The organism is Thiocapsa roseopersicina (assembly GCF_900106925.1).
In the GTDB taxonomy this organism is placed as follows: domain Bacteria; phylum Pseudomonadota; class Gammaproteobacteria; order Chromatiales; family Chromatiaceae; genus Thiocapsa; species Thiocapsa roseopersicina.
The window spans coordinates 458188-514750 of record NZ_FNNZ01000001.1 but is presented as its reverse complement, the minus strand read 5'-3'; the positions used below and the strand labels follow the sequence as shown (position 1 = coordinate 514750).

The window sequence follows — 56563 nt, the reverse complement described above, 5'->3', positions numbered from 1 at the left end:
TGTAATCAATGCCGACGGTGCGGCGCCAGTTGCTCGGCGTGAGTGTCGAGTGCGCAACCTGAACCGAATTGAGCCAGCCTTTCTGCGTGTTGATGTTGGACCAGGTCGACTGGGGCTTGATGATGATGTAATCGCGCGTCGGATCCTGAATCGGAATCCGGTAGTCGAAGCTCCATTGGGAGAGCACGGGCGAGAGCTGCAGCTCGGTTCGGAAGTTGTGTCCCCACTGATTGACGTAACGACGACGCCAATCCGCACTGACCCGCGGGCCGGTATCGGTCGTGAAGCCCGCACCGATGCGGTACTTATCACGTTTGTTGCGGGTTGCGACCACTTCGATCGGCACCAGCGTGTCGTCGCCGGTCGCATCCTTGCGGGGCACGATCTCCACGTCGCTGAAGTACTCGGTACCGAGCAGCCGCCCCTGCAGCGCAAGGAGGAGATTCGGGTCGTAGACGACCCCGGGCTCGAAATTCACGAAGGAGCGCAGAAACTTGTCGTTCAGAAGATCCTGCTTGAAGGACACCTTGCCGAGGTAATAGCGGGGCCCGGTTTCCAGCTCGAATTCGACGATCGCCTCATAGGCAACCAGATCGACGAGGACGCGGTGGCGCAGGAGATTGTAGTCCAGGTAACCGCCCGAAGAGGCGCGTGAGCGCAGATCCGACTTGGCCGCCTCGTACTTGGCGTGGAGGAGGACGTCGCCGACCTGCATCGGAAAGGTCTTCGGAAAGGTAGGGTCATCGGCCCCTTCACCGGTGACCGCATACTCGACGCGACCGATCTTCACCGCCGGTCCGGGGACCACCGCGTAGGTCGCAACCCAGGTTCCGTTCGGATCGGGAGGCACCTCGAGCCGGTCCGTGACCTCGACCTGATAAAGGCCGAAGGGTGCCAAGGCATCGCGGATCTGATCGGGCGCCAACCGGTGCAACGCCTCGACACGGGCGGGGGTCAGATCCGCCTCGGCGCGCTCCTGATGGATCGACAGCAAGGCGAGGACGTTCGTCTCCTGCTCGCCCGCAAGGCCCGTGACCTTCACGTCGAGCCTCATCGCAAGCGCGTTGCCGGCGGCCAGCATCAGGGCGAGCAGCATCAGCCATGCGCCGGCTCCCGAGCGCACAATCGGGGGCCGGGCTGCATCGATCGACTGCACCGCTCGACCTCTTCCCGCGTGATCCAAACTTGCCCCCTCGAGCATCGACAAAAACAACCCGACACGACCTCGGAGCCGCGACGAATCGACACCGCAAAAGCAGCCGGTTTATTCGTTGACGAATTACAACAACAGGCATCCCAAAAGCGACAGTTTGTATCATAGTACCAAACGCAAGTGCGCGCACGGGGCTGACCCTGTCGAATGAGTCGGCTCCACCCGGTGCCGACACGCAACCACGCCGACGCCGCGCCCGCAACAATCCAGCCCCGATCCGAGGCGGTTGACGTGATCAGCTCGGCTCGCGACGGATCGCCAAGTCCCGACGCAGTCCCTCGATCTCCTCGCGCAAGGCACGCACCTCGAGCCCCACATGGCGGGTATCCCGGTGCACCGTGTCTTCGATGCGCTCGCGCTCCGCTGCATGCTGATCATCATGCAGCGTCCGCATGGTGTCGACGATGATGCCGATGAAGAGGTTCAGCATCGTAAAGGTCGCGATCAGGATGAAGGGAATGAAGAACAACCAGGCATAGGGATAGACATCCATCACCGGACGGACAATCCCCATCGACCAGCTCTCCAACGTCATGATCTACAACTGCCTCCGACAAAACGACAGACACCGCGGATCGGACAGGCCGATCCACGGGACTGAAAAGAACGATTCGGGAAATGCCCGACCGACCGCGAGGTGGTCGAGCCTCTAGACGCAACTAGACGCAGCACCCCGTCCGGGCACCCGGATTGATGGCCTGTGGGCACCGAGGCGCGCCGAACGGGGCACCGCGGATCATGATCCGCCCCAAGCTCATTCGGGAGGCGCAGGCTCCGCACCATAGCCCTCGGCCACGACGGCCGCGACCAAGGCGTAGAGATCGGCCTGCCCTTCCACGCGGGCGCGACCGAGCTCCAAATCCACCGCGACGGACTCGACGCCGGCAACGGTCTCGAGCGCCGAGGTCACCGCGCGCACACAGTGGCCGCAGCTCATCCCGGTAATGCTGAGTGTTTGTGTCATGGGTTCTCTCTTTAAGATTGAGCCTCCTGCTTCCTGCTCTCAAACTCTACATATGGGCAGACTCACGGCTGGGGGCTGGGGGCTGGGGGCTGATGGCCGGCGGCTCCCCCTACTGCGACGCCAGAAACAGCGCTGCGCCCATCAGCGGCGCGCTCGGCTGCACGATCACCCGAACCGGCATCGCGCGCATTAGGGGCTCCAGCCGACCTTTGTCGAAGAAGCCATCCAGGAAGGCGCTGCGGCGCAGGGCATCGAGGTTCTTCGGCGCGATGCCGCCGCCCAAAAAGACGCCGCCGAGCGCCATCTGCTTGAGCGCCATGTTCCCCGCCTCGCGGCCGTACAGCCGAAAGAACAGGTCCATCGTCTCGGTGCAGATCGGGCAGGCATCCTGCAATGAGGCAGCAGCGATGACGGCCGCGGCGTCGCCGGTCTCGATCGCCTCGCGCAACGGCGGGGGCGACGCAATACCGCGCCATTCGGACAGGAAATCGTAGAGATTCCGGATCCCGAGTCCGGAGACCACACGCTCCCAACTGACGCGCCCGAACCGCTGCTTCAGAAAGGCGTGGAGAGCACACTCGCGCTCGTCGGTCGGCGCAAAATCGGCGTGACCGCCTTCGGTCGCGAACGGGTGATGACGCAGGCCGTCCCAGAACAAACCGGCCTCGCCGAGTCCTGTTCCTGCGGCCACGACACAGGCATTGCCGTGGACCGACTCGCCTGGATGGAGCTCGGCCAGATCCTGCGGCCCCAAGGCCGCAAGCCCCCAGGCTGTCGCCTCCAGATCATTGAGCAATGCCACCCCGGCAAATCCGAGCGCCTGCTCCATGGTGTCGGCATCCAATGCCCAGGGAAGATTCGTCGCCTGGCTGCGCCGATCCCGCACGGGTCCGGCGATCGCGAAGGCCGCGAAGCGACAGCCCACGCCCGTATCCTCCAAATAGCGCCGAACGATCTCGTCGAGCGAGGCGAAGTCTGCGCTCGGATACTGCCTCGTCTGCTCGAGCTCGACCTTGTCCCGATGCGTTTTCGCAAGACCCAGTGCGGTCTTGGTGCCTCCAATATCGCCAACGAGTACACGCATGTCGTCTCTCCGGTCACATCGCTACCGGGGCGCGCATCCGCTCGCGACCCCCTGCCGACCCGTCATCAGCCGGCCAACCGACGCGGATGATATCAGGCGACGGGCGCTGCCGGGGGTTGCGGCAGCCGAGGTCCAACGGAGGTGCCAATCCATACGGCCTCCGAGGGCGGCATGCACGGCGCCGTCGGCGATCGGATAATCCGATCGCTCGGCGCGAAGTCCGAGACGAACGCTCGCCCCGACACCGAGCAGCGTCGGGGCGAGGATACTCAGGGGCTAGAGGAGATGGCTCGGGTGTTACTTGTCGGTATCCGTGCTCGGCGTGCTCGCCGTCGGGTAGCTATAGGCGGGATAGGCGTAGGCCGGATAGCCATAGAGAGGCGCGCCCCATCCGTAAGGAGCACCGACCCCGTAAGGTGCACCGTAAAGGCCGTAGGGATGATATCCATAACCACTGTAGGGATAACCGCCGTATGGACCGTACCACGGCGAATTCCAAGGTCCACCCCAACCGCCGGGGAACATCCCGAAGGGGCCGGAGCCCCAGAAGGCGTTCGCGGACATGGAACCGAACGCCGAGACAGCGGCGACCGCCGCAGCAAGCACGAGCCGTTTTGTTGTCGTCATCACATTTCTCCCGTCTCGAGAAACCTGTTGAGCACGCCGTGAGCACGATTCGCCCCGACGTGTGGACAAGAGTAGGACGGAATCCGAGTTAGAGCGTTGATCTTGATCAATAATTGCTAATATTAGCGATCATCAAAAAATGCCTGCCCAAGTGACACCATGCGTGGGCGCGGGTGTCGCGAAACATCAGGCGACGAAAACCAAAATGAGCACTTGCTAAATTAGAATATGCTTATATAATGATCGCCATACCAGCAATCACTTCCAATCGGAGATGTACCATGGGTGCCTTAGGTGTTCTTGCCGCAGTCGCTCTGCTCGTAGGCGGAGTCCAGACCACGATGGTCATGCCGGAGCCGGAGCGTCTCGCGAACGAAGAGTCGAAAGAGCCGGTCGTCGAAGTGCAGGCGGTTTCCGCCGACTCGACCCAAACCGTGAGCTTCCTCGACTTCTAATCAAGTCCAGCCTCGGCGAATCAGGCCCGGTACGCTTGCGTCCCGGGCCTGATTGTTTTCGGGGCCGCCAAGACCCGAGATCGGCGGCTTCAACTGCGACCGTCTCGGCGCTATCGCTTACCGCGCAACAGCGCGTCCGGATGCCGCTCCAGATAGTCGGCAAGATCCCGAAGCGATCGAGCCGCGGCCGATGCCTCGACGAGAAACCGGTCGAGCCGTACGCGTGTGCCGGAGGCGTCGCCGGTCAAGGATCCCAGCGAGCGCATGGCGCCCTCGACCTCGCCGAGCGCGGTCAGGGTCGCGCCCGAGAGCGGGACCACCTGCTCGTCGACGCGGCGCACCAAAAGCGCCAACTCTTCGGTGACCGTCTCGATATTCTCCGTGACCGGTACCACACCGGCCTGCACCGCTCGCGCCATCGCGCTGAAGTCTTCGAGGGTCGAATCCATGCGCCGTGCGAGCGGCTGCACCTCCCGATCGAGATCTCCGAACAGGATCCGAGCCTCGTCCAGGGTCGCGTTCAGAGTCTCGATCAACCTCAGCATCTCCCCCGAGCCGATCAACTGCCGAACCGAGGCCAAGGTCAGCGAGGCCTCGTTGACCAGATCATCGAGCCGCAGGTTTTCGAGCATCTCGGACATCCGGTCACGCGTCGCCTCGATCGAAGGCACCTCGACGACGTCCTCGGGATCCTTGATCAGCCGCGGCGGGCGGCCGGGAACCAGCTGCAGCGCGATCATGTATTGGCCGGTGACGAAGCTCACCGACTCGAGCCGGGCGTGCAGACCGCGCTCCTTGACCAAGCGTTGCAGGATCTGCGCCGGCGAGTCATCCGACTCCGCCCCGAGGACGCGCACGCTGTCGGGCCAAACCTCGTAGGTCACGGGCACACTGAAGATCCCGGTATCCGGCGAGAAACTGAGCTCGATCCCGGTCACACGTCCGACCGTCACCCCCTCGAACTGAACGCCGGCGCCGACACTCAGCCCCTGCACCGAGCCCGGAAAATAGGTCACCATCGGTACCCGCTCGCGAAAAAGCGCACCGCCGCCGAACACCAGGATCGCGATCACGACCAGGGTCAAGGCCCCGAGCACGAAGCCGCCGATCACGGTCGGATTGGCCTGTTTGCTCATTCGCCTCCTCGGCTCAAAAAATCACGGACGAGCTTGATCTCGCAATGCTCGCGCAGATCTCGGGGGTTGCCCGTGGTCAACATGGTCTGCGTGGCTGCGTCGAGGAACACCGAGTCGTCCGCGATGGCAAAGATGCTGGCGAGGTCGTGTGTGACGACGACCATGGTTGCCCCCAGACTCTCGCGCAACTCCAGGATCAAGTCATCGAGCAGACGGGCGCTCAGCGGATCCAAGCCCGCGGAGGGCTCGTCGAAGAAGAGGATATCCGGATCCAGCGCCATCGCGCGGGCAACGCCGACGCGTTTGCGCATCCCCCCGCTGATCTCGGAGGGATAGTAGTCGCAATAGGCCGAAAGCCCGACCAAGGCCAGCTTGTAGACCGCGACCTCGTGGATCTGACTCCGCCGCAGGTTGGTATATTGCTCGAGCGGCAAGGCGACGTTCTCTTCGAGTGTCATGGAGCTCCAGAGGGCGCCGCTCTGATACATGACGCCGTTGCGACGCATCCGTCGAGTGCGCTCGTGTTGGAGCGCGTCCCAAAAACTCTCGCCGTCGAAAAGGATCCGCCCGGCCTGCGGCGCCAGGAGTCCGATCAAGCTGCGCATGAGGGTGCTCTTTCCGCTGCCGCTGCCGCCCATGATGACGAAGACATCGCCGCGCCGGACACCGAAGCTCAGATCGCGCTGGATCACCGTCTCGCCGTAGCCGACCGACACGGCATCGAGCAGGATATGTGGATCAGCCTGCTCGGATATTGGCTCGGATAGCGGCGCAGCGCTCGGCGGCTTGGTCGGACCATCGGGAGACATCGGGTCGGTCCTGTCCTCTGCGGCTTGGCTCGACATCGGCGCGGCAGCGGGTTACGACAGCCCGATCGCGTCGAAGACGATTGTGAGGCCCGCCGAGGCGATCACGATGAAGACGATCGAGGTAACCACGGCCGAGGTCGTCGCCTCGCCGACCGCGGCGGCGCTGCGACCACTCTGCATCCCGCGCAGACAACCCGACACGGCGACGATGGCCCCGAAGACGGTCGCGCTGATCAAGCCTTGCGTAATGTGGTGCCAGCGGATAGCCGCAACCGTCTGAGTGAAATACTCGGTCGGGCTGAGACCACCCACCACGATACCGGCGAAGGAGCCGCCCAGGATCCCCATGAGGTTTGCGTAGATCGCCAGGAGCGGTGTCATGGCCACCAGCGCGATCAGTCGCGGCAAGACCAGAAACTCCACCGGCGAGATCCCGAGCGTACGCAGGGCATCGATCTCTTCGTTCACCTGCATGGTCCCGAGCTGGGCCGCAAAGGCCGCACCGGTCCGCCCTGCGAGCACGATCGCCGTGATGAGCGCGCCCATCTGGATGACGATGGAGAGCCCGACCAGGTCGGCGACGAAGATCCGCGCACCGAATTGGGCCAGCTGCTGATCTCCGATATAGCCGAGGATGAGTCCGACCAGAAAGCTGATGAGACTGATGATCGGCAGGGCATCGGCACCAACCTCCTCGACCAGCAGCCAAAGCTCGGAGCGCCGAAAACGCGCGCGTCCCGCAATCATCGACCGCAGTGCGAGTGTGACCTCGCCGATGAAGGCGAGGATCTCGCCGGTGGAGCGCATCAGATCGATGAAGTCCTGACCGAAACGCCGGAGGAAAGGGTCGGCATGCTCGTCGCGACCCTCGGCACGACGCTCCGGCACCGTCGAGGCCAAACGCAACAGGGCTTGAATCCCTTCGGGCAGTCCCTCCTCCTGCACCGCAATGCCGCGTTCCCGACACCGCCAGGCCACGGATGCGAGGTAGCTCACGAGGCCGGAGTCCCAAGCAACCAGATCGGAGGCGTCGAAGACAATGGACGTGGGTCCCGGCTCGGTGAACAGCTCGGCATCGATCCGATCCAGGTCCGGCGGATCCGCGTCGAGCTGCCAAGCACCGCCGATCGCCACAGTCACGCGGCCGGCAGGGTCTCGCGCAAGCGCGATCCGCGCGGCGGGATAAGGCTTGACGGCATTGGAGACGAGGTCGGTCATGGCACCGACAAGGATGCGCATGCAGGACCATGCAGCGCAAGTCTGTAGGGGCGTGTAGGGGCGACTTCAGTCGCCCCGTCGCCCCCTCTACACGGTCGTCCGCTCGGCCGGCAACAGGCGAGCGTGCACAACCACCGGGAGCAGCTCGGGACGCACGGTCAAGAGAAGACGCAAGGTCGCAGCGGTAATCGCACCTTCGACGAGCATCACCGGGATCTGAACGATCAGGATCAGTTTTGCCGCCACCAGGAATTCGCTTCCGCTCAGCGCAAGTGCGCCGGCCACCGCCACCGCGGATACGCCGAACGATAAGGCACCGACCAGGAAGCCGGCAACGAGCACCGTTGCCGACCGAGGCGAGGCGTCCAACCGCATCAATAGCCGGTGCGCGAGCAGGCCGATCACGACCGCCGGAAGGGCCAGATTGAGTGAATTGACCCCGATCACGGTCAAACCGCCGAACCCGAAAAAGGCCGCCTGCAGCAGCAGGCCGACCAGGATCGCGGGAAAGGCCGCCCAGCCGAGCAGCAACCCCATGAGTCCGGTCAGCATCAGATGGGCACTCGATGGACCGACCGGCACATGGATGAGCGAGGCGATGAAAAAGACGGCCGTCAGGAGCCCGGCACGCGGGATGGACTCGGTATCGAGCGCGCTCAACCCCCGAGCGACCCCCGCAACCGCAAGCATGGATGCGCCGATCACAACCGGCGCACCGAGAACACCGTCGACGATGTGCATGGGCTTTATCGATGCTTCGGGAATGGCCGAGGCGCGTACTACCTTGGCGCTGATGGTAATACCCGCGAAGGTAACACCAGACCCCCGAAGGCGTCTACTCAGCTCGTCGGCAGGCAGCAATGCCCGCAGTTTACGCCCGGGATCGATCGAGACGGGCGCGGACGGCGTGGCGGGGTACGCTCCCGCTCACTCCTACGCGGGCTGCGTTGGAAGCGTCACAGTTGGAATCGAGTCGGTATTCGTGATCACGGTGCGCTGAGGCAGGTAATTGAGCAGCAGTGCCGTTTCCTTCTTGACCACGTCGTAACATTCGCAACTCAGAGTTTCGAGCTTTGGCCTGTCCAGTACCTTGATTAAGCCGCGCGAATAGGAAATCACGCCAAGCTTCTGCAATTTCAACGCCGCCTGGGTGACACCCTCTCGGCGAACGCCAAGCATGTTACTGATGAATTCCTGTGTCATGGTCAAGTGATTGTGCGACAGGCGATCCATGGAAAGCAGGAGCCAGCGGGAAAGCTGTTGGTCGATCGAATGGTGCCGGTTACAGACCGCCGTCTGGGCTATCTGCGTGATCAGGGCCTGCGTGTAGCGCAGCATGAGTACCAGCAACTGGCCGTGGCGGTTGAACTCTTCTTTCACCCGCGGTCTGGGGAGACGATAGGCGTAACCGGCGCTCTGCACCAGCGACCGACTCGGCGTACCCTCCCCACCCATGAACAAAGTGATACCCACCAATCCCTCGTTACCCACCACCAGGATCGCGGTCGACGCTCCGTTTTCGAGCACATATTGCAGCGAGATTATGGAGTCAGTTGGAAAGTAAACATGGCGCATCGGGCGCCTCGCTTCATACATGAGCGCGCGCAGCGGCAGCGGCACGAGCTCCAGATACGGGAATAAGCGGTCTTGAACTTCAGGCGCCAAGGCTGCCAGAAGATGATTCTGCCGGGGTTGGGGTTGGGGCTTGACAGGCATTCCGGGGCTCTTGCGAATTGAGGCGTTTGAGATACCACCTTGATGCTGGTGGTAATACCCTCGAAGGTAGCACTCGACCCTGAAGGCGTCTACTCAGGCCGCCGGCAGCGTCGGTCCGGCGGTTGAAATCCGGCCGACGCTCGTGGCCCTTGGAGTCTCGGTGCCGGACAGGATATCTTGAGTACCGGATCGGTTCGACCTGGTTCACCTTTCGGAGGACAGCCATGAACCAAGACGCGCAGAAACAGAACGAGCAACGGATCATCGATGACCTGTTCGGCAAGCTGAGACAGGCCGAGCATCAAACCGGGCCGCGCGATGCGGCCGCCGAGCAGCAGATCGCCGCGGCGCTCCAGCGTCAGCCCGCGGCACCCTATTACATGGCCCAAACAATCCTGGTGCAGGAAAGCGCCATCGAAGCACTCGGCCAACGGGTGCAGGACCTGGAGCAGGAACTGGCGAGCCGGCCGGCCGGCGGCGGATTCCTCGACGGCCTGTTCGGCGCACCGACCCCGCGGGCAGGCGCCCCGTCCGCTCGGGCGGGTGGACCCGTCGGCCGATCGTTTCAGACAAACGGCATGCAGCCCGGCCAAGCGGATCGGGCCGAGGGCGGATTCATGACATCCGCGCTTCAGACCGCTCTAGCCGTCGCCGGCGGCGTCATGATGGCCAACCTGCTGACCGGCCTCTTCACCGCCGAGGAGGCGCAAGCGGCCGACACACCCGCCGAAGAGCCCGGGCTGGATGCGGAATACGACCAACAGATGATGGACGACGGCGACATGGGGGACTTCGATGGATTCGACGATTTCTGAAGGGATCGACATACCCAACGTCGAGGAAACCATTCGCTTCAGCGTCTCGCTGCCGCGCGCGCTGTTGGAGGAGCTGGATCGACGGGTGGTCAACAAGGGCTACGCATCGCGATCCGAGCTGGTGCGCGACCTGATCCGCGAGCGGATCGTCGAGGAAACCTGGGAGCGCGGCGACGAGGAGGTCGCGGGCGTGCTCACCATCGTCTACGACCATCATCAGCGCGAGCTCACCCAGCACATCCTGGATATTCAGCATCGTCAGTACGTTCATGTCGTCGCGACGACCCATGTCCACATGGACCATCACAACTGTCTGGAGACCATCATCATCCGCGGCATGCCGGCCGAGATCGAGCGGCTGAGTTTGGAGATCGGCGGGTTGCGGGGGGTACGGTTCTCGGAATTGACGCGGGCCTCGCGCGTCCAAAACTGAACCGCGTCCGGGTTATCCGGAGGGATCAAGGAAATAGCAATGCTACGGCTCTTACGGTGCGCTGGAGTCGACGCGGTTCAGGACATTGAGAAAATTTCTTAAAATTCTTGAACCGCGTCGGCTCGAACGCCTGTTGGTAAACGCCACCTCGACCCGACCCGAAAGTCTCGCGGATCACGCCGGACGCGGTTCAATGGGTATGACGGCTAGGGTTTCTTCGAGCTCCGGCACCGATCCGTCGCTGCGACAGGTCTGTCGCAGCGGCTGCACGTCACCTGCATCCCGCCCGACGGCCACCCGCATGTAGGTCGCATCGGCGAGGAGTCCCATCGCCGGGTCGACGCCACGCCAGCCGCCGCCCGGGATCAGCACCTCGGCCCAGTGGTGGAGCCTCTGCTCGCGCGGCCGGGTGCCCGGCGGATCTTCGTCGTCCGGGTCGAAATAGCTCGCATCCAGATATCCGGAGACGAATCGCGCCGGAATCGACCACTGCCGCATCAGGGCGATCAAGAGGTGCGCCAGATCGGCAGCGCAGCCACGCCCGGCGTCGAACAGTGCGGGCAGTGCACTGACCGGGCGCGCGACCTCGGGGTCGAACGGCGTCACCGACTGAATCCAGGCGCTCGCCTCCTGCACCTGCTCCAACAGCGGCCGATCATCACGCAGGCTCGGCACACGATGTCCGCAGATCTGCTCGGGCAGCGCGGGGGTCAGCGGCCCTTGATGCAGGACGAAGTCCCAGAGGCGCGGGGCTTGATGAAGCGCGTCGGCAATCCAGGCGCGTTCGCGTGCCTGCGCGATCACCGGAAAGTCGAACGGATTGCTGCGGAGGGTCTCCACCTCGGCCAGCATGGTGAAGGCAAGCTCCCGGTGCGCCCCCATCACCGCGAAATGGTGCGAGAGGTTACCGAACCCGTCCCGACAGGCGGCAACGCCGGCGTCGGGTGCCACCGAGAGCTGGATCTGCAGGAGCGACTGACTCTCGTCGTCCCAAGGCGCCAGGCGGATCTGGACGTGATGCTCGCGTGCCGGGGCCGCGAAGTGGATCCGACAAACCCGCTCGATCTGATATCTCACTGAGCATCATCCCCCAGGTGCGCCTCGAAATAGTCGCTCTGCAGCGCCGTGCCGAAATCGGCCAAGAGCCCCAGGAAGTCATCGAGATACTCGTGCAGACCGAGATCCAGAATCCCTTGGGGCGTTGCGCCGTCGAGATGTCGCCGCAGTGCCGCGAGACGCTCGGGCACCGCTCCGTCAGGCAAGCTCCCGATGCGTCCCAGCGCGCGTTCCATACCGTCCACACAGTAGGCGAGCGAACGCGGGAAATCCGTGTCGAGCACCACAAACTCAACCACGTCGATCGGGCGGATCCCGCCCTGATACTTGCGGCGATATGCCTCGAAACCGGAGAGCGACTTGAGCAGCGCGCCCCACTGATAGTAGTCCAACGGCGAGCCGACGAGCTTCAGATCCGGCAGCAGCAGGTGGTAGCGCGTATCCAGGATGCGCGCGGTCATGTCCGCGCGCTCCTGGAGGCTGCCGAGCGCCATGAATCCGTAGGCTTGGCCGCGCATCATGGTGCTCTGGGTCAGACCGAAGAAGGCCGCGACCTGGCGATGAATGAAGGCGTAGAACTCGGCCGCACGCCAGGGCTGCAGCGTCGTCTTCAGATGTTTATCGGCGGAGAGCCAAAGCTCGTTGAGCGCCTCCCACATCTCGCTCGAGATGCGATCGCGCACCACCCGCGCGTTCTCGCGGGCGAGCTTCAGACTGAGTAAGAGCGAGCCCGGATTGTTCCGATCCTGGGTGAGCAGATGGATGACGCGCTGCACCGTCACGCGCCCGTCGGTGTGGAGCTCCTCGTAGAGTTCGTCGGCACCCATGATGGTGAGCAAGGGACGCCACTGCATCTCCTCGGTTGCACCCTCGTCGGCCTCGAGCATGTAGACGACATTGATGTCCAGCACGCGCGCGGTGTTGTCCGCGCGCTCCAGGTGCCGGGTCATCCAGTACAGCGATTCAGCGATACGACTCAACATTAGTCGGCCAGCACCCAGGTGTCTTTACTGCCCCCGCCCTGCGAGGAGTTGACCACCAAGGATCCCTTGGTCATGGCGACCCGGGTCAAGCCGCCCGGGACCACCTCGATATCGCTTCCGTAGATACTGAAGGGACGCAGATCCAGATGACGCGACTCCAGCTCCCCGTCGAGATAGCAGATGTGGCGCGAGAGCTGGATCACCGGCTGAGCGATATAGTTGCGCGGATTCTCCTCGATCTTGCGGGCGAACTCAGAACGCTGCGCAGTGGTGGACGAGGGCCCCATCAGCATCCCGTAGCCGCCGGATTCGGCGACCGCCTTGATCACCATCTTCTCCATGTTGTCGAGCACATACATCCGATCCTGGTGATCGGTCATCTGATAGGTCGGCACGCTCGGCAGGATCGGTGACTCGCCGAGGTAGTAGCGGATGATGTCCGGGACATAGGCATAGACCGCCTTGTCGTCGGCGATGCCCGCACCCGGTGCATTGGCCAAGGCGACGTTGCCGGCCCGCCAGGCGTTGATGATCCCGGCCACGCCCAGCTCGGAGTCCGAGCGGAACACCAGCGGGTCGAGAAAGTCGTCGTCGACCCGCCGATAGACGACATCGACCTGACGCAGACCCTGCGTGGTCTTGAGATAGACCTTGTCGTTCTTGCAGACCAGATCGCGCCCCTCGGCCAGCTCCACGCCCATCTCTTTTGCGAGAAAGGTGTGCTCGAAATAGGCCGAGTTGAAGATGCCGGGTGTCAGGACGACGATGGTCGCGTCGTCCGCGCCGCGCGGCGAGAGATAACGCAGGGCCTGCAGCAGAAGGGCCGGATAGTGCTCGACCCGGCGGACCCGATAGCGGGCGAAGAATTCGGGCAGGATGCGCCGCTCCACGATCCGATTCTCGATCATGTAGGACACACCGGACGGGGTGCGCAGATTGTCCTCGAGCACCAGATAGCGACCGTCCTCGTCGCGGATCAGATCGACCCCGCTGATGTGGGTGTAGACGTCGTGCGGCGGGGTGATGTCCATGATCTCGCGCCGGAAGTCCTTGCCCCGGTAGATCAGCTCGGGCGGCACGACGCCGTCCTTGAGGATCCGCTGACCGTGATAGAGATCCTTCAGGAAAAGATTCAGGGCCCGGATGCGCTGTTTGAGTCCGGCCTCGATCTGCGCCCACTCGATGGCCGTGATGATGCGCGGCAGGATGTCGAAGGGCCAGACCCGCTCGATGCCCTCCTCGTCGTTGGAATAGACGGTGAAGGTCACCCCTTCGGTGTGCAACGTCAGATGGGCATCGCGCGCCTTCGCCCCGAGGATCTGCTGGCCGGTGGTCTGGATGTGCTCCCACATCGGCAGGTAGTGATCGCGTGGACGAAAGTCGTCCTGATAGAACTCGTGGTAGGCCATCGCTTGTCCCGCGCGTTGCATCTGGATCTGGCCGGCGCCGCCGGACTGGAATTGTTTCAGCATCTCCGTGAACCCCACAACATGGCCCATAACGGACGAAACCAGTCAAGAAACGCGCCAATGCCGCGTTCACAGCGCATCGACCGCTAATCATTTGAAATGCTATGGGATTGGCGGCCCGCCAGCAGGAACCCTCGACCCGGTCCTGCACCAGTAACGCGCACTGATTCGCCGGTCGCCATCGAGAGCGCACAACGACGGGGCGTGGATCCGGAATTCAGCCGACACGCTGTCGGAGCGCCGCGAGCCCGCCGGCCCGCGTCGGTGGCAGGACATGCGTCAGCCCACGTCACTCTCCGATCCGCAGCAGGGATCCGTCTCGTCGGGGGTCCGGCTTTCGAGGTCGTCGCTCAGGATCTGGCCGGTCACCGGATTCGGCCGGAAGGTCGTGCAACCCTTCAGCCCCAGGTCATAGGCACGTCGATAGAGTCGCTCGAACGCCTCGAATGGGATCCACGCCGGCACGTTGATGGTCTTGGAGATGGCATTGTCGACATAGGGCTGAATCGCCGCCTGCATCGCCAAATGGTCCTCCGGCGCCACCTCATGCGCCGCGACGAAGGCGGGCGGACCGGACCGCCCGCCGAAGCGCTCGCGCCAGAGCCTCGCGGCAAAGTCCTCGACGCGATGCCGCCCGGACCCGCCGTCGAGCCTGCGGATCGTCCTGCGCTGCACCCGCGAGAAGACCGGCTCGATGCCGCCGGAGAGGTTGTTCGCAAGCAGACTGATGGTCCCGGTCGGTGCGATCGCGGTCAGATGCGAATTGCGGATACCGCCCGCGGCGATCCCGGCGCGGATGTCGGCGGGCAGTCCCCTGATGAAGGGCGCAGCCAGATAGGCATCGCGCACTAGGTAGGGGAATGGACCCTTCTCCGGCGCAAGGGCGATCGAGGCCCGATACGCGGCATGACAAACCGTCCGCATCGCCTCCGCCGCCCGATCCCGTGCCGCCGGGCTGTCGTAGCGCAGCCCCAGCATGATCAAAGCATCCGCGAGCCCGGTGATCCCCAGACCGATGCGACGACTCCCGCGCGCCTGCTCCGCCTGTGCCGGAAGGGGAAAGCGCGAGAGGTCGATCACCGCATCCAGCATCCGGGTCGCGACACCGGCCGCGTCCGCGAGGACATTCAGGTCCAACGCGGCCGACTCGGTGAACGGCTCGCGCACGAAGGCCGTGAGGTTGAGCGCACCCAGATCGCAGGCGCCCCAGCTCGGCAACGGGATCTCGCCGCAAGGGTTGGTGGCGAAGATCCGTTCGCGGTAGGCGAGGTTGTTCTCGGCGTTGATCCGATCGATGAAGAGCACGCCCGGCTCGGCCGTGTCGTAAGCGGCGCGCATAATGCGTGTCCACAGATCGCGCGCCGGAAGGGTGTGCAGGACCGCACAGCTGACCGGGCCATCGCAGCCGGGCCAGGCCCGCGTTCGGCGGCTGAGGGCACGGGCGCGGTCGCGAGGCGCCATTTGCTCGAAAGGAAACACCAGGTCCCAAGGTCCATCCGCCGCCAGCGCCCGCATGAAGTCGTCGGTAACCAGCACCGAGAGGTTGAAGTTGCGCAGCGCCGTCGCGTCGCGCTTGGCGTCGACAAAGGCTTCGATGTCCGGATGGTCGCAGCGCAGGGTCCCCATCATGGCACCGCGGCGCACCCCGGTGGAGAGCAGGGTCGCGCACATGCTGTCCCACAGACCCATGAAGGACACCGGGCCCGAGGCAATTCCGCCGATCCGCTGTCCCCGAAGGCCGGACGGACGCAAAGTGGAGAAGTCGCACCCCACACCCCCGCCTTGCTGCATCGTGAGCGCTGCATCCCGCAACGCCTCGAAGATGCCGGCGAGGTCGTCCGGGATCGGACCCATGACGAAGCAGTTGAGCAGGGTCAGGTCCCGGTCCACACCGGCCCCGGTGAGGATCCGCCCGCCGGGCAGAAACCGAAAACCCTCGAGGAGGTCGAGATACCGCGCCGCCCAAATCTCCCGCTCGGCCGGCTCGACCGACGCCAGTGCGCGCGCAACCCGTTGCCGGGTCGCGTCGAGATCGGCCTCGCCCTCGGCTCGGTAGCGGGTCTCCCAGACGAGACGCGAGATGGTCGGCTGGTGGTCGTTCACGCTTGATCCGCCTCGTGTCGGGAAGCACATCGCGGAGGTCAGCCTGCGATCCCTTGGCGTCGTGTTGCGACGCGGATCGACATCGTTCGAATCAAGACTGGCACAGGGATTGGACCCTGCCTAGCTCAGATTCGCCCGATTGACTGTCAAGAACCTGCTCGCTCCCATGGGCGATGCGTCGCCGGCCTATACTATCGGTGTCCGGTCAGGAGCGGCGCGCCGGGACCGCCGGCACGCGTCCTGACCGACGGCGTTATTCATGACGGATTCCAAACTCGGAGGAACACCCAATGGTCTCGAGACTCACTATGCGTCACCGCGAAAGCACCGGGGCGATCATCGCTCTCTGCGTCGCCGCGGCCCTCCTGTCCGCTCCGTGCCAGGCTCGCGACCGGGGTCTAAACCAACCCGGCGCGATCGGGAACCATCCGGTCGGTGTCGATCCGGGCATCAACCAACCCGGCGCACTCGGCAATCGCGGCATCGGGGTGGATCCCGGCATCAACCAGCCGGGTGCAATCGGCAATCGCGGCATCGGAGTAGATCCCGGCATCAATCAGCCCGGCGCGATCGGCAATCGCGGGATCGGCGTGGATCCCGGCATCAATCAACCGGGTGCGATCGGGAACCGCAGAATCGTCCGCTGAGAGAACACAATGTGACTCGGCCTTGCTGCGGGGTTAGGATGCCCCGCTTCCACAACTCGATGAATCCTATCTACCCGCCTCGGAGACGAACCAAGATGACCTTGAAGCACATCGCATGCTTGATCGCGATGACGGCCGCTCTGCTCGGACAGGGCTGCGCGGGACCGGTGCGCAAGGAGGCTGTTCCGGCCGCGTTCACCGACCAAGCCGTCATCCCCGGCATGGCCGAGGTGCGCTACCGTGTCGGCATCGACACCGAGGCGCTCCAGCGCGAGGGCATCGCCTCGCTGCGGCGCGAGCAGACCTACCTTGCCTCCACCGGCCATCGCGGCGGCATGCCCCCCGCGGTCTTCCTGGCGGTCTCGGGCGGCGGCGACAACGGTGCCTTCGGCGCCGGGCTGCTGAACGGCTGGACCGCGGCGGGCGATCGACCGGAATTCAAACTGGTCACCGGCGTCAGCACCGGTGCCCTCATTGCGCCTTTTGCCTTTCTGGGCCCTGCCTACGACGAGCAGCTTAAACGCTTCTACACGACCACCGGCCCCGCGGACATCGCCAAACAGCGTTCCTTGTTGGCTGCGGTGACAAGCGACGCACTGGCCGACAATGCGCCGCTGTGGCAATTGGTGAGCAGAGAGGTCAACCAGTCGTTGCTGGACGCCATTGCCCGCGAATACGACAAAGGGCGCTTGCTGTTCGTGGCCACCGTGGACCTGGATGCACGCCAGACGGTGCTCTGGAACCTGACCAAGATCGCCGCGAGCAAGGATCCGAATGCGCTCGACCTGTTCCGGTCGCTCATGATCGCCTCGGCCTCCATTCCCGGCGCCTTCCCGCCCGTCATGATCGATGTGGAGGCCAACGGGCGTGCCTACCAGGAGATGCACGTGGACGGCGGCACCATGTCGCAGGTCTTCGTCTATCCGCCGTCACTCGACATCGAGGCGCTCTCCCGCAAGCTGGGTACTCAGCGCGAGCGCCGGGCCTACATCATTCGCAATGCGCGTCTCGACCCCGAATGGGCTCAAGTGGAGCGCCGAACCATGAACATCGCCGGACGGGCAATCTCCTCGCTCATCCACACCCAGGGCATCGGCGATCTGTACCGGATCTATCTGACGTGCCAGCGCGACGGCGTGGACTTCAACCTTGCCTATGTGCCCGCGAGCTTCAATGCCCCGCATCGTGAAGAATTCGATACCGAGTTCATGCGAGCCCTGTACAAGACCGGCTACGACATGGCGGCAAAGGGCTACCCCTGGGAGAAGGCGCCGCCGGGTTTCTAAACGGTACGAGGCTGCTCGGGATTGCGCCCCGATTGCGATGTCGGGAACACGCATCCTCGGGGCTTGGCGGCGCCAAGACGTCAAGCGCTGGTCATGATGACGAAATCCTGACCGGATCGGCGATCCGGGTGCATCGGGTTATCGGTCACGATCCTGCCATCCGCGGTGGAGGCAATCACCGTGGTCACCGGATACTCGGATGCCGCCTTCCAGTCGGAGGGATGACGTTTTCCCTCCAAGCCCGCAACGGCGTCCTCGAGCTCCTCCTCGGCATAGGCCCCGAGCACCAAACCCGGATGCGTCAATTCCCAGGGATCCGAGTGTGATCCGGCGATGATCACGGGCGTGCCCGGATGCGTCACCGTCCAGAGCTTCTCCGAGAAGGCGTAGGGCAGTCGCACGCAGCCGTGCGAGGCAGGATAGCCGGGCAGCTTGCCCGCGTGCAGCGCGACCCCGTCCCAGGTCAGGCGGTTCATGTTCGGCATGGGGGCGTTGTTGTAGGTCGATGATTTGTGGTCCGTGTCCTTTTCCAGCACCGTGAAGACGCCGGTCGGTGTGTCATGACCCGGCTTGCCGGTCGAGCAGGTCGACACCCCGATCCGCACGCCGTTGCGATAGACATGGGTCAGTTGCTCCGGGAGCGAGACGACGACGGCGACGGCCAACACCGATTGTGGGGATCGAAGGTCACTCCAACGGCGCGATCCCGACTCTGATCCCGAACTTGACGAGACCGGCCAGGTTGTCGATTCCGAGCTTGGCCATGAGGCGAACGCGATACGTCTCGACCGTCTTGGCGCTGATGCCGAGCTCCGCGGCGATCTCCTTGGTGCGTCTGCCGCGGACCAGGAGTCCCAACACCTCGCACTCGCGCCCGGTCAGCGCAGCCTGATCCAGATCGGGACAACGCTCTGACCGAAGTGCATCCCGACCCTGGTTCGGGGAAACCAGCGAAGGGCTGATGAAGGTTTCGCCCCGCAGTACCGCATGAATCGCGGCGATCAGGTCGGCGCCGGCCTCGTTCTTGAGAACATAGGCGGCGGCACCGGCGGCGAGCATCCGTTTGCGATAGTGGAAATCGCCGTACATCGACACCGCGACGATCCGAGTTCGGGGGGATCGGACGCGAATCGCCTCTGCCGCCTCGATACCGCCGAGACCCGGCATCGCCACGTCCAGCACGGCTAGGTCCGGCTCAAGCTCGCCGGCGAGTCGAATCGCCTCCGCACCGTCGCCGGCCTGGGCAATCACCTCCCAGCCCGCCTCTTGTTGCAGTAGGCCGGCCAGTCCTTCGCGGAACAGACGGTGGTCGTCGCAGAGGAGCAGGGTCAGCGTCATCGAATCAGTCCATTCAGTCGGCCGGAAAGCGAATGCGCACACGGGTACCGGGTGCGGACGGCTCGACGGCGAGGTCGCCTGCAATCAAGGCCAAGCGCTCGCGGACACTGTGCAGCCCGAAGCCTCCATCGGGGCGCGGTCGCGGCTGCGGTGCGTTCGGGTCGAAGCCGATCCCGTCGTCTTCCACGATCAGCTCGAGGCAACCCTCTCGGGCCTGCAATCGGATGGTGCCGCGGCTGGCCCGCGCGTGTTTGATGAGGTTGTAAACCAGCTCCCGGGCGCACTGGAAGAGGATGACGGACGCCTCATGCCCCGGTTGAGGCAGATCCGGATCCAACGCACAAGTCATCCGGATTCCCCAGCGGGCTTGGGTGCTCTCGGCGAGCCATGCCAGCGCTGCAGCCAAACCCTGACGCGCCAGCAGCGGTGGACTCAGATCGAATTGGAGCGTGCGCAGCTCCGCGATCGCCTCGCTCAGCAACGCCTGTCCGGCGCCGAGCAGTTCCGCGGTCTCCGGGTCATCGGGATCACGCGCGGCGGACTCGACCTGTATCTGCGCCAAGGCGAGTTTCTGCATCGGACTATCGTGCAGCTCCCCCGCCAAACGCGCCCGCGCGGCCTCATCCGAGAGCGACAGATCCACCGCCAGCCGGCGCAGCCGGATATTCGCACCGGCAAGCTCATGGGTGCGCTCGGCAAGCGCCTGATCAAGTCCGCGAGACAACTCGGCAAGCGCAGCCTCGGCCCGGCGTCGGCGCTGTACCTCCCGGGACAGACTGAACGCCCACCAACCGACGATCGCCAGCAGCAGCGCGGCACCCGCGGCGACCCGCAACAAGAGTCCCCAGTCCGCCTCGACGCGATAGCGGATCGAGATCCAGTCGTTGTAGATCGCATCCCTCTCGTAACGGGGGATTGCATCCAGGCCCTTTTGCAGGATTGTCGCCAGCATCGGCTCGTCGCGATGAACCGCCATTCCCAAGCGATACACGAACGGGGTCTCCCCGAGCACCTTGATCTCGGTGAGACCGGATGCGCCGATGTAGTAGCTGGTGGCCGCAAGGTTACCGACGAAGGCGAAGGCATCGCCCCGCGCGACCGCACGCAAGGCCGCGGGCGTATCCGCAACGGGCAGCAACTGGATCTTCGGCTCTTGCTCGCGCAGCCAATCATGCACCGCCTCGCTCTCGATCACGGCGACGACCTTCCCCTGCAACGCCTCGATGCCGCCCAAATAGGCGACATCGGCCGCCGCGAAGATCGCGGCCGGAAAGGACACGTAGGGATCGGTCAGGTCGAAGCGTTGGCGGCGCGACGGCGTCGCCGCCACCGCCGGAAGAAGGTCGAGTTGGCGTCGGTGGAACTGCGCGACGGCCGCTGCCCAGGACCGGGCCTCGACGAACTCGAGCCGCAGGCCGAGACGCTCGGCGATCAGCCTGATATAGGCGACCGAGATCCCCTGAGGTCGGCGCTGCTCGTCGAAGAACTCGATCGGCGCCCAAGTCGGATCGATGCCGACCCGAAGCACGGGATGGTCGGCGATCCACCTCTTCTCGTCGGCACTCAAGCCGGTCGGCACCGAACCGCCCGAGAAGACATCGGCGCGCCCGAACCAACGCCGATTCAGGACAGCCGACTCCTCGGCGGTGATGGCCGCAAGACCCTTGTCGAGGATGCCGACCAGCTCCGGCCAATCCTTGCGGATCGAGATCCCCAACCGCGCAGGGCCCTCGGACAGCATCCGCTTCGGCCCAAAGCCAAGCACGCCGTTGCTCGCTCGCCAGTACTCCAATGCGTACGAGCCAATGGCTGCGTCCACCGCTCCAGTCAACAGTGCCTCCGCCAGTGCCGCTTGGCTCGGCAGCGGGACCGCCTCGATGGACGCCTGGCCCTCCAGCAGCTTGCGTTCCCGCAAGACCTCCTGCAGATAGCCGACCCGCCGCCCGTTCAACCCCGCGAGTCCCGGCGGCGGCAGGGGGTCACCGTCGCGCAGGTAAAGAAAGAGGTGAACGGTATGGAAGTCCTCCGTGAAGAGAAAGCGATCGCCGCGTTCGGGCAGCGGCGCGGCCAACGTCAGGCCATCAAGCCGGCGTTCCTCGGCCGCGGCGACCATCTCGTGCCAAGGACCCGCCTTGAGCCCGATCTCGATACCGAGCTTGTCGCCGAGCAACCGCAGATGATCGACGGCGAATCCGGCGATGCGCCCCTCCCCGACCGGAATCACCCAGGGCGCCCACTCGGCACCGACGCCGAGCAGAATTCGCGGATGCGCGTCCAGCCAGGCACGCTCGTCCGGGGCCAGCAGATCCGCACGGTTATCCTCGGCGACGACGCCACGGACCAGCGACAGCCAGACGAGACCGATGACGAGAAGTGCCCTTATCGCGCGTCGGCGATCACATGCGGTGCTCTGCAATGGCGCGTCTCGTTCGGTCGTCATGGCGGCATTCTCTGCGGTGCAGAGAAGCAAATCCATGGTGGCCGGCAAAGAGCCAGCCAAATCGCCGGATGTCCGGCGGGAGTCAAGGCAACAGGACCTGCTCGGCGAGTACGCCGAAGCAGGCCCGAGACGGCGCCTTGCAGCAGCGCCGCTCCCGAGCTCGCGTCAGTCTCCGGAGACCTCGCACACACCATTGGCGCCGTGCTTGCCGGTATAGCTAAGCGAGACCGTCTCGTCCGGGTTGATGGAGATGGAGATGTCCAGCAGCCCGTCGTGATAGTGGATGCCGCCGTGCCCGTCGCCGTGCATGATCATGTTCATCTTGGCGGTACGGGCGGCGCGCGGCGCGGCGTCGGTGCCGTAAATGCACTGCCAGGCCAACCGGCCGACACGGGTATCGATGGGCTGATTGTCGTCCCGGCTGGGGAGCAGTTCCCGGTTGAGGCGGGCAAAGGCGGCATCGATCTCCCGTTCCTCCTCGTCTTCGGGCAATTCCAGGGCCTCAATGCGGGCGCGTTCCGCGTCCTTCTGGCGTTGAACGTCGGCCTGGATCCGGTCGCGGACATGCTCGAAGGCGCGAATGAGAAAACCGCCCGAGCCGGCCGCGGGATCGCAGATGAGTTCCTGCTCTTGCGGGTCGAGCAAGTCGACCATGAAATCGACGATCGGGCGAGGCGTGAAGAATTGCCCCAGCTCGCCGCGGACGGTGGTGCCGAGAAAGCGCTCGAAGGCCAAACCCTTGATGTCGTCGCCGGTCTTGGAGAGGTCGAAGCGTTCCAGTTGCTTGACGATGCGGCGGAAGGTCTCTTCCGAGATATCGAGCTTGTCTGACTCGGCGAAAAGGGCGTCCGTCCGGTAGTAGCTTTTGGTCAGATCGAAAAGGCCGTCGTGGACCAGCGCATCGTTGGGCATCCGCGAGGCGGCGCGGCGATCGAGATAATCGGTCGTGAAGGTGCCGTGTAAGCCGGAACGCTCGACGTACATCCTGATGAAGAGGATCTTCGAAATGGTGTCGAAGGCGCGGCCCGGGTCCATCTTGTGCACACCGCGCAGGATGCTGCGGCAGACGAACAGCAGATCCTGGAACTCCTTGCGGTTGAAGGTGCGCAGAGACTCGCGGATCTGCTTCAGCCGGAGCACTGAACCGGAGCACTGAAATTGACGGTGACCATGGCTAGAAGACCAGCAGCTTGTGGGGGTGGGATCCTCGTTCCCGAAGTCCGGGAAAGGTCGCGATGACTCGTTTGCGCTCGGCGGGTGTTTTATAACCGATTTTTGCGAGGGCTTGTCCAACATCCGTTGCGCTGTATCCACCTCCAGGCTGTTGTTTACACATGCCTCGCACCTGAGCGATCACCTTTGCAACCTCGGCTTTCGGTGCGGATAGTTCCGCAGGTACTTTAGGCACGATCGTCACCAGCGGCGGCTTCTCCGCTTGTGCGCCCGAGGCGGGAAGAGCCGGAAGCAAAAAGGTCGTCAGCCCGGGATCCCGCGCAGTTAGGCTTCCGGAGTCGCTGTAAGCCACATATATCCGGCACCCGGCCGCTCTGGCACGCTCAGCCGCGGCCAGGAGTAATGCATCGCGAGAGACCAACACGACACGGGTGCCGAGCCGAAGGTGGTCGGCAAGATCCGCTCCCAGAGCCAGAATCAAAGCGGCGTCCGCCGCATCCTTGCGGCACGGCACTACAATCATATTGATCGGCAGGGCGGGAATCTGCTCGCGCAGGGCTGCCGACCAGCCCGCGCTGACTTTTCCGTCGGAGTTCCCCGCAATCGTCGTATGAACGATGCGTGCGCCCAGTCCAGCGCACAGCAAATCAACAAGCGCGGAGGCAGTCTGCGGCGATTGATTATCCGCGTCGATATAGAGAGCGACCCGGATCGGTCCTGATGGGGCAGGCTCGGCAACCCCGAGCATTGAACCTTGTTCCGGGAGTGGCTCGGGCGCCATTTGTATCGCGTTGTCGATGGCCGAATGGGCGCGGGATTTGCCGATGTCCATTTGAGCTGCGTGTGGCTGGACTCCGCCCGGCCGAGCGTTTCGGCGGATGGAGTCGCGGGACCGAGCTAGGTCCCGCGGCGGCGTCTGGGCCTACTTCTTCTCGTCCATCGCCTTCAGATGGTCTTCGGACTTCTCATGGGCCGCATCGAGCTTCTTCTCTCCCTTGGCATCCATCGTCTTCAGATCAGCTTCCGCCTTCGCGTGTGCGGGGTCGAGCGTCAGGTCGGATTCAGCCTTCTCGTGTGCCTTTTCGAGAGCCTTTGCACTCTCGGCGGCGACGCCGGTGGACAGAATCAAGGCCAAGGCCGAAGCTGCAATGGTGATCGTCTCTTTCATTTTCATCTCGGATCGCTCCAATTGGATTTCCATTGACGTCAGACGTTGTTTACCGCGTTTTCCGGTCTTCCGTGCTCGGGTGCCACCACGTCGCATGACCCCACAACACCGGCCGATCATACCATCTGTCGCTCCCGGCGATCAGCGCCGATAGAGGTCTTTCAGCGCATCGGCGATATCCCGACTCAGGGTCTCCAGGGCGCGGCTGTGGGCGGCGGCGAGGGCATCGTAATCCGCCCCCGAGACCGGCTCGCGCACGCTGGTCCTCCCGGTGACCGTCTTGTCCCCGTCGGTGCGACGGATACGCCAGACGGCAACCAAAGTGGCCGCGGAGTCCGGCACGGACTCGAACGTCTGCACCTCGATCGCGATCCGATAGTCAGCATCGGTGGCGGCGGTCGCGGGAAACTGAGTCACGTGTGTCGTGCCGAGCAGGGCGCTCAGATTGGCGACCAAGACGCCCGCGATCGCATCCTGAAGGGGGGCGGCCCAGCGGCGCGTCTCGTCGAGCCGAACCCGGTAAGGCCCCTCGTTCACGACGATCTGGGGCCGATCCACTTCGGACGGGATCGATACGGGGCCGACCGAGATCGCGATGTCCCGAGATTGTTCGGCGGGCGGAAGGCTGCCGGTAAGGGTGTAAAAACGTGACGGGGGCGAGGCGCACCCCATGACGAGGCCACCGAGGATGGCGATGACGGTCAGGCGGCGCAGCATCACGGGTTCTCCTTACCCTTGCCGCGCAGCAGCGCCGAAGGGTTCCGGTCGAGGTAATCGACGAAGACCCGCAACGCACGCGCAGCGCGGGTGATCTCCTGCAATGCCTCGCGCAGCTCTTGCTGGCCAGGGGCGTCTTCGCCTAGGAGGGTTTGGTCCGTCGCCTTGAGCACCCGATCGGCCGTCGCCATGGCCCGACGCACCTGCTCCAGGGTCCGGTCCAGCTCGGGCAGGGTCTTGGCGTCCGCGCCCTTGATCAAGACGTCCAGGTTCTTGACGGCGCTGTCGAGGTTTGCCGCGATGGTGGCGAGCGGCAGCTTGTCGATCGTGGAGAGGATTTCGCTGACCTGATCCAGGATCGCGTTCAGCTTGGACTCCAGATCATCGAGCCCGCTCGCCGTGACGGGAATCTCCAAGGGCTCTCGGCTCCAGTCGATCTGCGGTTTGGGGGCCCCGGGATCATAGTCGAGCGCGATATACCGCTCGCCGGTCAGCAGGTTTCCGGTGCGCACCGTCGCGCGCAGACCCAGGTCTTCGATCTGGTGCCGGATGAACGCGAGACGTGCCGCTCCGGTTTCCTTTGCGAGGCTCTTGCCGAGTGTCTCCTGCTCGGAGCTCAGCTCGGCGATCAGACGTTCCGGGAAGAAGCTGACAAGGACACGAGGGCGAAACTGTTTTGTGGCGGGATCCATCGTCAGATCGACGCCCGCGATCTCCCCTGCCGCCAGACCCAAGAGCTTCACCGGCGCACCCACCGCCAATCCCTGCATCGAGTCGGTATAGAGGACATAGCGGTGGGCAACGGGGTCGGGCTGTTTCATGGCACTGGTCTGATCAGGATAGAGCGGGAAGACGGCCCCTTCGGCCGACGGCGCCTGCGTCGAGGCAAAGCTCGGGATGTCGAAGGCCACGCCGCCGGCCAGGATCGAGACCAGGGATTGGGTGCGAACCTCCATCCCGTCCGCGTCGAGCGAGACGTCGATGCCGCTCGCATCCCAGAAGCGCGTCTCGGAGGTCACATACTGCTCGTAGGGGGTCTTGACGAAGACCCCGATCTCGATGCCGCTGCCGTCTTTGGACAAGGCGTAGCTCGCGACCTCCCCGACCTGGAGTCGACGGTAGTAGATGGGAGAGCCGATCCCGAGCGAGCCGAGGTCCGGTGCCTCGAGGACGAACTGCCGCCCCTCTTGGTCGGTGATCGGAGGCGGCGTCTCGAGCCCGACGAAGCTCCGCTCCGCTTTGTCCGATTGACCCGGATCCAGGCCGATGTAGTTGCCCGAGATCAGGGTACCGAGCCCGGAGATCCCGCCGAGCGTGACGCGCGGCTCGACGATCCAGAACCGCGTGTCCTGCACCATCAGACCCTCGGCGCTGCGGTCGACCTTCACCGTGACCTGCACCTTTGAGAACCGATCGGTCAGGGCGACTGCCGAGACCTGGCCGATATCGACGTTCTTGTAGCGCAGGGCGGTTTTCCCGGCCTGAACCCCCGCGGCGTCTCGGAACAGAATGGTGATGACGGGACCCTCGGTCATGATGCGCTGGACCGCGATCCCGATGGCCACCGCGGCGGCGAGGAGCGGGATGATCCAGACGACGGAGGCCCGGCGGCGTCGCGGCGGCTCGAGGCTGGCCAGGGGCAAGTCGTCGGTCGTCATCGGCTCAGGCATGGCGGGGCTCGATCGCGTCGCGGCCCCAAAGGAGTCGGGGATCCAGGGATTCCGCCGCGAGCATGGTCAGCACCACGACCGCGGCGAAGAACAAGACCCCAAGTCCGGGCTCGACGGACATGAGTGGATCGAGCTGGACCAGGGCAACCGTAAAGGTCGCGACGAAGACATCCAGCATCGACCAGGGTCCGACCGCCCGAACGATCCGGTGCAGCCGCATCCGCTGGCGCTCCCCGCCGCGGATTCCGCGCCGGATTGCGATCAGCAGCCAGCCCATGGAGAGCAGCTTGCCCAGCGGGATCATGAAGCTCGCGACCAGCACGATCAGGGCCAGGGGCCAGGAGCCAGAGCTGTAAAGGAATGCGACACCACCCAGGATGGTGTCGGGCGTGGAGGAGCCGAGCGCGTCGGTGACCATCACGGGCAGGACATTGGCCGGGATGAAACAGACGGCGGCGGCAACCCCCAAGGCCCAACTCTGCTGGATCGAATCCGGGTGTCGCCGGTGGAGCCGGGTGCCGCAGCGCGGGCAGAAGCCCGCTTCGGTCGGAGCAGCCGTGCGCGCCAAAAGTCCGCATGCACCGCATGAGATCAGCCCTTGGCGCGCGGCGGTAAGCGACGTGCCGGTCATCGGGCGGCGGTTCCGCCGGCTGGTTCCGGAAGGGATGAACCGGGGCAGCGAGGCGTGTCCTGCGTGGGCCAGGCGACGCGATCCCATATGGTCCGCGGGTCGAAGCTGGTGGCCAAGCCAGCCAGCAGCGCCAGCAAGGCGCCGGTCGCGTAGAGTCCGACCCCGGCGTCCACGGTGGCCAGATCGGCGATCTTGACCAGCGCGACCAGGATGCCGAGCAGCATAACCTCGGGCAAAGACCAAGCCCGCGCATGCGCCGCCAGACGCAACAGGGCACCGGTCCACGAAGGCGCGGGCGGTCGGCGCACGGCCAACAGGACGGTGCAGACCAGAGCGAGATAGGCCGCCGGTGCGAGCGTCGTGCAGATCAACACGAGCGCCGCCGTGATCGGCTGACCCCGGGTCCACATCTCCAGCGCACCGCCGATGATGGTGGTTTGCGCGGAACGCCCGACGGCCGAGAGACTCATCAGCGGGGTCGCCTGCGCGACCGCGAAGGTGATCGTCGCCGCAACGGCAAGGGCCAGAGGCCGCTCGATGGGATCCATCGGCGGAGCGGCCAGGATCTCGCCGCAGCGCGGACAACGCGCCCGGGCCCCGGGCGGGACGGGCGGCAGCCGTTGCAGCAGATCGCAACCCGGACAGGCAATGATGTCGGCGGTTGGGAGCATCCGGGGCATGGGTGGGGTCCTACCCTCTCGGATCTCAAAGTCGGATCTCAAACAGAGTGGCTCGGCAAGGGTCCGAAGAACAACTGCTTGGCCTTGTCCTTGCCGATCAGGCGCACCAGCTCATGCAGGGTGCAGTACATCAGAATCAGCAGGAACAGGAGGATCTGAATGGCCCAGAAATGCGGCCAGACGATCTCGGCAAGCAGTTTCTCGTTGCCGGCGACCAAACCGCCTGCTTGTCGTGCGAAGTCGACAAGACGCTCGGCATAGTGCACCGCCGCGGCAACCATCTGATACAGCAGCGTCTTCCAGACCACGTTGTAGACCAGCGGCTTTTCGGGGTAGCGATTGATGATGGGCAGCAAGTCGGCGATCAGCACCGCCTTGCCGAGGATGAGGGCCGCGAGCGCAATCGAGGCCGAGGTCGCGACCTTGATGCCGGTCCCCTCGAGCATCAAGACTCGGATCAAGAACACCAGGTGCAGGGCGACGAAGAAATAGAGCGTCGGCGGTAGAATCGCCAAAAACTCCTCTTTAAGCTTGGTCAAAACTCTCTTCATGGTGTCCGCGGTTCCTGCCGGGCGGAAGACCCGGCGCCGTTCAGGTCGCCCGATCCGCAAGCGCGGATCGGGCATCATCTGCATCGGTTTAGAGCTTCGCCTCGAGCTTCTTCATCTCCGCCTTGGCCTTCTGCCAGAAGGTCTCCTTGGGTGCCTTCTTGCATTCCTCGACGACGAAGGGGACCACCGTCTCGATACCCTCGACGTCCACGGCCTCCGCCTCGGGCTCGCCCTTGGCGTTGTAGGCGACTGCCCAAGACACCGCTTCGGGCTGGAAGCTCTCTTCCAGACCGAGGAACTCCTCGCACGTCATCTTGGCATCGGGTTTCTTGGACGACGCATGCTGGCTCGCGGACGTGTCGGCTTTGCCTGCCGCATGCGCACCGCCGGATGCAATCACCAGCTTCTCGCCGGTCTTGACCACGTCGGAGGTCAGCTTGTTGGCGGCCTTGAGCGCATCGACCGAGACCTTGAACCGCTCGCTGATCGCGAACAGGTCATCACCCGCCACCACCACATAGGTGGCGGTGGCGGAGTCATACATGCCTTCGGCATGGGCGCGCGGACCCGTGTCCGCTGCCCGAGCGCTGCCGAACGCGAGACAGGCCGTCAACGCCACGACCGAGCAGGCCGTGTTCAGTGCGGATCGACGGGAGGGAGCTTGCTTCTGATTCATCGCTGACGTGCACCTTGGTTTGAGTTGACTGGGGTTTGAATCTTGGCTCGGACAGGTGAGGTCGGCCGATCCCGATGACCGTGCGTCAATAGATCACGGCACGGCGGAAGCTGCGGCGGCCCACACCGGCGAAGGACACCGGGGTCAGGGGCATGCCGATAATGTCGATGAAGAGCGACGCCGGTCCGGCTTCGGCGGGAAGCGTACCCTCTAGAACTCGAACTTGGTAGCTCAGATCATCCCCGACGAGCTCCGGCTCCTGGAGCACCAGCACCACGTCCTCCATGTCGCGATTCTCGAGGAACGACAGGGTCGCGTTGGGCGGATCGAGCAGGAAGCTCTCCTCGCCTTCGCTCCAGAAGGGAACGAAACGGGCGGTGGTCATGTGGCCGGCGATACGCTCCGGGCGGTCGGAGAACATCACCGTGGCGGGACTGATGCCCTTGAGGGTGAGGCGGCCGTTCGCATGGACGATGGATCGGGCATTCTGAACAAACAGGAAATCCGCCCTCTCTCCGGATGTATGGCCCGTCTTTTTGCGATCGCCTGTGCCCTCGTCGGCCATCGCAGACTTAAGGGTTAAGGCCAGGGGCGCCAGCGTGGCCGCAGCGGCAAGCAAGTGTCTTCTCGTGGTCATGAGCGTCTCCGAATCGGGGGTTGGGTGGTCGGATAGAGGTGTCGGTGACTCGGGCGGGCGCTGTCGTGGCGCATCCCTACCAACGGAAGGTCGCCCCGAGCACGGGGCCGGTGAAACGGATGTCCGCATCGTTCTCGTCGAACGCATAGGACAGCGAACGCAGGGCAAGCGTGACGTCGCCCCAATCGAAGCGATAGCCGGCTCCCAGGGCGGCCTGCCAGGTCCAGCTCGACGAGCCGGCACCCACATCCAGGTAGTAAGGCATGAACCAACGCGTGTCCCCGACCAGGATCTGGCCTTTGACTCCCAGGATGCCGTCCCACTCATCCTTGTTCGAGGAGACCTTGCCGGTGCGATCGAGCCGATCGTCGCTGCCCGCGAGTTGCCATTTCAAATCGGTATCCAGACCCAGGTAGCGGAAACCGGCAAGCAGATCGGCATTGCCCCAAGCGCCATAGGACAGGGTATAGCCGCCGGCCAGGGTCCATACCGCCGCACTCAGACCGGTCTCGGCCTGATGAGACAGGTTGGGCAAGGGCTCGCCGCGGGGTCCGCGGAAGGTGTGGATCTCGGAGTCCTGATTGCCGAGGTCCAGGTAGATGATGTCGGTGACGACCGACCAGGGCCCCTTGCGCGCCTCGCCGCTCAGCATCAACGCGAATTGCAGGTTGGACAGATAGTCGTTGGGTCCGATCTCCGCGCCGAGGCGGCGGACATCGGATTGCAGAGCGTCCGACACGCGGGGCGGCAGGTCATAATCCAAGTCGCCGTTGACATTCGGCAGCCACAGATAGGGAGTCACGCTGAAGTGCCAATTCCCGTCGAAGGGATCGATCTGCGCCGCGGCGGGGATTGCGATCAGCGATCCGGCACACAGGGCCGCAGCCCGAGCCAGTACCGCGAGGGCGGGTGTCGTCTGTTTCATGTGTGTCGCTTGAAGCTCCGATCGGTATGAGAACGTCCAAGCGCCGGGGCCCGATCTCGGACACACCACTTGGGGTCGGGGCCGCGACAGGCGCGGCCGGAGACACACAGAGCGATCGGGAGCGACGGCGCACCGGAGTGCCTCGTACGCGTGCCTCAGGCGCCATCATCGTCAGCGCTGATCCGCCGCCTTGGCAGCCGCTTCCTTGAGCTGCTGAATCTCCTCGGGCGAGAGCTCCGGACGGTCGACCTTGATCGTCAGCTTCTCGAGCTTGCCGGTGAACGCGAACGCCGGCCGGTAGTCGGCATCGTTCACGCCGGTCAGCGTGTCCGAGCCGATATCGAAGCTCTCGTCCCATTGCAGGATCATCGGCAGGGTCTTCTCCATCCGCTTGGTATCCACCACCTTGCCGTCGACCTTCAGCGTGCCGGTGCCGGGACGGCCCACACCGCTGAAGTTGTTCAAGGCGAGGGTGCCGGCGCCCAGGCCCTCGTAATGGAAGTCGAACTCGAGGGTGTGACGGCCCGGGGGCAGCGCATCGGGCGCCTCCCACTTGAGGCGTTCGAGATCCACCAGGTTCCACAGGAACACCGGCTTGCCCTCGAGCAGATAGAAGCCGTAGCCGGCGAAACGCCCGCCCGAGGTGAGGATCATTCCCTCGGCGCCGCCCTCGGGCACCTCGATGTCGGCGGTAATGGTATAGGAGGTATTGAGCAGCAGCGGCGAGTCGCCCTGCGGCAGGCCCACCATCGGACGCGTGTAGACGAACTCGCTGCGTCCGGCGGTGATGTTCGGACGCGGCGCGACGATGCGGCCCGCCACCGAGGCGTCCAGCGGGAAGACCTGGTGCTTCTTGGCCTCGGCGACGAATAGGGCCTTCAGCTCTTCGAGCTTTTCGGGATGCTTCGCGGCGAGGTCCGCGGCCTGGGTGAAGTCCGTACCGAGGTCGTAGAGCTGAAGCACCTGGTTGTTCAGCGGGTCCGGATTCGCGGGACCGAAGGCCTCCCAGGGTGCGCGATTGACCTGGGTGCTCAGGAGCCAGCCATCGTGGTAGAGCGCCCACTGGCCCATCATCTCGAAATACTGAGTCTGGTGCCGCGATGGCGCCTCGGCGTTCGCCGCATCGAAGGTGTAGGCGAAGCTGGTGCCCTCGATCGGCGCCTGCTCGATACCGTCGACCACCCCGGGCGCGGCGATGCCGGCGGCCTCCAGGATCGTCGGCATGACATCGATCACGTGTACGAACTGCTCCCGCAGGGCCCCTTTGTCCTGGATGAGCGCGGGCCAGGAGACGACCATGTTCTGGTTGATCCCGCCGAGACGCGAGGCATTCTGTTTGAACCAGTCGAAGGGCGTATCGAAGGCCCAGGACCAGCCGGCCGACATGTGGTTGTAGGTCTGCTCGGTACCCCAGACCTCGTACCACTTCATCTGTACCTCGGCGGGCAGCTTGTTCAGGCCGTTGAAGAAGGCGACCTCGTTGGGCGTGCCCAGCGGCCCGCCCTCGGCACTGGTGCCATTGTCGCCGTTGATATAGATGATCAGGGTGTTGTCGAGCTTGCCCAGATCCTCGAAAGACTGGATGACACGGCCGATCTCATGGTCGCTGTAGGCGGCATAGGCGGCGAAGACCTCGACCTGGCGGATGAAGAGCTTCTGCTCCTCCGCAGTGAGCTGATCCCATGGCTTCAGGACGTCGGCCGGCCAGGGCGTCAGCGTCGCATCCTGCGGGATCACGCCGAGGCGCTTCTGGTTCTCGAAAATCCGCTCGCGCAGCTTCTCGTAGCCGTCGTCGAAGAGATGCATGGCGCTGATCTTGTCCACCCACTCCTTGGTCGGGTGATGCGGCGCGTGCGTCGCACCGGGCGCGTACTTGATGAAGACCGGCTTGCTCGGGTCGATCTGGTGTATGCGCGTCATATAGTCGATGGCGTCGTCGGCCATGGCGGTGACCAGATTCCAGGTGCCTTCCGGCTTGCCCTCGAACGGATAGATCTGGGTGGTATTTCGGAACAGGTTGGGCTGCCACTGGTTGGCATCGCCGCCGACGAAACCGTAGAAGTACTCGAAGCCCATGCCAGTCGGCCATTGATCGAAGGGCCCGACCTGACTGGCCGCAAAGGCCGGCACGTTGTGATCCTTGCCGAACCAGGAGGTGGCATAACCGTTGTCGAGCAGGATTCGGCCGATGGTGGCCTTGTCCTTGCCGATGATGCTGTTGTAGCCGGGGAAGCCGGTGGACTGCTCCGAAATCACGCCGAATCCGGCCGAATGGTGGTTGCGCCCGGTGATCAGGGCGGCGCGGGTCGGCGAACAGAGTGCTGTGGAGAACACCCGGTTGTAGCGCAGGCCCTCGTTCGCGATGCGGTCCATCGAGGGGGTCGGAATGACCCCGCCGAAGGTGCTCGGCACGCCGAAGCCGGCGTCGTCGGTGATGATCAGGAGCACGTTCGGCGCGCCCTGCGGCGGCACCACGCGCGGGGCCCACCAGGGCTTGGATTGCAGGGCGTCGTTCTTGATGACGCCGCCGAATTTGGGGTCGGGGGGCGGGAGCTGGGTGCCGCTGATCGTCGTCGTCGCATCCGGCGCACCCGGGACACCGGTGATTTGCACGCCACCAGAGGCCGTAACCTCGGGAGCGCCGGTCACCACTTGGAGCCGCTGTCCGATTTGCAGAAGATCACCTTCGATCTGATTCGCCGCCTTCAACGCAGCCGCAGACACCTCCAGCCGCTCGCCGATCGCGCTCAGGTCGTCCCCTTCGGCCACGACGTAGAGACCGGTCGCACCGTCGAATTGGCCCTGGGCATGACGCCGTGCCCCCTGATCGGCGGCCCAGGCACTGCCGACTGCCAGCGCGAGACCGACCAGCAGTATCGGCCCCGGCAAGCGCGGCCGTCCCCTCGGAGAAAACACGCTTAACACACGCATTATCAGGCCTCTTGTTGATGATTCAGTGGCATACCGAAGGGGGTAGGAACGACCGTGAGGGACGAGGTCGCGTCTGTCGGCTCACGGAAGCCGACGGCTCCGATCGATCGACAGCAAAAGTGGACGTCGCCCGGACGTGGAATCTAACAAAGGGACTGTTAAGCTACCTTGCAATTCCGGCCGCGCCTGATCGAGACAAACGGCAATGTCACAGGATGCCCGCACCCTCGAAGCGAAGATCCCGCCCCCCGAAGCCGACGCGCCGGCCTCAGGGAACCGGGGTCGGTTCGGCGATCTTTGGGTCGGTCCGATCCTTGCGCTCCCGGCCGTCCTGACCGAGTTGGGCGTGAGCCCCGGCCGAGCATTCGCCGAGGCGGAAGTGGATCCCGGACTGCTGGATAACCCCGAGGCACGCATCGCGATCGAGCCGCTCGGGCGCCTGCTCGACATCTGCGTCGCACTCACGCAGTGCAACCACTTCGGGCTCCTCCTCGGCGAACGCTTCAACCTGCAGGCACTGGGGCATCTCGGCGCTCTGATGCGTCATTCACCCACCGTCGGCGACGCTGTCCGCAGCCTGTTGCTGCATCTGCATCTGACCGATCGGGGCGCCGCGCCGGTCCTGCTTGCCCCCGATCCCTCGTGCGTCACCTTGGGGTATTCGATCTATCGCCACGGCACACCGGCGACCGCCCAAATCCTCGATGCCGCGATCGCCATCGGGTACGGCATGCTGCGCGAGCTGTGCGGTCCCGCGTGGCAGCCGGTGCGCCTGCAGTTTTCGCACGCCCGACCCGCCAATATCGCCCCGTATCGCCGCGTGTTCGGAGCGACCCCGACCTTCGACGCCGAGGTCTCGGCAATCCTGTTCGCCTCCTCCTGGCTCCTGCGGCCCATTGCCGGCGCCGATGCGCGGCTCTATGGCGTCTTCGCTCGGGCGATTCGCGAAGCGACGGCCAACTACCCGATGAGTTTCGCCGAGCAGGTGAGCGGTGTGCTGCATCAGATGATTCGCGGCGGAAACGCGTCGGCCGATGCGATTGCACGCCTGTTCGGGATCCGTGAACGGACGCTGCGGCGACGCCTTGCGCACGAGGGCAAGCACTTGCAGCAGCTCGTCGATGAAGAGCGTTTCGAGATCGCCAAACAACTCCTGCACGACACCAATCTTCCGGTCGCAGATGTCGCGGCGGCCGTGCAGTATGCCGACCCCAATGCCTTTTCCCGCGCCTTTCGTAGCTGGGCGGGGCTCAGTCCCAAGCAGTGGCGGCAAGACTGCTCAAACGGGCTAGCGCGGACATCGCCCGTTCACGATTGAGGACGCCGATCGGCCGCGCCCGCCGACCCTCCGCGGCCGGATTCAGGAATCATTGTTGGAGCTCCGAGCCCAACAGGGCCAGGGCCTTGGTCCTGACTTCATTCAGCTCGGCGGTGGAGACCCGCCCTTTGTGTTGCGCCTTGCGGGCGACCCAATCGAGGCTCTTGACCTGGTCGGCCAAGACAGCGCCCGGACGGTCACCGGCAATCAAGAGTTACGCCACCATCCAAGACGCTACAACTTGGCCGATACCCCGCCATCGAGCCGCTTCGGGACATCGCAGGACGGATGCCACGGCGCGATCGGGGCGGGACCGAGCACGTCGGATGGCCCCGGCCGTCTCCGAAACATTCCCGGCCCCGCCAAGGTCTGAGTGATTAACTCAGCTCGCTTGTCGGGTAAACCGCCATGACAGGACTCCGCACCCCCATCCGGGGATGGATGATCGGCTGGCTGACCAAGGAAGGTGAGCCGCACGAGGTCCCCTTGTGCGATTTCAAGCGTCTGAGCGAGGAGCTTCAGCCCGGCGACGTGGTGCTGGTGGAGGGACGCACCCGCGTCGCCGGCATCATCAAGCTGATCACCCAGAGTGCCTGGACGCACGCGGCGCTCTACCTCGGCCGCCTGCACGATATCGAAGATCGCACCCTGCGCAACCTCGTCGTGCAGCACTATCAGCGCGACCACAGCGAGCAACTGCTGCTCGAGGCCCTGATCGGTCAAGGGACACGCATCTCCCCCCTGACCAGCTATGCCAACGATCATCTGCGGATCTGTCGGCCGCACGGTCTCTCCCGAGGGGACGCACAACAGGTCATCGGGTACGCCATCCGTCGGCTCGGCAGCGACTACGACGTGCGCCAGTTGCTCGACCTCGCCCGTTTTTTCCTGCCATGGGGCATCGTTCCGCGGAGCTGGCGCTCGAGCCTCTTCCAGGTCAACGCGGGCGGCGTGACCCGCACGGTCTGCGCCGGATTGATCGCCGAGTCCTTCGCCGCGGTGGATTTTCCGATCCTGCCCTTCATCGATCGGCATGCCGACGGCACCCTGCGTTTCTTCAAGCGCAATCCGCGTCTCTTCACGCCGCGTGACTTCGACTACTCGCCCTATTTCGACATCATCAAGTATCCCTTCCTCGGAATCGACGAGATCGGCCTCTATCGCCGCTTGCCCTGGTGCAGGACACAGGTGCTTCTGAGCGACCGAAGCCGCTCCTACCGCGCCGCCGTGAGTGCAGCTCGGATGACCGATCACGCGGGTCGAGCATCGACCGGCGCTCTGCCTTGCGGGTGCTCGGAGACTGTCCCGTCGCGTGCCGACATACCTTTGACCGACACAGGTGCTTCGGACACGCCCGGAGTCGTTGCGCAGGATCCGGTGTGGCAGCGCCTGATGGGCCAGCTGTCCATCGATCGCCTGACCTCGCTCGACGGCCCGAGCTCAGGCGCGTTCTTGGCGCAATTGCGGTTCCGGCTGCCGGGAGCGCGTCCGGGATCGGGATCGGCCTCGCCGCCTGGACCGCACGCGGTCATCGAGGATACAGACTCCCAACCGACCACGCCGGGCTTCGGAATGGCTCAGACGAAGAAGGCCGTCTCGACCGAGGGCTCCTGACATGACCATCACTCTCATTGCACTCGGCACCATTGCCGCGGCTATCGCGGCGGTCACCTTCATCGGCCCGCTCCGGCGGGGTCTGGTCACCCGACACCTGCTGGAACAGTTCCGGCGCGTCATGCCGGCGATGTCCCGCACCGAGCAGGAGGCGTTGGAGGCCGGCGGCACTTGGTGGGATGCCGAGCTCTTTTCGGGCCGTCCCGAGTGGTCGCGCCTACGCAACCTGCCCCCGGCCCGCTTGAGCCCAGCCGAGCAGGCGTTTCTGGACGGCCCGGTCGAGCAACTCTGTCGGATGCTCGACGACTGGCGCATCACCCACGAGGACATGGACCTGCCGCCCGAGGTCTGGTCCTTCATCCGGCGCGAGCGTCTCTTCGGACTCGTCATCCCGACCCGCTACGGCGGACTCGGCTTCTCCCCGCCGGCCCACTCGGAGATCGTCATGAAGCTCGCCAGTCGCAGCATCACGGCCGCAGTGACCGTGATGGTGCCCAACAGCCTGGGTCCGGCCGAGCTGTTGCTGCGCTACGGCACGCAGGCCCAGCGCGACCGCTGGCTGCCGCGCCTGGCGAGCGGCGATGAAATCCCCTGCTTCGCGCTCACCGGCCCCAAGGCCGGCAGCGATGCCGCCTCGACACCGGACATCGGCGTCGCCTGTCAGGGCGTCTTCAAAGGCCGCCCGACACTCGGCATCCGGATCGATTTCGACAAGCGCTACATCACCCTGGGACCGGTCGCGACCTTGATCGGCCTGGCCTTCCGTTTGACCGACCCGGACCGGCTGCTCGGCGACGATCCGCAACCCGGCTTGACCCTCGCCCTGATTCCGGCCGACACGCCCGGCATCGAGCGCGGGCGACGTCACCTGCCGCTCGGCATCCCCTTCCAGAACGGACCCTTGGTCGGACGCGGTGTCTTCATCCCGGTCGATTGGGTCATCGGCGGCCAAGACGGGATCGGTAAGGGTTGGCGGATGTTGATGGAGTCGCTCTCGGAGGGGCGCGGTATCTCGCTGCCGGCGCTCTCCGCGGGCGGCGGCAAGCTGGCCACGCGTTACACAGGCGCCTATGCCCGGATCCGCACGCAGTTCGGCCGTCCGATCGGTGACTTCGAAGGGGTCGAGGCCGCGCTCGCACGCATCGCCGGGCGGACCTATCAGATGGAGGCCGCACGTCGGGTCTTTCTCGCCGCGCTGCAGGCCGGCGAGCATCCGGCCGTGCTCTCGGCGGTGCTCAAGTACCAGCTCACCGAAGGCTTCCGGCAGGTCATCAACGACGCCATGGACGTACAGGGCGGCAGCGGGATCTGTCTCGGGCCCGCCAATCCGCTGGGGCGCGTCTATCAGGCGATCCCGATCGCCATCACGGTCGAGGGCGCGAACATCCTGACCCGCAATCTGATCGTCTTCGGTCAGGGTGCCTTGCGATGCCATCCGCATGTGCTCGAAGAGTTCCGGGCCGCGGGAGATCCGGATCCGGTGCGCGCGCTGGAACGCTTCGATGCAGCCATCGCCGGACATGTCGGCTTCCTGATCCGCAACCTCTTGCGGACCCTGCGGGATGGACTTTCCGGCGGGCGTCTCGCCGCACGACCGGTCGAAGGCTGGCCGGGTCGCCATTATCAGTGCCTGGACTGGCTGAGCAGCGTCTTTGCCCTCAACGCGGATCTCGCCATGATGACCTTGGGCGGGAGCCTGAAACGGCGCGAGCGTCTTTCCGCGCGGCTCGGCGACATCCTGAGCCTGCTGTTCATGGCCTCCTGCACGCTCAAACACTACGAGGACCAGGGCCGGCCGGATGCCGACCGGGATCTGGTCGAGTGGGCCATGGCGGACCACCTGGTCCGCATCCAGGAGGCGCTGCTCGCGCTCTGGCGGAACTTCCCCCGGCGCGGTCTCGCGCGACTCCTGAGAGTCATCAGCTTCCCGACCGGCCTGCCCTTCGAGGGACCGAGCGACGCGCTGGACCATCGTGTGGCCCGCCTGATCATGGAGCCGGGCGCGGCCCGCGATCGCCTGACGGCGGGGATCTTCGAAAGCCGCGACCCGCGATTGGCCGTCGGTCGCATCGAACTGGCATTGGCGGCCGCGACGCACGCGGACGAGGTACAGGGTGTGCTGCGTGCGGCCGTTCGACAAGGCGGCTTGGCCGATCACGACACCGCGACGCGACTTCGCGAAGCGGTCGCGGCCCGGCTCATCACTGCAGAAGACGCGGCAGCGGTTCGCGAGGCGGAGCAGCTTCGCGATGCCGTCATCGGGGTCGACAGCTTTGTCGAGCTCCGGCCACGGCAGCTGCGGATTCAGGATGAGTCGCGAGCGGCGGCCTAAACTCCGACTGGAGGACGCGATGAACCAACACACACGCCCGAACACCCGGCCGGTCTATCTGGTCGACGGCTGCCGCACACCCTTTCTGAAGGCGCGCGGTGTCCCCGGACCCTTCACGGCAGCGGATCTCGCAGTCGGCGCAGGTCGTCCGCTCCTGCTGCGCCAGCCCTTCCCGCCGGAGGCGATCGACGAGGTCATCCTGGGATGCGTGGTGCCGAGCTCGGAGGAGATGAACGTCGCTCGAATCGCCGCACTCCGGCTCGGCTGCAGCGAGCGCACCCCGGCCTGGACGGTCCAACGCAACTGCGCCTCCGGACTTCAGGCCCTGGACAGCGCCGCGCAGTCGATCGGCTCGGGCCGGGCGGATCTAGTCCTTGCCGGCGGCACCGAGGCCATGAGCCATGCCCCGGTCCTGTTCGGGCGCGCCTTCGTCGAGTGGCTCGGGAACTGGTCGCGGGCGCGCAGCCTGACGGCCCGCGGACGGCTGCTCGCGCAGTTACGCCCGCACGATCTAGCCCCCGTGATCGGCCTGCTCAAGGGGCTCACCGACCCCATCGTCGGTCTTTCGATGGGTCAGACGGCCGAGCATCTCGCCTGGCGGTTCGGGATCGATCGTCCGTCGATGGATCGGTTCGCGCTGCGTAGCCACCAGCGCCTGGGGACTGCAATCTCCGACCATGTCTTCTCCGCCGAGATCACGCCCCTGATCGCGCCCGACGGGACTGCCTATACTCAAGACGAAGGCTATCGCGCCGATTCGGATCTCGCGCAGCTCGGCGCGCTGCGCCCGGTCTTCGACCGACCCACGGGCACGGTCACGGCCGGCAACAGCGCACAGGTCACGGACGGCGCCGCGCTGCTCCTGCTGGCCTCAGAGGAGGCGGTGGAGCGTTGGGATCTGACGGTGCTCGCGCAGCTCATGGATATCCAATGGGCGGCGCTCGACCCGACCGAGATGGGTCTCGGCCCGGTCCACGCCATGGCCCCGCTGCTGCGTCGTCAGGGACTCGCGACCGCCGACATCGACGTCTTCGAGATCAACGAAGCCTTCGCCGCGCAGGTGCTCGCCTGCCAGGAGGTCTGGTCGGATCGCCACTATCGTGAAGAGGTGCTCGGCGACGAGCCGGACCAGGCGATCCCGGACGATGCCCTCAATCCCGAGGGCGGCGCCATCGCCATCGGCCACCCGGTCGGTGCGAGCGGTGCACGTCTGGCCCTGCATCTGGCGCTGTCCATGAAGCGTCGAGGGCTGATCCGGGGCGTTGCAAGTCTCTGTATCGGAGGCGGTCAGGGCGGCGCCCTGCTGCTTCGAGCCGAAGGAGGTATGCCATGAAGACGCTCTGGAGGATCGAGCAAGACGCCGTCGACGGAATCTGCAGGCTCGGGATCGACGACCCGTCGCACGCCGTCAACCTGCTCTCGGTGGCTGCACTCGATGAGTTGGACACGCGCCTGGACGAGATCGAGAGCGGCCTCTCAACAGGACTCGCGTCGGGACCGCACGCGCATCCGATCACGGGCCTGATCATCGAGTCGCGCAAGGCGAAGGGATTCATCGCCGGCGCGGATGTCGGCGAGTTCGATCGGCTCGCCGATCCCTCGGAGGCCGAGCGGCACATCCGCCGGGTCCACGCCCTGCTCGCCCGCATCGAGGATCTGCCGATCCCGACGCTCGCCCTGATCCACGACGTCTGTCTGGGCGGCGGTCTGGAGCTGGCACTCGCCTGTCGCTATCGCATCGCAAGCGACGACCCGGCGACCAAGCTCGGCTTCCCCGAGGTGCGACTCGGGATCTTCCCGGGCTACGGCGGCACCTGGCGCGCCATCCGCACGCTTGGACCCGTCGCGGCCATGCAAGCGATGTTGACCGGAAAAACCTACTCGGCTCGACAGGCCCAACGGATGGGTCTGGTCGATCGAGTCCTACCACAACGTCAGTTGGAGACAGGCGCTCGCGATCTGATTCGCGCCGCACCCTTACCAAGCCGGGCGAGCTTTTCGCAGCGTCTGCCCAATCTCACTCCGGTGCGCGGATGGGTCGCGCAACGGATGACCCGCCGCACGGCGGCCAAGGTGAGGCAGGAGCACTACCCTGCCCCCTTCGCTCTGATCGAGCATTGGCGCGCCAACGGCGATAACTCACGGGGTCTGCTCGACGGCGAGGCCCGACGTGTACCCGAGCTTCTGCTCGGCGAGACCTCGACGAACCTGCGGCGCATCTTTCATCTCCAGGAACGCCTCAAGGCCCTGTCCGGCGCGGAGGTCCTGCGTCCGCAGCGGGTTCATGTCGTCGGGGCCGGCGTGATGGGCGGCGACATCGCGGCCTGGTGCGCGCTCAACGGTCTGACGGTGACCCTTCAGGACCTCTCGCTCGATCAGATCGGCAGTGCCATGAAGCGCGCCCATCGCCTCTTCGAGCAACGCCTTCGCGACCCCCGGCTGGTCCGCGCGGCCTGGGACCGCTTGATCCCGGACCCGGACGGCGAGGGTCTGCCCCGCACCGACCTCGTGATCGAGGCAGTCGCGGAGCAGGCGGAGCTCAAGCAGTGTCTGTTCGCCGAAATCGAAACGCGCGTCCCCGAGCATGCCCTGCTCGCCACCAACACCTCGAGCATCCCGCTCGAGCGCATCGGCGAGGGTCTGCGGGACCCCGGGCGTCTCGTCGGCCTGCACTTCTTCAACCCGGTCGCGCGGATGCAGCTCGTCGAGGTCGTCCAGGGCACCGCGACACGAACCGAGTCGATTCAGCGAGGACTCGCGGCGGTCCGCGCACTCGACCGGCTCCCGCTGCCGGTGCGCAGCAGTCCGGGATTCCTGGTCAACCGCGTCCTCATGCCCTATCTGCTCGAGGCCGTCGATCTGCTCGACGAGGGCGTCTCCATCGCCGCCATCGACAAGGCCGCGGTCGACTACGGGATGCCGATGGGCCCGCTGGCGCTCGCCGATACGGTCGGGCTCGACATCTGTCTGGCCGTCGCCGACACGCTCGGCCCCACCTTGACCGCCCCGGAAGAGACGCCGGAGCGTCTGCACCGGATGGTCGCGGACGGACGACTCGGGAAGAAGAGCGGACAAGGCTTCTATCGTTACCGCGACGGGCAGGCCGTGCACGAGTCCATTCCGCATGGCGATCGACCGCCGCATGACCTGACCGAGCGGATGATCTTCCGCCTGCTCAACGAGTGTGTCGCCTGTCTGCGCGAGGGCGTAGTCGAGGATCCGGACCTACTCGACGCCGGTGTCGTCTTCGGCACCGGCTTCGCCCCGCATCGCGGCGGCCCGCTCCACGAGATCGCCCAAGGCGGCTGGGAGCGCATGCGCGAGCGCCTCGATGCACTCCAGCGCGACCATGGCCGACACTTCAGACCGGACCGGGGCTGGCAGTTGACGCCGGCCGGGCTCTATCGAGGAGGACACTGACATGTTGCTGTTCGATCAAACCGCAACGACAGGCGTCTCGACCCACCTGCTGGATCTCATCTCGGCCGAGGAGGCGGTCAGCCTCTGCGGGCTTTTACTCGAACGCGTCGCGCGCACCCCGGATGCGGTCGCCTACGTTCAGTTCGACGAGACAACCCAGACCTGGATCGAGACCACTTGGCGCGACACCGCTCGATCGGTCGCACATTGGCAGGCGGCCTTGATGCGCGAAGGTCTCTCGCCCGGCGACCGTGTGGCCCTCACGATGCGCAATCGGCGCGAATGGGTCGCCTTCGATCTGGCGGCGCTCGGTCTGGGCCTGGTCACGGTGCCGCTCTATCCCGACGACCGGGCGGAGGCGGTCCGGCACATCCTCGAAGATGCAGGCGTTCGACTCCTGCTGCTCGAGACGGCCGCGCAACGCGCCGAGTTGTCCGCAATCGACCCGACGCTTGCCCAACTCAAGCGCCTGCTGATCCTCGAGCCGGGAGATGCGCCGCTTCCCGAAGGCGCCCTTGCGGTTCGGGATTGGCTCGACAAGGCGATGCCCGTGGTCGAGCGCCGCCCCATCGATCGTGTCGACAACCCCGACGCCCTCGCCACCATCGTCTACACCTCCGGCACCACCGGGCATCCGAAAGGCGTCATGCTCAGCCATCGCAACATCCTCTGGAACGCCGAGGCATCGCTCAAGCTCATCCCGGCACGGCCCGACGACCGCTTCCTGTCCTTCCTGCCGCTCTCGCACACCCTCGAGCGTACCGCCGGCTGCGTCCTGCCGATCATGGCCGGCTGCAGCGTCGCCTTTGCCCGGTCGATCCCGCAACTGGCCGAGGATCTGCTGCAGATCCGACCGACCGTGATGATCGCGGTCCCGCGGATCTTCGAGCGGGTTCATGCGAGGCTGCGCGAACGGCTCGACGGCGAATCGGCCATCAAGCGCCGGCTGTTCGAGCAGGCCGTGAGCACGGGCTGGGCTCGCTTCGAGCACAGCCAGGGTCGGGCGAACTGGTACCCGCGTCTGTTGGCGGCCCCGCTGCTCGATCACCTGGTCGGCGCCAAGATCCGCGCGCGATTCGGCGGACGACTGCGGGTTGCGGTCTGCGGCGGGGCGCCCTTGGCACCGGACATCGCGCGGATCTTCATCGCGCTCGGTGTTCCGCTCGTGCAGGGCTACGGCCTTACCGAGACCAGCCCCGTCATCAGCGTCAGCCCGCTCGAAGACAACATCCCCGAGAGCGTCGGCCGGCCGCTGCCCGGACTCGAGTACCGCATCGGCGATCTCGACGAGCTGATCGTGCGCTCGCCCGGCGTGATGAAGGGCTACTGGAACCAGCCGCAAGCGACCTCCGAGATGCTCGACAGCGAAGGTTGGCTCAAGACCGGCGACCAGGTGCGCGTGCAGGATGGGCACCTCTTCATCACCGGCCGCATCAAGGACATCCTGGTTCTGGCCAACGGCGAGAAGGTCCCGCCGGCCGACATCGAGCTGGCAATCGCCGGCGATCCGCTCTTCGAGCAGGTCCTGGTCATCGGCGAGGGGCGCCCCTTCCTGAGTGCGCTCGTGGTGTTGAACGCGGATGTCTACGCGGCGCTGGCGAAGGACGAAGGACTGCCGGCCGATCCCATGGCCGCCGATGCCGACGGACGACTCGAGCCCATCCTGCAGATCAGGATCGAGAGCCGGCTCACCGGCTTCCCCGGTCATGCCAAGATCCGCCGCGTGGCCTTGGCCGCCTGCCCCTGGTCCATCGAGAACGACCGCATGACCCCCACGATGAAGCTCAAGCGGGCCAAGATCCTGGCTGATTATCGCGAGGCGCTCACCCGACTGTATGTCGGGCATGAGCATTGACGAGCGCGGATTGCGGCGGGCCGTTACCGTCGGAAAGACGCCGCTCCGCGGCCACGCAGGGTCGCGATCGCGCGGCGCAGGCCATCGGGCAGCCGGGCCGCGGCTGCGGCACGGATCCGATCCCGCAGGCCCACCACATAGCGTTTGCGGGGTCGTTTGGCTGAAAGCGCGTGCCGCACCGCGAGCGCGACCTCCTCCGGCGCCATCCCGGACCGCCCGAGCCGCTCGATCAGGACATGTCGAGCGGCCATTCGATCGGCGTAGCCTGCCCGCAGCGCCTCGGGCATCTCCCGGAGCAGGCGTTGCTCGGCGGATCGCATCTTGTCCCAAAAGGGCGTGGCGACCACACCCGGTTCGATGATGCTGACCTGGATGCCGGTCTCGCCGAGCTCGAGCCGCAGACTCGTCGTCAGTGCTTCGAGCGCGAATTTCGAGGCGCAGTAAGGTCCGAGCAGGGCGGAGGCGAAGCGCCCGCTGGTGGAGCCGATGTTGACGATGCGACCGCGACGCTCGCGCAGCAACGGGAGTGCTGCGCGGGTCAGCGACAAGACGCCCACGACGTTGACCTCGAAGAGGTCCCGCAGCGCCTCGCTCGACGTGGCCTCCAACGGACCGGACAAGGCGACCCCGGCGTTGTTGACCAGCGCGAAGCGCTCGCGCGCATCGAGTGCTTGCCGGATGTCGCCGAGGGCCTTCAGGATGTCCTGCTCGCATGTGACATCCAACATCACCGGGTGTAGGCGATCGCCTCCCGCACGCCTCAAGGACTCGGCATCGGTCTCGCGTCGCACACCTGCGAAGACCCGAAAGCCTCCGGCGGCGAGGTCGAGCGCACAGGCCCGTCCGATGCCGCTCGACGCCCCGCTGATCAGCACGGCGTGAGCCGGAGCCGGAGCCATGACCCGTGTCACGCGCCGAACGCCGTCGCTCGGCCTTCACCCGGCGCAATCGGAGACGCGACCGGGGCGGCGACGATCGACCCCGGCTGTCGCGAGCGGGCCAGCGCATAGCACCAAACCGGATCCTGCACCTTCGGACCCTCGACCGGGACGATGGCCCCATCGCCGAAGACCGCGAGGTAGTCCTTCCAGACGTGATCGCAGACAGTGTCGTAGCGGCAGCGTCGGCATGCCTTCGGCCGTCGCTTGCGCAGCAGCTCGACGAGACGGGTCACGCCCAGGGTCTCGAGACCGCGTCTGCCGTGGCGCAGAGCGAAACCGGGATTCTTCAGCAGCAAAGTCCCCACCAACCCGGCGGCGTGCACGATGGCGCGATGCAGAGGCCGCTCGCCGCGCCTTACGACCTGGCTCATAAAATAGTTCCAGTCGTCCGGATCGAAGCTCTGTTGGTAAAGGTTCATCACGTACTGCTCGTAACCGCGCATGAAGCAAAAGGGGATGTACTTCACGCTGAGCGGCGGCAGCCGGTCGCGATGCCGGTCGATGGCGCGCTTGATCGCGGCTGCGGCAGACCCGTAGTCCACCATGGACGGGCTGTCGCCCCCACCGGCTTCGGCGACCGGGCTGAACACCGCGAGGTGGATGGCGGCTGCGCCCAGATCGATCTCCAGACCGACGATGTCGGTGATCCGTTCGACGTTCTCGCCGTTGACGGTGGTGCTGATGCGGCAGCGCGCCCCGAGGGCCTGGATGTGTCCTATCGCCGCGAGGATCTTCTTGAAGCTGCCCGGCACGCCGGTTTGCCGATCGTGCAGCGCATCCTCGTGACCGTGCAACGAGAAGAGGACGTCGTTGGCGCCTGCCGCCACGACCGTCTCCGCGTAGCCCCGGTCAGCCAGTCGCAAGCCGTTGCTGATCATCGAGATGTTGCGGTAGCCCTGAGCCCTGGCGGCAGCGATCAGCTCGGGGAGGTCGCGGCGGATGGTGGGCTCGCCGCCGGTAAACTCGACCTCGCTCGCGCCGGCGCGTCGCATGATCCGCAAGCGTTCCTTCACCTGCTCGGTTGAAGGCTCGTCGCGCGTGCTGGTCAGGGATTCCTTGTAGTAACAGAAGCCGCAGCGCGCGTTGCAGCGATAGCCGAGTCGGATGTCGACGCGCTCGGAGAGTCGCGGCAATAACTGCCCGCGATCCGACACGCCGATCTCCGAGGCTGACCCGGAGTCCGAACCGCAGTCAGCCCCGAGGTCACCTCGCGCGCGGAGGTCGACTCGATCGACCGAGACCGCCGAAGGCATGGCCTGTTCAGCCTGTTCTGACGAGATCATCGTAGAGCCCCTCCACGGCATTGAAATAGGACGCAGGCGAGTAGCGGGTCTCCACGAGCGCTCGACCCGCACGGCCCATCTCGGCGATGCGCGTGTCCGGCAGCTCGGCGAAACGCCGCAAGGTCGCCGCAAGCGTGTCCGAGCAACCGCTCGGGACCAGTGCTCCGGTTTGGTCGTGCAGGATCAGCTCGGACAAGCCGCCGATGTCCGCACCGATGACCGGCTTGGCCAAGGCGTAGGACTCGAGCACGCTGATCGGTGCGTTCTCGTACCAGACCGCCGGAAGAACGGTCGCGCGCGATGAGCGTACCGCCGCGTGCAGCGCGTCGCCTTCCAAACGCCCGAGAAATTGCACATCCGCGTGCAGTGTCTCGGCCAGTGCCTGCAAGGCGTCCCGCTGCGGACCGTCTCCGGCCAGCTGCACGCAGACCCCCGCCTTGGCCGCGGCCTCGATTAGGGTTGTCAGCCCCTTCTCGGGAGAGAGCCGACCAAAGTAGAGGAATGCGGAACCCGGACGCGGATCGGGCAGATAGCCCAGCGGATCCACGAAATTGGGGATGTGAACGAAACGCTCACGGTCCCAGCCCCATTCCACCAGCTTTTCGAGATAGTGCCGGCACGGCACGATGAAGCGATCGACGTGGTCTCGATAGGAGTGCAGCAGCCCGTGCAGCACGGCCTCCGCGGCCACGATCGTGCTCAGCGCCAAGGAGCCCTTGATGCAGCGCCCGAGCAGCAATTCGTGCAGCCGACCACCCTTGCAACGCTCGCAGACCGCGCCGCGGTTGAACATATGGTAGGCCGGGCATGCCAGCTTGAGATCATGAAGGGTCATCACGACCGGGATCCCGCGGCGTTTCAGCAGCCCCAAGATGGACGGCGAGAGATGGTGATAGATGCTGTGGCAGTGACAGATTTCGGGACGCACCCGATCGAGGAGGCGCCCGAGGTTGCGGCGAGCCTCCAGCGAATAGATCACTTTCGGGATCCGGACCAGCTTCTGCGGCAACGAGTAGACCCTGCCGAACTCCACCTCCGAGACGAAGAAGTCCGCCCAAGGGGACGGCAGGTTGCTCGGATGCTGCATCGAGAAGGGGACCACCTCCCAGCCGGCTTGACGGAACAGGTACGCGTGATCGAAGAAGACCGCCTCGGAGCCGTCTCGACGGTAGTGGTAGTTGTTGACGGCGAGCAAGGTCGGCATGTGCATTGGATCCCGTACCGGTGAAGGTTCGTCTCGAAAGGCGTCACTTGGATCGTTGCGGCGAGTGAGGCTCAACGACCCGCGCCTTTGAGCGACATCGGCGCGAGCCCGACAGGCTCGATCGAGCGCGTTCGGTTCGCGCTCCGCGGCGTCTCGTCCAACAGGTGGGTCACGATGCGGTCTCCTGCCCCGCTGCGGCCGTAGATCGGAGGCCAGCCGCCGCGCTTTCTGCGCAGCGCTGTCTCGACCCCCGCAACGATGGCGTCCGGGTCGAATCCGACCAGTCGATTCGCGCCGTGCAGGATGGTCTGGTGACGCTCGGTGTTCTCGCGCACCGTCACGCAGGGCACACCCAGGATGTAGGCCTCCTCCTGGATACAACCGCTGTCGGTCACCACGACCGCGGCGTGACGCTGCAGAGCCAGTGCGTCCAGTCCCGAGACGGGCTCGGTCACGACGACCGCGCCCAAGAGTGCCGGATCGATGCAGTGACGCGTCATCATGTCGCGGGTACGCGGGTGCATGGGAAAGAGCACGGTGTCGAACCGTTCGGCCAAGCGCGCAAGCCCCCTGAAAACGGCTGCGAGTCGCAGCGGGCGATCGGTCAACTCCTTGCGGTGGAGCGTCACGAAGGCATAGCGGCCATCCCGTCGAGGCCCGAGACGGTCACGGAAGTCCTCGATGAGATCGACCGTGGTGTTGCCCATGACCTCGACCCGACCGCGCAGCTCCGGGCTACGACGCAGATAGTCGGCCTCGCACTCGGTGTAGGTGAAGAGTTGGTGAGCGATGGCGTCGACGACAATCCGGTTGCGCTCCTCGCGCATCTCGTCATCGAAGGAGCGCAGCCCCGCCTCCACATGGGCGAGACGTCGATCCGTGTAAAGAGCGGCGATCGCCGCCGCAACGGCGGCCGCCGTGTCCCCGTTGACGAGGACGAGATCGATCCGGAGCGTGACGAAGAGGTCGGACAGCCAGCTGATGGCCCGACCCGTCTCGTAGGGAGAGGACATGACGACATCGGGGGCATAGCCCATCTCCTCGAACATCACGTCGCACATCAGCCGATCGCTGTGTTGATTGGTGTGAAGGACGCTGAAGGATGCACCGGAGCGACGCAGCGCCGCGACAATCGAATAATTCTTGAGGATCTCCGGGCGTGTTCCCGTCACCACTGCAATCTTCATCGGGCCATCACCGCGTCGGCGAAGCGCTCGGCCACCCACTGGTTGCCAACCTCGTTGAAATGGACCGGATCCTCGTAACAGCTCCGAGGGATCTCGCCCATCTCGACCCAGTGCGCGTCCGGGAAGCTCGCCACGAGCGTGCGGCAAACATCGTTGTAAGCGTGCCGTGACGCGGCGCGCTCGCGAGAAAAGAAACCATGTCCGTCGGCATAAATCGGGGGGATCTCTCCGCAGAAGACGCTGCGATAACCTTTGATGAAGAGCGCCTCCAAACACTGGCGGTAATATTCACCGAACAGATCGATCGGCGTCGCCTCGCCGACGTCGTTGGTGCCGATCAGCAGGCACGCCTGGAACGTGTCCCCGATGCCGTCGAGCTCTTGGCCGAGCCGGAACCAGAGGTCGCGTGCCGTATGGCCGTTGGTCGCACGGTTAATGGCGCGCCACCTGTAGACGCTGCGCTCGCGAAGGATCCTGGCAAGGTGGAGCGGGTAACATCCGTAGCTGCGTGCCCCGAATGTCTGGCTGTCGCCGAGACAGAGCATGTTTTGATAATTCATCGTTAGGGTCGACGCTGCGATAAGGCCAGACTCGGACAATACGTGTATCTGGCAGGCGAAGATCAATCAAAACGGGTTCGGAAGCCCGCCAATTCGTGTACGCTCGGATGAGGGCGAGGGTGAGAGTGGATTACCAAGACCGGCGCTGAACCGGCCGCGCTCAAGGCAAGGACATTCCTTCCGGGATCGCTGTCCCGATCAGCCCTCGGCCGTGGCCATGACCGCGGCGGTCCGTGCCCCTTCCTTTCCCTCCAAGGCCGACCCGCGATGCCAATCCCAGGCGGTACGGATGATCGAGTCGAGGCTCGCGTACGCGGGCACCCAGCCCAGCTCGCTGCGGATGCGGCTCGCATCCCCGACCAATCGCGGAGGATCGCCGGCGCGGCGCGGTCCGTAGTGTACAGGGACGGGCGAGCCTGTGACCTGCTCGGTGGCCGCGATGACCTCGCGCACCGAGAAGCCTTGGCCGTTGCCGAGGTTGTAGGCGCGACTCGGCGCGCCGCCGAGCAGTGCGCCCAGGGCAAGGAGATGCGCTTGGGCGAGATCGGCGACGTGGATGTAGTCGCGGATGCAGGTTCCGTCCGGCGTGTCGTAGTCGGTTCCATAGACGGTGAGTCCGGGTCCGGTTCCGGCGGCGGCCGCGATGGCGAGCGGAATCAGATGAGTCTCCGGATCATGGTCCTCGCCGATCTCGGCGTCCGGGTCCGCGCCGGCGGCGTTGAAATAGCGCAGTGCGATCGCGCGCAGACCGTAGGCCGTATCGAAGTCCGCGAGCATTCGCTCGACCATGAGCTTGGATGCGCCGTAGGGGTTGATCGGGTTCTGCGGGTGATCCTCGGCGATACGCTGGCTGCATGGGACGCCGTAGGTGGCGCAGGTGCTCGAGAACACGAGCGGGGCGACGCCGTGATCGCGCATTGCCTCCAGCAGCGTCAGGGTCCCGGCGACATTGTTGCGGTAGTACTTGCCGGGATGCTGTACGGATTCGCCGACGTAGCAAAACGCGGCGAAGTGCATCACCGCCACGGGCCGATGGCTCTCGAACACTTCATCCAGGCGCGAGCGGTCCCGGATATCGCCCTCTTCGAGCGGCCCCCAACGCACCGACCAGCGATGTCCATGAACCAAATTGTCGTAGACGATGGGCCGATAACCGGCTTGATGGAGCAGCTTGCAGGCATGGCTGCCGATGTAGCCTGCACCGCCGGTGACGAGGACGGGTATTTCTGGTGCGTCTTTCATCGTATTCCCTGCGATTTCATGGGCCTTGTTGAAGGCGTCGAATCGACAACCAGCACATCCGTCGCGGAGGCTAACACGAACCCTTAGCCGACACAGCCGCGTGAAACTACCGAGGCGTTTACCGAATGTTGCAACAACATCCGATCATCTCCGTCATTATCCCGACCCTCAACGAGGCGCAGGGCATCGTCTCGCTCCTCGCGACGCTCGCACCGGTCCGCGCGGCCGGCGGCGAGACCCTGGTCGTCGACGGGGACAGTTCGGACGGCACGGCCGGTATCGCCGCACCCCATGCGGACCGCGTTCTGAGCGCGCCGCGTGGCCGTGCCGCTCAAATGAACGCCGGCGCCGTGGCGGCCCGCGGCGATCTCCTGGTCTTTCTGCACGCGGACACGCGACCGCCGATCGAGACGTTGCTCTGCCTTCCCGATCTGCTCGCGCGCAGCGGACGCTCCTGGGGCCGCTTCGACGTGCGGATCGATGGCCGCCATCCGCTCCTCCCGCTCGTCGCCTGGAGCATGAACCAACGCTCGCGTCTTACCGGGATCGCCACCGGGGATCAGGCGATCTTCGTCGACCGGGCGCTATTCGAGCGCGTCGGCGGTTATCTCGAGATCGCCTTGATGGAAGACATCGCACTTTCGCGTGAGCTCAAGCACCACGGCCCACCCTTGTGTGTGCGCAATCCCGTCGTCACCTCCGGACGGCGCTGGGAGAGTAAAGGTGTGGTGCGCACCGTCCTGCTCATGTGGTCGTTGCGCCTGGCCTATGCACTCGGCGTCTATCCGGACAGGCTTTCGCGCATCTACGGGCATCGCTCTCGGCCGGATTGATCCGATCGACTGACGTCGCCGGGCACGGTTGCTTTCGGACCGACGACGCGGAATACTCCGATGCGCAATCCGTGCATGCCCTGATCAGATCTCGATGGAGGAAACGACAATGATCGACCGCAAAGTTTACATCGAAAAGATGAAGGCCAAGATGGACGAGTGGGACGCGGACCTGGAGAAACTACAGGCCAAGACCGAGAGTGCCCAGGCCGACATCAAGCTGCATTACGAGGAGCAGATGGAGCGGCTGAAGCAACAACAGGACGAGGCCCGCGAGATGCTGAGCAAGATGACCGACGCGAGCGAGTCGGCCTGGGAAGATATGCGCAAGGGCATGGAGACCGCTTGGGAAGCCACCAGCAAGGCATTCATGGACGCCTACTCGCGCTTCAAGTAGGCCGAGCGATCGCCTTTGGCGGCCTTGTTCATTCGACCGGCCGGAAGCAACGCCGGCGATCGTCGCGAAGCGGCAAAACCCCGGGATAGACGACTTGCAGTCGCCCTCTTCCGCCGGCCTGACGGCCAGCAGGGCCAGGCTCGACGCGACGATCCCGGAAACCGCGCTTAACCCGCTTTGGCCGGACAGATGAACGGGGCGCCGTTGACCGCTCATTCGGCGCACGGCGGCGCGGTCCGGTTTCGTGTTTGCGGGCACGGACCGCGCAGCGCCATCCTAAAGGATTAGGAACCACCGCCAGTATGAAGACGTTCGTCTGTCAGTCTTGCGGTCAACCGATTTTCTTCGAAAACATCCAATACACGACAACAGAATCCCGCGCAGGGCGTCGCCTTCGATTTCCTCGACAGCGAAGACGCGCCGCCCGATCAGCCGGCGATGACCGGCCACGCCTCGGGGCTCATCACCATCAATATCGACAGCCTGAATCTCAGTATGGGCCAGCAAGACCTACCCTTGTCATGCCTCAACCGGCTATCGACAAGATGGCCTAGGTCCACAGGCCGATCCGCGCGACAGCCAGACGGTTCCAGCCGATTGCCCCCGAGTACCGATCACGACGAGCACACCATGCCTTCGACACCATCTCTTTTCGGACCCTATCGTTCACCCTCGACCGCGCCCCTACTCGCAGGCATCGCGTCGTCTCTCATGCTGTACGCCACAATCGGAGCTGCCGTGGATCATGAACAACGCGTCGACGACAATGCCCAAGAGGCGCTCGCGGTCACCATCTACAATGCCGATCTTGCGCTGGTAAAGGACCGCCGACGCCTCACCCTGAACGCCGCCGAGAACCGTCTCGCATGGCGCAACGTCTCGCAGCGAATCCGACCCGAGACTGCCCTACTCGCCGAGACCTCGGGGACACTTTCGGTCAGCTTGCTGGAGCAGAATTTCGATTTCGATCTGCTGACCCCCGAAAGCCTGCTCCAAAAATATGTCGGGCGCACCGTGCAGGTCATCCGCACCAACGACGCGGGAGAGGAGGAGATCGAGGACGCCATCGTCCTTGCCGCGAATCCGGCGCCTGTCCTGCGTTATGCCGATCGGATCGAGACCACGGTCGTCGGCCATCTCGCCTTCCCGGACGTGCCGGAGGATCTGCGTGATCAGCCCACGCTCGTTTTGCATCTGAATGCCGCGACCGGCGGCGAAGGTCTATTCGAGCTGTCCTATCTCACCGGCGGACTCGGCTGGAAGGCGGACTATGTCGCCGACCTCTCCGCCGACAGCACCCAGATGGACCTCAACGGTTGGGTGACCCTGACCAATCAGAGCGGCATCGCCTATCGCGGCGCTCAGGTGCAGTTGGTGGCAGGCGAGGTCAATCAGGTCGAGGAGGAGATGGCCATGCCCATGATGGCCCGCGGCCTGGCCATGGATGCGGCGCCACCGATGCCGACCGAGGAGAGCCTGGACGAGTACCATCTCTACACCCTGCCCCGTCCCACCGACATCCTGAATAACCAGACCAAGCAGGTCGCCCTTCTGAGCGCACCGCGGGTCCCGGTCACGCGCGAGCTGGTCGTGAGCGGCCAACCCTATGCCTATCAGTCCCGCACCTCGGACGGCTGGTCCAAGCTGCCGATCGCCGCGACCCTGCGCTTCGAAAACAAGGACGGCAGTCTCGGCATCCCGCTTCCGAAAGGGATCATGCGCGTCTACGCCAAGGACAGCCGAGGCAACGCTCAATTCGTCGGCGAAGACGCCGTCGACCATACCCCGAAGAACGAGAACGTCACCCTCAAGCTCGGCGAGAGCTTCGACGTCACTGCGCGGCGCCGCCAGACCGAGTTCAAGAAGCTCGCCGGCACCAGCGCCTACGATTACGCCTACGAGACCGCATTCGAGCTGGAGGTGAAGAACGCCAAAGAGACCGCGGTCACCGTCAAGGTCACGGAGCAGATCCCGGGCGACTGGACCATGCAGAAGGAGAGTCAACCGCACACCAAGGAGGCATCGAACCTCGCCTCCTGGACGCTGGAGGTCCCGGCCGAGGGGTCGACCATCCTGAGCTGGCGGGTACAGGTCAGGTTCTGAGGTGGGAGGCACGTCCGTTCCTCGTCGTGACACCATGCCCGAGCCGCGTCGGACTGCGCCGATGATGCCTCGCTCATCAACCCGGCCACGTCGCCGATCCCAGCGGTAGGGTCGACAAGCGCAGCGCAGCCCACCCGCCCCGGCGCGGGGGTAGAGCACATGACACCGCTCCGCGGTGTCATGCAAGCCCCTTGGCGCTCTTCGACACCTGACACTATGGCCGAAGTTACGACATGAAATGCACGCCGACGGCGGGACCGGTCAAACCTCGGTGAGTCCCCCGCAAGTCTTGGCCTCGGCTTTCTTCCGTTGGGCTCGTCCAAAGATAAAAAGACCTCATGAGCGGCGATCGCTGAGTCATAGAGCCGCGGCCGATCAATGTGGCGTGGCTGATTCCGCGTGCGTCGTCCAAGCCTCGGCCGCACCGCTGTCCGGGCGAATGAAAGGCCCCTTGCGGGGCCTTGAGAGACGGGTGTCGATGCGCGATCCGATCAGATGCGAGTCCTCAACACTCGGGTCGCGAGTGCCGCGTCAGGTCAATCGTCACCCGGCAGGCCGTCCGTCTCCTCGGACGGGATCTCGGTTCCAAGCGTTAGATTCGCGAGATCGGTCATGGTGAACCGCCCGGGTGCGGCCCCGGGCAGAACCGGCGTCCAGCTTGGATTGCTGGCGAGATAGGAGGCCCGATCCGCCAACAGGATGGCCACGAACACGCGTCCGACGATCTCCGCGCCAACCCCGGCAAGCCGATGGCCTTCACCCCGCGCCTCGGCCTCCCGCAGGATATAGAACCAGAGCGGTGCCAACCCCTCGCCGCCGTCGACGCCGGCCCAGAGCGTCTCTTCGTCCAGTGGCGGAATGCCGAGATAACAGGCCACGTGCTGACCAGCGGGGAGCCGTGCGTCCAGGCCGCGCTGGAGATTGCGCGTGGCCAGCGAGCGCTGAGAGTCGGGCGTGTCGGGCGGGACAACGGTGTCCGGGAGGCGGAGCACGACCGTGGAGAGCTTGGTATCGATTAGCTTGCCCGGTTGGGCGCTCGGGCCAAAGAAGGTCGCCCAGTCGATCACCAGTTCAGGGGGCACCACGCGTCCGCCGCGCAGATCGCCGATGTCGAACGCCGCCGCGGGCTGATCCGGGAAGAGGGCCGCGCCCTGAGGCGTTCCGTCCCGCCTGTGGACAAGATAGCCGGGCCTCACCTGGCTATGCCCGAACCGGTAAGCCGCCACGCTGAATTCCACGGGGATGAAGGCATCGCCGGAATAGACAAGAGGTACTTGCTCGAGGATTCGAGCGAGCGTCTTGGTACCGATGGTCCTTGGCAGGAATTCGTTGAGGACGATCCATTGATAGTGCCAGCGCACCAGAGTTTGCGCCGCTTCGAAGCGTTCCTGGTCGCCCAGGCTCGGGTCGGTGTGATCGTTAAAGACCTTGTTGTGGAATTTCAGGAAAAGCAGGTGAAGCTGCGAGACGATGATGTTCTCGTCGTTGCGCGGATCGCCGATCAGCGCCGCTTCCTGCGAATTACGCGGCAGATCCTGTCCGTCCGGCGCGAGCAGGAAGCGATAGCGATTGTGCCGGTCGTAGAGAAAGGGTTGAACCGCCGGACCCAGACCGTAGAGCGAATCGAGCTCCAGCGCCGGGGTGCGAAAATTATGGGTGGCATTGACGTCGATCTGTTGTTCCAAGACCGAGGTGGTATCGAGGGTCAGGTCGTGATCGATGAATTGACCGAGGAAGGTATACCCGGCCTTGATACGTGGATTGTTCTGGCTGGTATCGGTCGGCGGCGGATTTCCGCCATCCATGGCCCCGCCAACCTTGCCGAGCTCCGTCGGTCCTGGCTTGAACTCCGTAAGGCTGCGTAATTCCGGAAACAGTCTGCCGAAGCGGCCCGTTTGGGCAAAGCGTCCACGCTGGACATCCCAACCGCGATTTTCGAAACCGTGCATAGCGTTCCCCTCAGAGTAGTGATTCGTGATGAGGCAACAACAATCCACTGGGTCGAATTCAAGTGACTCAACTGGACACGTTCTGATCGGATCGGCGGGGTAAAGCAATTTCAGTGTAGACGAATTTTCACGCCAAGCTCCGCTTGACGATTCCAAGCGACCAGGCTTTCCCTGCGTACGGGACTTGACTCCCGCCCGCTCTCCCGCCGGACATTCGGCACGCCCACAGCTCGACCGCGGGTTGTTCCGCACGCGGCGGCCCGATCCAGTGCGAGAGCGGGTGACAGATCCGCTCGAGACAAATGTCGTAATCCCCCGCCTCCGGTGTGCGGGCCAATCTCAACGGCTGGATGGGCGGGAGATCGGGCCGATAGTGCCAGGCACCGTCACGGTACCGCGCGCCCTCGGGCGGCTCCATGCCGGCTCCCGCGCCCTTGATGCGCGCCTCGGTCAGGACCAGGCCATGCGGCGTCACATGATAATCCTCCTCCCAAGGCACCCGCTCGATGCTGTGACGCCAAGTCAGGGTGAATCGGTCCGCGGGCAGCTCGGCCCACACCATGCCGGCCAGACCGATGCAGAGCCCGATCATTCGGCGACAATCCGGCGCCGCCGCCACAGATGCAGGGCAAGCACGAGTGCCGCGAGCACGAATCCGGCCGCATCGGTGACGGGTAGCGCGAGGATCAGCAACAGACCTGCGCCCATCGCCAGCAGGCGCTCCCACCAGGCGAGCGGTCCTTGGAAGTAGCCGATCGATGCGGCCCCCCAGAG

53 protein-coding genes (2 of these 53 running past the window's edge) are annotated in these 56563 nt (G+C 65.0%); 14 read left to right on the top strand and 39 right to left on the bottom strand.

Annotated features, from left to right (window positions below; genetic code table 11):
- The 5 genes from BLV04_RS02360 to BLV04_RS02340 all read right to left on the bottom strand — a co-directional run.
- A protein-coding gene (locus tag BLV04_RS02360) for an autotransporter assembly complex protein TamA (protein ID WP_245731678.1) crosses the window boundary here: on the bottom strand, positions 1–1096 show its 5' portion. The gene continues 650 nt to the left of window position 1, outside the view; the window shows 1096 of its 1746 coding nt (coding positions 1–1096); the start codon lies at positions 1094–1096; its stop codon lies off the left edge, out of view.
- 352 nt (positions 1097–1448) lie between these two features.
- The gene (locus tag BLV04_RS02355) at positions 1449–1748 is read right to left on the bottom strand and encodes an ion transporter (protein ID WP_245731675.1); all 300 of its coding nucleotides are present in this window, start codon (positions 1746–1748) and stop codon (positions 1449–1451) included.
- 219 nt (positions 1749–1967) lie between these two features.
- Positions 1968–2177 (bottom strand): CopZ family metallochaperone, encoded by a 210-nt coding sequence (locus BLV04_RS02350; RefSeq protein ID WP_093027682.1) that lies wholly within the window; start codon positions 2175–2177, stop codon positions 1968–1970.
- Between the two features lie 109 nt (positions 2178–2286).
- Entirely contained in the window at positions 2287–3261 is a 975-nt protein-coding gene (gene glk, locus BLV04_RS02345; RefSeq protein WP_093027680.1) for a glucokinase, read from the bottom strand.
- Positions 3262–3558: 297 nt separating this feature from the next.
- Positions 3559–3888 (bottom strand): sulfur globule protein CV3, encoded by a 330-nt coding sequence (locus tag BLV04_RS02340; RefSeq protein ID WP_093027678.1) that lies wholly within the window; start codon positions 3886–3888, stop codon positions 3559–3561.
- A 281-nt stretch (positions 3889–4169) separates the two neighbouring features.
- Here BLV04_RS02340 and BLV04_RS24760 point away from each other — a divergent pair, with 281 nt between their 5' ends.
- A complete protein-coding gene (locus tag BLV04_RS24760) occupies positions 4170–4343 on the top strand; it encodes a hypothetical protein (RefSeq protein WP_175534454.1) in 174 nt (57 codons plus the stop codon).
- A gap of 110 nt (positions 4344–4453) precedes the next feature.
- Here BLV04_RS24760 and BLV04_RS02335 read toward each other — a convergent pair whose 3' ends face one another.
- From BLV04_RS02335 to BLV04_RS02315, 5 genes are all read right to left on the bottom strand, one after another.
- Positions 4454–5479, bottom strand: a complete 1026-nt coding sequence (locus tag BLV04_RS02335; protein WP_093027676.1) for an MlaD family protein — start codon at positions 5477–5479, stop codon at positions 4454–4456.
- Complete coding sequence (locus tag BLV04_RS02330) at positions 5476–6288, bottom strand: ABC transporter ATP-binding protein (RefSeq protein WP_093027674.1); 813 nt, start codon at positions 6286–6288, stop codon at positions 5476–5478. The genes BLV04_RS02335 and BLV04_RS02330 overlap by 4 nt, the downstream gene beginning before the upstream one ends.
- Before the next feature lie 51 nt (positions 6289–6339).
- A complete protein-coding gene (locus BLV04_RS02325) occupies positions 6340–7527 on the bottom strand; it encodes an MlaE family ABC transporter permease (protein WP_245731673.1) in 1188 nt (395 codons plus the stop codon).
- A 66-nt stretch (positions 7528–7593) separates the two neighbouring features.
- Complete coding sequence (cbiM, locus tag BLV04_RS02320; protein ID WP_093027672.1) at positions 7594–8247, bottom strand: cobalt transporter CbiM; 654 nt, start codon at positions 8245–8247, stop codon at positions 7594–7596.
- A 192-nt stretch (positions 8248–8439) separates the two neighbouring features.
- Complete coding sequence (locus BLV04_RS02315; RefSeq protein WP_093027670.1) at positions 8440–9222, bottom strand: Crp/Fnr family transcriptional regulator; 783 nt, start codon at positions 9220–9222, stop codon at positions 8440–8442.
- Between the two features lie 224 nt (positions 9223–9446).
- Here BLV04_RS02315 and BLV04_RS02310 point away from each other — a divergent pair, with 224 nt between their 5' ends.
- Positions 9447–10037, top strand: a complete 591-nt coding sequence (locus BLV04_RS02310) for a DUF2076 domain-containing protein (RefSeq protein WP_093027668.1) — start codon at positions 9447–9449, stop codon at positions 10035–10037.
- On the top strand, positions 10018–10470 hold the full coding sequence (nikR, locus tag BLV04_RS02305; protein ID WP_093027666.1) for a nickel-responsive transcriptional regulator NikR: 453 nt from the start codon (positions 10018–10020) through the stop codon (positions 10468–10470). Before BLV04_RS02310 ends, nikR begins: the two co-directional genes overlap by 20 nt.
- Positions 10471–10644: 174 nt before the next feature.
- Here the strand turns inward: nikR and BLV04_RS02300 are convergent, their stop codons facing one another.
- The 4 genes from BLV04_RS02300 to BLV04_RS02285 form a co-directional block, all read right to left on the bottom strand.
- Positions 10645–11547 carry a transglutaminase family protein gene (locus BLV04_RS02300; protein WP_093027664.1) on the bottom strand — a complete coding sequence of 301 codons (903 nt, stop codon included), beginning with the start codon at positions 11545–11547 and terminating at the stop codon, positions 10645–10647.
- Entirely contained in the window at positions 11544–12509 is a 966-nt protein-coding gene (locus tag BLV04_RS02295; RefSeq protein ID WP_093027662.1) for an alpha-E domain-containing protein, read from the bottom strand. The genes BLV04_RS02300 and BLV04_RS02295 overlap by 4 nt, the downstream gene beginning before the upstream one ends.
- The gene (locus tag BLV04_RS02290) at positions 12509–13981 is read right to left on the bottom strand and encodes a circularly permuted type 2 ATP-grasp protein (RefSeq protein WP_093027660.1); all 1473 of its coding nucleotides are present in this window, start codon (positions 13979–13981) and stop codon (positions 12509–12511) included. The genes BLV04_RS02295 and BLV04_RS02290 overlap by 1 nt, the downstream gene beginning before the upstream one ends.
- 276 nt (positions 13982–14257) lie before the next feature.
- On the bottom strand, positions 14258–16081 hold the full coding sequence (locus tag BLV04_RS02285; protein WP_217633639.1) for an adenosylcobalamin-dependent ribonucleoside-diphosphate reductase: 1824 nt from the start codon (positions 16079–16081) through the stop codon (positions 14258–14260).
- A 308-nt stretch (positions 16082–16389) separates the two neighbouring features.
- Between BLV04_RS02285 and BLV04_RS02280 the strand changes: the two genes are divergently transcribed.
- Together BLV04_RS02280 and BLV04_RS02275 are read left to right on the top strand one after the other, a co-directional pair.
- Positions 16390–16728, top strand: a complete 339-nt coding sequence (locus BLV04_RS02280; RefSeq protein WP_093027656.1) for a hypothetical protein — start codon at positions 16390–16392, stop codon at positions 16726–16728.
- Between the two features lie 95 nt (positions 16729–16823).
- Positions 16824–18014, top strand: a complete 1191-nt coding sequence (locus BLV04_RS02275; protein WP_093027654.1) for a patatin-like phospholipase family protein — start codon at positions 16824–16826, stop codon at positions 18012–18014.
- 80 nt (positions 18015–18094) lie between these two features.
- Here the strand turns inward: BLV04_RS02275 and BLV04_RS02270 are convergent, their stop codons facing one another.
- The 15 genes from BLV04_RS02270 to BLV04_RS02200 all read right to left on the bottom strand — a co-directional run bounded on the left by BLV04_RS02270 (position 18095) and on the right by BLV04_RS02200 (position 33509).
- Entirely contained in the window at positions 18095–18793 is a 699-nt protein-coding gene (locus BLV04_RS02270; RefSeq protein ID WP_093027652.1) for a L,D-transpeptidase family protein, read from the bottom strand.
- The gene (locus BLV04_RS02265; RefSeq protein WP_093027650.1) at positions 18702–19352 is read right to left on the bottom strand and encodes a response regulator; all 651 of its coding nucleotides are present in this window, start codon (positions 19350–19352) and stop codon (positions 18702–18704) included. Before BLV04_RS02265 ends, BLV04_RS02270 begins: the two co-directional genes overlap by 92 nt.
- A gap of 13 nt (positions 19353–19365) precedes the next feature.
- The gene (locus BLV04_RS02260; RefSeq protein WP_175534453.1) at positions 19366–21792 is read right to left on the bottom strand and encodes a sensor histidine kinase; all 2427 of its coding nucleotides are present in this window, start codon (positions 21790–21792) and stop codon (positions 19366–19368) included.
- Positions 21793–21957: 165 nt separating this feature from the next.
- Entirely contained in the window at positions 21958–22932 is a 975-nt protein-coding gene (locus tag BLV04_RS02255) for an N-6 DNA methylase (RefSeq protein WP_217633638.1), read from the bottom strand.
- 34 nt (positions 22933–22966) lie between these two features.
- Positions 22967–23797, bottom strand: coding sequence for an NYN domain-containing protein (locus BLV04_RS02250; RefSeq protein ID WP_093027646.1), 831 nt, complete (start codon positions 23795–23797; stop codon positions 22967–22969).
- A 90-nt stretch (positions 23798–23887) separates the two neighbouring features.
- Complete coding sequence (locus tag BLV04_RS02245) at positions 23888–24133, bottom strand: hypothetical protein (protein ID WP_245731672.1); 246 nt, start codon at positions 24131–24133, stop codon at positions 23888–23890.
- Between the two features lie 141 nt (positions 24134–24274).
- A complete protein-coding gene (locus BLV04_RS02240) occupies positions 24275–24850 on the bottom strand; it encodes a PqiC family protein (RefSeq protein ID WP_093027644.1) in 576 nt (191 codons plus the stop codon).
- On the bottom strand, positions 24850–26520 hold the full coding sequence (locus BLV04_RS02235) for a PqiB family protein (protein WP_093027642.1): 1671 nt from the start codon (positions 26518–26520) through the stop codon (positions 24850–24852). The genes BLV04_RS02240 and BLV04_RS02235 overlap by 1 nt, the downstream gene beginning before the upstream one ends.
- Positions 26513–27151 carry a paraquat-inducible protein A gene (locus BLV04_RS02230; protein ID WP_093027640.1) on the bottom strand — a complete coding sequence of 213 codons (639 nt, stop codon included), beginning with the start codon at positions 27149–27151 and terminating at the stop codon, positions 26513–26515. Before BLV04_RS02230 ends, BLV04_RS02235 begins: the two co-directional genes overlap by 8 nt.
- Positions 27148–27831, bottom strand: coding sequence for a paraquat-inducible protein A (locus tag BLV04_RS02225; protein WP_245731670.1), 684 nt, complete (start codon positions 27829–27831; stop codon positions 27148–27150). The genes BLV04_RS02230 and BLV04_RS02225 overlap by 4 nt, the downstream gene beginning before the upstream one ends.
- A gap of 38 nt (positions 27832–27869) precedes the next feature.
- Entirely contained in the window at positions 27870–28382 is a 513-nt protein-coding gene (locus BLV04_RS02220; protein WP_093027881.1) for a hypothetical protein, read from the bottom strand.
- An 88-nt stretch (positions 28383–28470) separates the two neighbouring features.
- A complete protein-coding gene (gene hdeA / locus BLV04_RS02215; protein ID WP_093027636.1) occupies positions 28471–29058 on the bottom strand; it encodes an acid-activated periplasmic chaperone HdeA in 588 nt (195 codons plus the stop codon).
- 85 nt (positions 29059–29143) lie between these two features.
- On the bottom strand, positions 29144–29695 hold the full coding sequence (locus BLV04_RS02210) for a hypothetical protein (RefSeq protein WP_175534452.1): 552 nt from the start codon (positions 29693–29695) through the stop codon (positions 29144–29146).
- Between the two features lie 76 nt (positions 29696–29771).
- A complete protein-coding gene (locus BLV04_RS02205; protein ID WP_093027634.1) occupies positions 29772–30620 on the bottom strand; it encodes a hypothetical protein in 849 nt (282 codons plus the stop codon).
- A 171-nt stretch (positions 30621–30791) separates the two neighbouring features.
- The gene (locus BLV04_RS02200) at positions 30792–33509 is read right to left on the bottom strand and encodes a sulfatase-like hydrolase/transferase (protein WP_245731668.1); all 2718 of its coding nucleotides are present in this window, start codon (positions 33507–33509) and stop codon (positions 30792–30794) included.
- A 247-nt stretch (positions 33510–33756) separates the two neighbouring features.
- On the opposite strand from BLV04_RS02200, the gene BLV04_RS02195 reads away from it, so the two are divergent.
- The gene (locus BLV04_RS02195) at positions 33757–34869 is read left to right on the top strand and encodes an AraC family transcriptional regulator (RefSeq protein ID WP_093027632.1); all 1113 of its coding nucleotides are present in this window, start codon (positions 33757–33759) and stop codon (positions 34867–34869) included.
- Between the two features lie 49 nt (positions 34870–34918).
- Here BLV04_RS02195 and BLV04_RS24270 read toward each other — a convergent pair whose 3' ends face one another.
- Entirely contained in the window at positions 34919–35080 is a 162-nt protein-coding gene (locus BLV04_RS24270; RefSeq protein WP_139191844.1) for a putative type II toxin-antitoxin system PemK/MazF family toxin, read from the bottom strand.
- Positions 35081–35277: 197 nt separating this feature from the next.
- Here BLV04_RS24270 and BLV04_RS02190 point away from each other — a divergent pair, with 197 nt between their 5' ends.
- Genes BLV04_RS02190 through BLV04_RS02170 form a run of 5 tightly spaced genes read left to right on the top strand, consistent with a single transcriptional unit; the run spans position 35278 to position 44090 of the window.
- Complete coding sequence (locus BLV04_RS02190) at positions 35278–36483, top strand: YiiX/YebB-like N1pC/P60 family cysteine hydrolase (protein ID WP_175534451.1); 1206 nt, start codon at positions 35278–35280, stop codon at positions 36481–36483.
- Position 36484: 1 nt separating this feature from the next.
- The gene (locus BLV04_RS02185; RefSeq protein WP_093027628.1) at positions 36485–38815 is read left to right on the top strand and encodes an acyl-CoA dehydrogenase; all 2331 of its coding nucleotides are present in this window, start codon (positions 36485–36487) and stop codon (positions 38813–38815) included.
- A gap of 19 nt (positions 38816–38834) precedes the next feature.
- Positions 38835–40148 carry an acetyl-CoA C-acetyltransferase gene (locus BLV04_RS02180; protein WP_093027626.1) on the top strand — a complete coding sequence of 438 codons (1314 nt, stop codon included), beginning with the start codon at positions 38835–38837 and terminating at the stop codon, positions 40146–40148.
- Entirely contained in the window at positions 40145–42235 is a 2091-nt protein-coding gene (locus tag BLV04_RS02175; protein ID WP_093027624.1) for a 3-hydroxyacyl-CoA dehydrogenase NAD-binding domain-containing protein, read from the top strand. The genes BLV04_RS02180 and BLV04_RS02175 overlap by 4 nt, the downstream gene beginning before the upstream one ends.
- A gap of 1 nt (position 42236) precedes the next feature.
- The gene (locus BLV04_RS02170; RefSeq protein WP_093027622.1) at positions 42237–44090 is read left to right on the top strand and encodes an AMP-dependent synthetase/ligase; all 1854 of its coding nucleotides are present in this window, start codon (positions 42237–42239) and stop codon (positions 44088–44090) included.
- A gap of 23 nt (positions 44091–44113) precedes the next feature.
- On the opposite strand, the gene BLV04_RS02165 is transcribed toward BLV04_RS02170, so the two are convergent.
- The 6 genes from BLV04_RS02165 to galE form a co-directional block, all read right to left on the bottom strand.
- Complete coding sequence (locus BLV04_RS02165) at positions 44114–44989, bottom strand: SDR family oxidoreductase (protein ID WP_093027620.1); 876 nt, start codon at positions 44987–44989, stop codon at positions 44114–44116.
- An 8-nt stretch (positions 44990–44997) separates the two neighbouring features.
- The gene (locus tag BLV04_RS02160) at positions 44998–46185 is read right to left on the bottom strand and encodes a radical SAM protein (RefSeq protein WP_175534450.1); all 1188 of its coding nucleotides are present in this window, start codon (positions 46183–46185) and stop codon (positions 44998–45000) included.
- 106 nt (positions 46186–46291) lie between these two features.
- Positions 46292–47518 carry a glycosyltransferase family 4 protein gene (locus BLV04_RS02155; protein WP_217633637.1) on the bottom strand — a complete coding sequence of 409 codons (1227 nt, stop codon included), beginning with the start codon at positions 47516–47518 and terminating at the stop codon, positions 46292–46294.
- A gap of 71 nt (positions 47519–47589) precedes the next feature.
- Complete coding sequence (gene wecB, locus BLV04_RS02150; protein WP_093027616.1) at positions 47590–48705, bottom strand: non-hydrolyzing UDP-N-acetylglucosamine 2-epimerase; 1116 nt, start codon at positions 48703–48705, stop codon at positions 47590–47592.
- On the bottom strand, positions 48702–49265 hold the full coding sequence (locus BLV04_RS02145; protein WP_093027614.1) for an SGNH/GDSL hydrolase family protein: 564 nt from the start codon (positions 49263–49265) through the stop codon (positions 48702–48704). The genes wecB and BLV04_RS02145 overlap by 4 nt, the downstream gene beginning before the upstream one ends.
- A 198-nt stretch (positions 49266–49463) precedes the next feature.
- The gene (galE, locus tag BLV04_RS02140) at positions 49464–50507 is read right to left on the bottom strand and encodes a UDP-glucose 4-epimerase GalE (RefSeq protein ID WP_093027612.1); all 1044 of its coding nucleotides are present in this window, start codon (positions 50505–50507) and stop codon (positions 49464–49466) included.
- Positions 50508–50632: 125 nt separating this feature from the next.
- Between galE and BLV04_RS02135 the strand changes: the two genes are divergently transcribed.
- The 3 genes from BLV04_RS02135 to BLV04_RS02125 all read left to right on the top strand — a co-directional run bounded on the left by BLV04_RS02135 (position 50633) and on the right by BLV04_RS02125 (position 53840).
- The gene (locus BLV04_RS02135) at positions 50633–51340 is read left to right on the top strand and encodes a TIGR04283 family arsenosugar biosynthesis glycosyltransferase (protein ID WP_093027610.1); all 708 of its coding nucleotides are present in this window, start codon (positions 50633–50635) and stop codon (positions 51338–51340) included.
- Positions 51341–51449: 109 nt separating this feature from the next.
- The gene (locus BLV04_RS02130) at positions 51450–51737 is read left to right on the top strand and encodes a sll1863 family stress response protein (protein ID WP_093027608.1); all 288 of its coding nucleotides are present in this window, start codon (positions 51450–51452) and stop codon (positions 51735–51737) included.
- Positions 51738–52475: 738 nt separating this feature from the next.
- Complete coding sequence (locus tag BLV04_RS02125) at positions 52476–53840, top strand: DUF4139 domain-containing protein (protein ID WP_245731667.1); 1365 nt, start codon at positions 52476–52478, stop codon at positions 53838–53840.
- Between the two features lie 536 nt (positions 53841–54376).
- Here BLV04_RS02125 and BLV04_RS02120 read toward each other — a convergent pair.
- The 3 genes from BLV04_RS02120 to BLV04_RS02110 all read right to left on the bottom strand — a co-directional run.
- A complete protein-coding gene (locus BLV04_RS02120; RefSeq protein ID WP_093027606.1) occupies positions 54377–55789 on the bottom strand; it encodes a peroxidase family protein in 1413 nt (470 codons plus the stop codon).
- A gap of 127 nt (positions 55790–55916) precedes the next feature.
- Positions 55917–56381 carry a DUF1850 domain-containing protein gene (locus BLV04_RS02115; RefSeq protein ID WP_093027604.1) on the bottom strand — a complete coding sequence of 155 codons (465 nt, stop codon included), beginning with the start codon at positions 56379–56381 and terminating at the stop codon, positions 55917–55919.
- Positions 56378–56563, bottom strand: partial view of a TRAP transporter permease gene (locus tag BLV04_RS02110; protein ID WP_093027602.1) — the final stretch only. It continues 1836 nt past the right edge of the window; 186 of the gene's 2022 nt are visible here — the last part of the coding sequence; its start codon lies off the right edge, out of view; it ends in the stop codon at positions 56378–56380. The genes BLV04_RS02115 and BLV04_RS02110 overlap by 4 nt, the downstream gene beginning before the upstream one ends.

Excerpts from the sequence above, each read along its gene's own strand:
- BLV04_RS02210 (WP_175534452.1), bottom strand. The coding sequence starts at position 29,695 with ATGACCACGAGAAGACACTTGCTTGCCGCTGCGGCCACGCTGGCGCCC.
- BLV04_RS02350 (WP_093027682.1), bottom strand. The coding sequence starts at position 2,177 with ATGACACAAACACTCAGCATTACCGGGATGAGCTGCGGCCACTGTGTG.
- BLV04_RS02120 (WP_093027606.1), bottom strand. The coding sequence starts at position 55,789 with ATGCACGGTTTCGAAAATCGCGGTTGGGATGTCCAGCGTGGACGCTTT.
- BLV04_RS02115 (WP_093027604.1), bottom strand. The coding sequence starts at position 56,381 with ATGATCGGGCTCTGCATCGGTCTGGCCGGCATGGTGTGGGCCGAGCTG.
- galE (WP_093027612.1), bottom strand. The coding sequence starts at position 50,507 with ATGAAAGACGCACCAGAAATACCCGTCCTCGTCACCGGCGGTGCAGGC.
- BLV04_RS02250 (WP_093027646.1), bottom strand. The coding sequence starts at position 23,797 with ATGGACATCGGCAAATCCCGCGCCCATTCGGCCATCGACAACGCGATA.
- BLV04_RS02295 (WP_093027662.1), bottom strand. The coding sequence starts at position 12,509 with ATGTTGAGTCGTATCGCTGAATCGCTGTACTGGATGACCCGGCACCTG.
- BLV04_RS02195 (WP_093027632.1), top strand. The coding sequence starts at position 33,757 with ATGTCACAGGATGCCCGCACCCTCGAAGCGAAGATCCCGCCCCCCGAA.
- wecB (WP_093027616.1), bottom strand. The coding sequence starts at position 48,705 with ATGAAGATTGCAGTGGTGACGGGAACACGCCCGGAGATCCTCAAGAAT.
- BLV04_RS02185 (WP_093027628.1), top strand. The coding sequence starts at position 36,485 with ATGACCATCACTCTCATTGCACTCGGCACCATTGCCGCGGCTATCGCG.
- BLV04_RS02155 (WP_217633637.1), bottom strand. The coding sequence starts at position 47,518 with ATGCCGACCTTGCTCGCCGTCAACAACTACCACTACCGTCGAGACGGC.
- BLV04_RS02265 (WP_093027650.1), bottom strand. The coding sequence starts at position 19,352 with ATGACGCTGACCCTGCTCCTCTGCGACGACCACCGTCTGTTCCGCGAA.
- glk (WP_093027680.1), bottom strand. The coding sequence starts at position 3,261 with ATGCGTGTACTCGTTGGCGATATTGGAGGCACCAAGACCGCACTGGGT.
- BLV04_RS02165 (WP_093027620.1), bottom strand. The coding sequence starts at position 44,989 with ATGGCTCCGGCTCCGGCTCACGCCGTGCTGATCAGCGGGGCGTCGAGC.
- BLV04_RS02355 (WP_245731675.1), bottom strand. The coding sequence starts at position 1,748 with ATGACGTTGGAGAGCTGGTCGATGGGGATTGTCCGTCCGGTGATGGAT.
- BLV04_RS02190 (WP_175534451.1), top strand. The coding sequence starts at position 35,278 with ATGACAGGACTCCGCACCCCCATCCGGGGATGGATGATCGGCTGGCTG.
- BLV04_RS02135 (WP_093027610.1), top strand. The coding sequence starts at position 50,633 with ATGTTGCAACAACATCCGATCATCTCCGTCATTATCCCGACCCTCAAC.
- BLV04_RS02275 (WP_093027654.1), top strand. The coding sequence starts at position 16,824 with ATGACCTTGAAGCACATCGCATGCTTGATCGCGATGACGGCCGCTCTG.
- BLV04_RS02130 (WP_093027608.1), top strand. The coding sequence starts at position 51,450 with ATGATCGACCGCAAAGTTTACATCGAAAAGATGAAGGCCAAGATGGAC.
- nikR (WP_093027666.1), top strand. The coding sequence starts at position 10,018 with ATGGATTCGACGATTTCTGAAGGGATCGACATACCCAACGTCGAGGAA.
- BLV04_RS02335 (WP_093027676.1), bottom strand. The coding sequence starts at position 5,479 with ATGAGCAAACAGGCCAATCCGACCGTGATCGGCGGCTTCGTGCTCGGG.
- BLV04_RS02315 (WP_093027670.1), bottom strand. The coding sequence starts at position 9,222 with ATGCCTGTCAAGCCCCAACCCCAACCCCGGCAGAATCATCTTCTGGCA.
- BLV04_RS02260 (WP_175534453.1), bottom strand. The coding sequence starts at position 21,792 with ATGACGACCGAACGAGACGCGCCATTGCAGAGCACCGCATGTGATCGC.
- BLV04_RS02235 (WP_093027642.1), bottom strand. The coding sequence starts at position 26,520 with ATGCCTGAGCCGATGACGACCGACGACTTGCCCCTGGCCAGCCTCGAG.
- BLV04_RS02245 (WP_245731672.1), bottom strand. The coding sequence starts at position 24,133 with ATGAAAGAGACGATCACCATTGCAGCTTCGGCCTTGGCCTTGATTCTG.
- hdeA (WP_093027636.1), bottom strand. The coding sequence starts at position 29,058 with ATGAATCAGAAGCAAGCTCCCTCCCGTCGATCCGCACTGAACACGGCC.
- BLV04_RS02290 (WP_093027660.1), bottom strand. The coding sequence starts at position 13,981 with ATGCTGAAACAATTCCAGTCCGGCGGCGCCGGCCAGATCCAGATGCAA.
- BLV04_RS02325 (WP_245731673.1), bottom strand. The coding sequence starts at position 7,527 with ATGCGCATCCTTGTCGGTGCCATGACCGACCTCGTCTCCAATGCCGTC.
- BLV04_RS02240 (WP_093027644.1), bottom strand. The coding sequence starts at position 24,850 with ATGCTGCGCCGCCTGACCGTCATCGCCATCCTCGGTGGCCTCGTCATG.
- BLV04_RS02145 (WP_093027614.1), bottom strand. The coding sequence starts at position 49,265 with ATGAATTATCAAAACATGCTCTGTCTCGGCGACAGCCAGACATTCGGG.
- BLV04_RS02280 (WP_093027656.1), top strand. The coding sequence starts at position 16,390 with ATGCGTCACCGCGAAAGCACCGGGGCGATCATCGCTCTCTGCGTCGCC.
- BLV04_RS02175 (WP_093027624.1), top strand. The coding sequence starts at position 40,145 with ATGAAGACGCTCTGGAGGATCGAGCAAGACGCCGTCGACGGAATCTGC.
- BLV04_RS02330 (WP_093027674.1), bottom strand. The coding sequence starts at position 6,288 with ATGTCTCCCGATGGTCCGACCAAGCCGCCGAGCGCTGCGCCGCTATCC.
- BLV04_RS02225 (WP_245731670.1), bottom strand. The coding sequence starts at position 27,831 with ATGCCCCGGATGCTCCCAACCGCCGACATCATTGCCTGTCCGGGTTGC.
- BLV04_RS02230 (WP_093027640.1), bottom strand. The coding sequence starts at position 27,151 with ATGACCGGCACGTCGCTTACCGCCGCGCGCCAAGGGCTGATCTCATGC.
- BLV04_RS02220 (WP_093027881.1), bottom strand. The coding sequence starts at position 28,382 with ATGAAGAGAGTTTTGACCAAGCTTAAAGAGGAGTTTTTGGCGATTCTA.
- cbiM (WP_093027672.1), bottom strand. The coding sequence starts at position 8,247 with ATGCACATCGTCGACGGTGTTCTCGGTGCGCCGGTTGTGATCGGCGCA.
- BLV04_RS02180 (WP_093027626.1), top strand. The coding sequence starts at position 38,835 with ATGAACCAACACACACGCCCGAACACCCGGCCGGTCTATCTGGTCGAC.
- BLV04_RS02340 (WP_093027678.1), bottom strand. The coding sequence starts at position 3,888 with ATGACGACAACAAAACGGCTCGTGCTTGCTGCGGCGGTCGCCGCTGTC.
- BLV04_RS02310 (WP_093027668.1), top strand. The coding sequence starts at position 9,447 with ATGAACCAAGACGCGCAGAAACAGAACGAGCAACGGATCATCGATGAC.
- BLV04_RS02170 (WP_093027622.1), top strand. The coding sequence starts at position 42,237 with ATGTTGCTGTTCGATCAAACCGCAACGACAGGCGTCTCGACCCACCTG.
- BLV04_RS24760 (WP_175534454.1), top strand. The coding sequence starts at position 4,170 with ATGGGTGCCTTAGGTGTTCTTGCCGCAGTCGCTCTGCTCGTAGGCGGA.
- BLV04_RS02205 (WP_093027634.1), bottom strand. The coding sequence starts at position 30,620 with ATGAAACAGACGACACCCGCCCTCGCGGTACTGGCTCGGGCTGCGGCC.